At 71.0% G+C, this 55,121-nt stretch carries 53 protein-coding genes (1 of these 53 running past the window's edge); 22 read left to right on the top strand and 31 right to left on the bottom strand.

From position 1 onward, the window contains the following. On the top strand, window positions 1-590 hold the 3' portion of the coding sequence (locus ACFQUV_RS08940) for an Ldh family oxidoreductase (protein WP_129609004.1). Its footprint begins 496 nt before the window's first position; 590 of the gene's 1,086 nt are visible here — the last part of the coding sequence; its start codon lies beyond the left edge, outside the window; the stop codon is at window positions 588-590. 36 nt (window positions 591-626) lie between these two features. Here ACFQUV_RS08940 and ACFQUV_RS08935 read toward each other — a convergent pair whose 3' ends face one another. Further along, window positions 627-905: a hypothetical protein gene (locus ACFQUV_RS08935; RefSeq protein WP_111384057.1), complete on the bottom strand. Its 279-nt coding sequence runs from the start codon at window positions 903-905 to the stop codon at window positions 627-629. Window positions 906-1,252: 347 nt separating this feature from the next. On the opposite strand from ACFQUV_RS08935, the gene ACFQUV_RS08930 reads away from it, so the two are divergent. Beyond that, window positions 1,253-2,188 (top strand): DMT family transporter, encoded by a 936-nt coding sequence (locus ACFQUV_RS08930; protein ID WP_129609005.1) that lies wholly within the window; start codon window positions 1,253-1,255, stop codon window positions 2,186-2,188. A gap of 131 nt (window positions 2,189-2,319) precedes the next feature. On the opposite strand, the gene ACFQUV_RS08925 is transcribed toward ACFQUV_RS08930, so the two are convergent. The 5 genes from ACFQUV_RS08925 to ACFQUV_RS08905 form a co-directional block, all read right to left on the bottom strand. After that, window positions 2,320-3,198, bottom strand: a complete 879-nt coding sequence (locus ACFQUV_RS08925) for a 3-hydroxybutyryl-CoA dehydrogenase (RefSeq protein WP_129609006.1) — start codon at window positions 3,196-3,198, stop codon at window positions 2,320-2,322. A gap of 130 nt (window positions 3,199-3,328) precedes the next feature. Next, window positions 3,329-4,276 carry an electron transfer flavoprotein subunit alpha/FixB family protein gene (locus tag ACFQUV_RS08920; RefSeq protein WP_129609007.1) on the bottom strand — a complete coding sequence of 316 codons (948 nt, stop codon included), beginning with the start codon at window positions 4,274-4,276 and terminating at the stop codon, window positions 3,329-3,331. A 1-nt stretch (window position 4,277) separates the two neighbouring features. Next, window positions 4,278-5,027 (bottom strand): electron transfer flavoprotein subunit beta/FixA family protein, encoded by a 750-nt coding sequence (locus tag ACFQUV_RS08915; protein WP_111384060.1) that lies wholly within the window; start codon window positions 5,025-5,027, stop codon window positions 4,278-4,280. A 156-nt stretch (window positions 5,028-5,183) separates the two neighbouring features. After that, window positions 5,184-5,765, bottom strand: a complete 582-nt coding sequence (locus tag ACFQUV_RS08910; RefSeq protein ID WP_129609008.1) for a cob(I)yrinic acid a,c-diamide adenosyltransferase — start codon at window positions 5,763-5,765, stop codon at window positions 5,184-5,186. Window positions 5,766-5,862: 97 nt separating this feature from the next. Next, window positions 5,863-6,057 (bottom strand): twin transmembrane helix small protein, encoded by a 195-nt coding sequence (locus ACFQUV_RS08905; protein WP_111384061.1) that lies wholly within the window; start codon window positions 6,055-6,057, stop codon window positions 5,863-5,865. A gap of 223 nt (window positions 6,058-6,280) precedes the next feature. On the opposite strand from ACFQUV_RS08905, the gene ACFQUV_RS08900 reads away from it, so the two are divergent. Beyond that, window positions 6,281-7,438 carry a PLP-dependent aspartate aminotransferase family protein gene (locus ACFQUV_RS08900; protein ID WP_155480406.1) on the top strand — a complete coding sequence of 386 codons (1,158 nt, stop codon included), beginning with the start codon at window positions 6,281-6,283 and terminating at the stop codon, window positions 7,436-7,438. Next, window positions 7,435-8,418 carry an NAD-dependent epimerase/dehydratase family protein gene (locus tag ACFQUV_RS08895; protein WP_165363739.1) on the top strand — a complete coding sequence of 328 codons (984 nt, stop codon included), beginning with the start codon at window positions 7,435-7,437 and terminating at the stop codon, window positions 8,416-8,418. The genes ACFQUV_RS08900 and ACFQUV_RS08895 overlap by 4 nt, the downstream gene beginning before the upstream one ends. A 29-nt stretch (window positions 8,419-8,447) precedes the next feature. Here ACFQUV_RS08895 and ACFQUV_RS08890 read toward each other — a convergent pair whose 3' ends face one another. After that, window positions 8,448-8,894, bottom strand: coding sequence for a host attachment protein (locus ACFQUV_RS08890; RefSeq protein WP_111384064.1), 447 nt, complete (start codon window positions 8,892-8,894; stop codon window positions 8,448-8,450). A 274-nt stretch (window positions 8,895-9,168) separates the two neighbouring features. On the opposite strand from ACFQUV_RS08890, the gene ACFQUV_RS08885 reads away from it, so the two are divergent. Together ACFQUV_RS08885 and ACFQUV_RS08880 are read left to right on the top strand one after the other, a co-directional pair. Then, window positions 9,169-12,267, top strand: coding sequence for an EAL domain-containing protein (locus tag ACFQUV_RS08885; RefSeq protein WP_165363740.1), 3,099 nt, complete (start codon window positions 9,169-9,171; stop codon window positions 12,265-12,267). A gap of 213 nt (window positions 12,268-12,480) precedes the next feature. Continuing rightward, window positions 12,481-15,219 carry an EAL domain-containing protein gene (locus ACFQUV_RS08880; protein WP_129607347.1) on the top strand — a complete coding sequence of 913 codons (2,739 nt, stop codon included), beginning with the start codon at window positions 12,481-12,483 and terminating at the stop codon, window positions 15,217-15,219. Window positions 15,220-15,344: 125 nt separating this feature from the next. Here the strand turns inward: ACFQUV_RS08880 and ACFQUV_RS08875 are convergent, their stop codons facing one another. Then, window positions 15,345-17,018, bottom strand: a complete 1,674-nt coding sequence (locus tag ACFQUV_RS08875; protein ID WP_129607348.1) for an acyl-CoA dehydrogenase family protein — start codon at window positions 17,016-17,018, stop codon at window positions 15,345-15,347. A gap of 180 nt (window positions 17,019-17,198) precedes the next feature. Here ACFQUV_RS08875 and ACFQUV_RS08870 point away from each other — a divergent pair, with 180 nt between their 5' ends. Further along, a complete protein-coding gene (locus tag ACFQUV_RS08870) occupies window positions 17,199-18,083 on the top strand; it encodes a YihY/virulence factor BrkB family protein (RefSeq protein WP_111384068.1) in 885 nt (294 codons plus the stop codon). A 690-nt stretch (window positions 18,084-18,773) separates the two neighbouring features. After that, the gene (locus ACFQUV_RS08865; RefSeq protein WP_378394641.1) at window positions 18,774-20,639 is read left to right on the top strand and encodes a cell wall hydrolase; all 1,866 of its coding nucleotides are present in this window, start codon (window positions 18,774-18,776) and stop codon (window positions 20,637-20,639) included. A 37-nt stretch (window positions 20,640-20,676) separates the two neighbouring features. Here ACFQUV_RS08865 and ACFQUV_RS08860 read toward each other — a convergent pair whose 3' ends face one another. After that, window positions 20,677-21,567, bottom strand: coding sequence for a LysR substrate-binding domain-containing protein (locus ACFQUV_RS08860; protein WP_129611267.1), 891 nt, complete (start codon window positions 21,565-21,567; stop codon window positions 20,677-20,679). A 135-nt stretch (window positions 21,568-21,702) separates the two neighbouring features. Between ACFQUV_RS08860 and ACFQUV_RS08855 the strand changes: the two genes are divergently transcribed. Both ACFQUV_RS08855 and ACFQUV_RS08850 read left to right on the top strand, forming a co-directional pair. Then, on the top strand, window positions 21,703-22,677 hold the full coding sequence (locus tag ACFQUV_RS08855) for a sodium-dependent bicarbonate transport family permease (RefSeq protein ID WP_129611268.1): 975 nt from the start codon (window positions 21,703-21,705) through the stop codon (window positions 22,675-22,677). A gap of 41 nt (window positions 22,678-22,718) precedes the next feature. After that, entirely contained in the window at window positions 22,719-23,030 is a 312-nt protein-coding gene (locus ACFQUV_RS08850; RefSeq protein ID WP_129611269.1) for a DUF190 domain-containing protein, read from the top strand. A gap of 186 nt (window positions 23,031-23,216) precedes the next feature. On the opposite strand, the gene ACFQUV_RS08845 is transcribed toward ACFQUV_RS08850, so the two are convergent. The 3 genes from ACFQUV_RS08845 to ACFQUV_RS08835 all read right to left on the bottom strand — a co-directional run bounded on the left by ACFQUV_RS08845 (window position 23,217) and on the right by ACFQUV_RS08835 (window position 26,248). Next, a complete protein-coding gene (locus ACFQUV_RS08845; RefSeq protein ID WP_129611290.1) occupies window positions 23,217-23,909 on the bottom strand; it encodes a PhoH family protein in 693 nt (230 codons plus the stop codon). Window positions 23,910-24,249: 340 nt separating this feature from the next. Then, on the bottom strand, window positions 24,250-25,215 hold the full coding sequence (gene ppk2, locus ACFQUV_RS08840) for a polyphosphate kinase 2 (protein WP_244601742.1): 966 nt from the start codon (window positions 25,213-25,215) through the stop codon (window positions 24,250-24,252). A gap of 70 nt (window positions 25,216-25,285) precedes the next feature. Then, window positions 25,286-26,248 (bottom strand): LysR family transcriptional regulator, encoded by a 963-nt coding sequence (locus ACFQUV_RS08835; protein ID WP_129611270.1) that lies wholly within the window; start codon window positions 26,246-26,248, stop codon window positions 25,286-25,288. Between the two features lie 139 nt (window positions 26,249-26,387). Between ACFQUV_RS08835 and ACFQUV_RS08830 the strand changes: the two genes are divergently transcribed. The 3 genes from ACFQUV_RS08830 (at window position 26,388) to ACFQUV_RS08820 (ending at window position 29,548) form a co-directional block, all read left to right on the top strand. Next, window positions 26,388-27,650 carry an MFS transporter gene (locus ACFQUV_RS08830; RefSeq protein ID WP_129611271.1) on the top strand — a complete coding sequence of 421 codons (1,263 nt, stop codon included), beginning with the start codon at window positions 26,388-26,390 and terminating at the stop codon, window positions 27,648-27,650. Between the two features lie 195 nt (window positions 27,651-27,845). Next, entirely contained in the window at window positions 27,846-28,835 is a 990-nt protein-coding gene (locus tag ACFQUV_RS08825) for an MDR family oxidoreductase (protein ID WP_129611272.1), read from the top strand. 104 nt (window positions 28,836-28,939) lie between these two features. Further along, window positions 28,940-29,548: a hypothetical protein gene (locus tag ACFQUV_RS08820; RefSeq protein WP_129611273.1), complete on the top strand. Its 609-nt coding sequence runs from the start codon at window positions 28,940-28,942 to the stop codon at window positions 29,546-29,548. A gap of 30 nt (window positions 29,549-29,578) precedes the next feature. Here ACFQUV_RS08820 and ACFQUV_RS08815 read toward each other — a convergent pair whose 3' ends face one another. From ACFQUV_RS08815 to ACFQUV_RS08765, 11 genes are all read right to left on the bottom strand, one after another. Beyond that, window positions 29,579-30,085 carry a tyrosine phosphatase family protein gene (locus ACFQUV_RS08815; RefSeq protein WP_129611274.1) on the bottom strand — a complete coding sequence of 169 codons (507 nt, stop codon included), beginning with the start codon at window positions 30,083-30,085 and terminating at the stop codon, window positions 29,579-29,581. A gap of 78 nt (window positions 30,086-30,163) precedes the next feature. Then, window positions 30,164-30,640 carry a thioesterase family protein gene (locus tag ACFQUV_RS08810; RefSeq protein WP_129611275.1) on the bottom strand — a complete coding sequence of 159 codons (477 nt, stop codon included), beginning with the start codon at window positions 30,638-30,640 and terminating at the stop codon, window positions 30,164-30,166. A gap of 211 nt (window positions 30,641-30,851) precedes the next feature. Further along, the gene (locus ACFQUV_RS08805) at window positions 30,852-31,022 is read right to left on the bottom strand and encodes an iron-sulfur cluster assembly protein (protein WP_129611276.1); all 171 of its coding nucleotides are present in this window, start codon (window positions 31,020-31,022) and stop codon (window positions 30,852-30,854) included. A gap of 83 nt (window positions 31,023-31,105) precedes the next feature. Then, the gene (locus ACFQUV_RS08800; RefSeq protein WP_129611277.1) at window positions 31,106-31,534 is read right to left on the bottom strand and encodes a NifB/NifX family molybdenum-iron cluster-binding protein; all 429 of its coding nucleotides are present in this window, start codon (window positions 31,532-31,534) and stop codon (window positions 31,106-31,108) included. Window positions 31,535-31,890: 356 nt separating this feature from the next. After that, window positions 31,891-32,457: a YfbR-like 5'-deoxynucleotidase gene (locus tag ACFQUV_RS08795; RefSeq protein ID WP_129611292.1), complete on the bottom strand. Its 567-nt coding sequence runs from the start codon at window positions 32,455-32,457 to the stop codon at window positions 31,891-31,893. Window positions 32,458-32,543: 86 nt separating this feature from the next. Next, window positions 32,544-33,185 (bottom strand): DNA-3-methyladenine glycosylase I, encoded by a 642-nt coding sequence (locus ACFQUV_RS08790; protein ID WP_129611278.1) that lies wholly within the window; start codon window positions 33,183-33,185, stop codon window positions 32,544-32,546. After that, window positions 33,182-34,096, bottom strand: a complete 915-nt coding sequence (locus tag ACFQUV_RS08785) for a folate-binding protein YgfZ (RefSeq protein ID WP_129611279.1) — start codon at window positions 34,094-34,096, stop codon at window positions 33,182-33,184. Before ACFQUV_RS08785 ends, ACFQUV_RS08790 begins: the two co-directional genes overlap by 4 nt. Before the next feature lie 152 nt (window positions 34,097-34,248). Further along, a complete protein-coding gene (locus tag ACFQUV_RS08780) occupies window positions 34,249-34,509 on the bottom strand; it encodes a hypothetical protein (RefSeq protein WP_129611280.1) in 261 nt (86 codons plus the stop codon). 126 nt (window positions 34,510-34,635) lie between these two features. Beyond that, window positions 34,636-35,040 (bottom strand): TIGR02301 family protein, encoded by a 405-nt coding sequence (locus ACFQUV_RS08775; RefSeq protein ID WP_129611281.1) that lies wholly within the window; start codon window positions 35,038-35,040, stop codon window positions 34,636-34,638. A gap of 100 nt (window positions 35,041-35,140) precedes the next feature. Further along, window positions 35,141-35,581 (bottom strand): NUDIX hydrolase, encoded by a 441-nt coding sequence (locus tag ACFQUV_RS08770; RefSeq protein WP_129611282.1) that lies wholly within the window; start codon window positions 35,579-35,581, stop codon window positions 35,141-35,143. Then, window positions 35,578-36,105 (bottom strand): hypothetical protein, encoded by a 528-nt coding sequence (locus tag ACFQUV_RS08765; protein WP_207211595.1) that lies wholly within the window; start codon window positions 36,103-36,105, stop codon window positions 35,578-35,580. The genes ACFQUV_RS08770 and ACFQUV_RS08765 overlap by 4 nt, the downstream gene beginning before the upstream one ends. 99 nt (window positions 36,106-36,204) lie before the next feature. Between ACFQUV_RS08765 and ACFQUV_RS08760 the strand changes: the two genes are divergently transcribed. Continuing rightward, complete coding sequence (locus ACFQUV_RS08760) at window positions 36,205-36,993, top strand: SOS response-associated peptidase (protein ID WP_129611283.1); 789 nt, start codon at window positions 36,205-36,207, stop codon at window positions 36,991-36,993. A gap of 77 nt (window positions 36,994-37,070) precedes the next feature. Beyond that, on the top strand, window positions 37,071-38,348 hold the full coding sequence (locus ACFQUV_RS08755) for an Hsp70 family protein (RefSeq protein WP_129611284.1): 1,278 nt from the start codon (window positions 37,071-37,073) through the stop codon (window positions 38,346-38,348). Here ACFQUV_RS08755 and ACFQUV_RS08750 read toward each other — a convergent pair. Then, on the bottom strand, window positions 38,339-39,112 hold the full coding sequence (locus ACFQUV_RS08750; protein WP_129611285.1) for a TetR/AcrR family transcriptional regulator: 774 nt from the start codon (window positions 39,110-39,112) through the stop codon (window positions 38,339-38,341). The two genes, ACFQUV_RS08755 and ACFQUV_RS08750, sit on opposite strands and share 10 nt — an antisense overlap. A 113-nt stretch (window positions 39,113-39,225) precedes the next feature. Between ACFQUV_RS08750 and ACFQUV_RS08745 the strand changes: the two genes are divergently transcribed. After that, window positions 39,226-40,767 carry a 4-hydroxyphenylacetate 3-hydroxylase family protein gene (locus ACFQUV_RS08745; protein WP_129611286.1) on the top strand — a complete coding sequence of 514 codons (1,542 nt, stop codon included), beginning with the start codon at window positions 39,226-39,228 and terminating at the stop codon, window positions 40,765-40,767. On the opposite strand, the gene ACFQUV_RS08740 is transcribed toward ACFQUV_RS08745, so the two are convergent. Beyond that, window positions 40,768-41,721: a hydrogen peroxide-inducible genes activator gene (locus ACFQUV_RS08740; RefSeq protein ID WP_129611287.1), complete on the bottom strand. Its 954-nt coding sequence runs from the start codon at window positions 41,719-41,721 to the stop codon at window positions 40,768-40,770. Window positions 41,722-41,865: 144 nt separating this feature from the next. Here ACFQUV_RS08740 and katG point away from each other — a divergent pair, with 144 nt between their 5' ends. Together katG and ACFQUV_RS08730 are read left to right on the top strand one after the other, a co-directional pair. Next, a complete protein-coding gene (gene katG, locus ACFQUV_RS08735) occupies window positions 41,866-44,079 on the top strand; it encodes a catalase/peroxidase HPI (RefSeq protein WP_129611288.1) in 2,214 nt (737 codons plus the stop codon). A 510-nt stretch (window positions 44,080-44,589) separates the two neighbouring features. Next, the gene (locus ACFQUV_RS08730; protein WP_129611289.1) at window positions 44,590-45,336 is read left to right on the top strand and encodes a carbonic anhydrase; all 747 of its coding nucleotides are present in this window, start codon (window positions 44,590-44,592) and stop codon (window positions 45,334-45,336) included. Here ACFQUV_RS08730 and ACFQUV_RS08725 read toward each other — a convergent pair. Further along, on the bottom strand, window positions 45,327-46,277 hold the full coding sequence (locus ACFQUV_RS08725; protein ID WP_207211596.1) for a hypothetical protein: 951 nt from the start codon (window positions 46,275-46,277) through the stop codon (window positions 45,327-45,329). The two genes, ACFQUV_RS08730 and ACFQUV_RS08725, sit on opposite strands and share 10 nt — an antisense overlap. A gap of 257 nt (window positions 46,278-46,534) precedes the next feature. On the opposite strand from ACFQUV_RS08725, the gene ACFQUV_RS08720 reads away from it, so the two are divergent. Further along, window positions 46,535-47,278 (top strand): carbonic anhydrase, encoded by a 744-nt coding sequence (locus tag ACFQUV_RS08720; RefSeq protein WP_129607734.1) that lies wholly within the window; start codon window positions 46,535-46,537, stop codon window positions 47,276-47,278. A 243-nt stretch (window positions 47,279-47,521) separates the two neighbouring features. On the opposite strand, the gene ACFQUV_RS08715 is transcribed toward ACFQUV_RS08720, so the two are convergent. From ACFQUV_RS08715 to fabA, 4 genes are all read right to left on the bottom strand, one after another. Beyond that, on the bottom strand, window positions 47,522-48,481 hold the full coding sequence (locus tag ACFQUV_RS08715; protein ID WP_244601448.1) for a transporter: 960 nt from the start codon (window positions 48,479-48,481) through the stop codon (window positions 47,522-47,524). Between the two features lie 65 nt (window positions 48,482-48,546). Continuing rightward, on the bottom strand, window positions 48,547-49,383 hold the full coding sequence (gene fabI, locus ACFQUV_RS08710) for an enoyl-ACP reductase FabI (RefSeq protein ID WP_207211363.1): 837 nt from the start codon (window positions 49,381-49,383) through the stop codon (window positions 48,547-48,549). Window positions 49,384-49,708: 325 nt separating this feature from the next. Continuing rightward, window positions 49,709-50,926 carry a beta-ketoacyl-ACP synthase I gene (fabB, locus tag ACFQUV_RS08705; RefSeq protein WP_111385305.1) on the bottom strand — a complete coding sequence of 406 codons (1,218 nt, stop codon included), beginning with the start codon at window positions 50,924-50,926 and terminating at the stop codon, window positions 49,709-49,711. Between the two features lie 45 nt (window positions 50,927-50,971). Beyond that, window positions 50,972-51,499 (bottom strand): 3-hydroxyacyl-[acyl-carrier-protein] dehydratase FabA, encoded by a 528-nt coding sequence (gene fabA, locus ACFQUV_RS08700; protein ID WP_111385306.1) that lies wholly within the window; start codon window positions 51,497-51,499, stop codon window positions 50,972-50,974. Between the two features lie 236 nt (window positions 51,500-51,735). Here fabA and irr point away from each other — a divergent pair, with 236 nt between their 5' ends. Beyond that, the gene (irr, locus tag ACFQUV_RS08695) at window positions 51,736-52,239 is read left to right on the top strand and encodes a Fur family transcriptional regulator Irr (RefSeq protein WP_129607732.1); all 504 of its coding nucleotides are present in this window, start codon (window positions 51,736-51,738) and stop codon (window positions 52,237-52,239) included. Window positions 52,240-52,485: 246 nt separating this feature from the next. On the opposite strand, the gene ACFQUV_RS08690 is transcribed toward irr, so the two are convergent. Next, a complete protein-coding gene (locus ACFQUV_RS08690) occupies window positions 52,486-53,016 on the bottom strand; it encodes an SH3 domain-containing protein (protein WP_371851661.1) in 531 nt (176 codons plus the stop codon). Window positions 53,017-53,344: 328 nt separating this feature from the next. Here ACFQUV_RS08690 and ACFQUV_RS08685 point away from each other — a divergent pair, with 328 nt between their 5' ends. Together ACFQUV_RS08685 and ACFQUV_RS08680 are read left to right on the top strand one after the other, a co-directional pair. Beyond that, window positions 53,345-54,346, top strand: a complete 1,002-nt coding sequence (locus ACFQUV_RS08685) for a D-glycerate dehydrogenase (RefSeq protein ID WP_129607730.1) — start codon at window positions 53,345-53,347, stop codon at window positions 54,344-54,346. Between the two features lie 136 nt (window positions 54,347-54,482). Continuing rightward, on the top strand, window positions 54,483-54,869 hold the full coding sequence (locus ACFQUV_RS08680) for a hypothetical protein (RefSeq protein WP_165363768.1): 387 nt from the start codon (window positions 54,483-54,485) through the stop codon (window positions 54,867-54,869). Window positions 54,870-55,121 lie beyond the last annotated feature (252 nt).

Below are 55,121 nucleotides of genomic sequence, written 5' to 3'. Positions count from 1 at the left end.
TGCTCGGCACCAATCCGCTGGCGATCGCGGTGCCGACCGGCGCCGGCCCGATGGTGCTCGACATGGCCACCACCGTGGTCTCCTACGGCACCGTCAAGAAGCATACCCTCCAGGGCCTCCCGCTGCCGGACGGCTGGCTGGTCGACCGCGACACCGGCGAGCCGATCACCGATCCGGCCAAGAGCGCCAACGGCCTGCTGCTGCCGATCGGCGGCTACAAGGGCGCGGGCCTGTCGCTGATGCTGGGGCTACTCGCCGGCGTGCTCAACGGCGCTGCGTTCGGACGGGACTGCGTCGACTTCAACGCCGACGACGTGACCGTCACCGACACCGGCCAGTTCGTGGCGGCGATCGACATCGATCGCTTCGTCGGGCGCGACCGTTTCGTCGCCGAGATCGACCGCCATCTCGCCGATCTGCGCGCCTCGGCGCGACTGCCCGGGGTCGACGCGATCCGGCTGCCCGGCGACCGCCGGCGCGACTGCCGGGCGGAGCGCAGCGCGGCCGGCATCCCGGTGCCGGCGGCGCTCGTCGCCGCGCTCGATGGTGTCGCGGCGGAACTCGGCGTCACCCCGCTGTTCGGGCGCTGACGCGCGGGCGCTGAAGCGCAGAGTCGCGGCGTCGGCTCACACCCGGATATCGAGCCGCGAGCCCGGCCGCGTGCTCTCCGACGCCGAGGTCTCGGCGGAGCGGTTGTCGGTCTGGGCGGCGGCGGGCGCCTGGCTCTCCGCCACCGGCGCCGCCCCACCCGACTTCACGGCGCGCTCGATCACATCGGTGAGGGTGCGCTCGTGATACGACGGCGCCGTGTCGGGCGCCTGCTTCTGGACACGCCGGCTCATGTCCGACTGCGCCCGACGCACGGCGTCGAGCCAGGCAGCCGTCAAGCCGGTGGTGATCTCCATGGTGGTGGCCTCCGCAGCGGCACAGCCCCTCGGTGCCATTGCGAACCGCAAGGATTGACGAGTCCTTGACGCTGCCGCCCCGCGCCCGCCCAATGGCGCCCGCAGTTAACGACTCCTCACCCGTCCTGGTAATCGGTTCGGGCGAGGAGGCGATGGCGCCGGCCTCCGCACCGAATTTCACACGGGCTGTGATTTCTGCACAGGCCGGAGTCCACCGGCTTCGGGAAACCCGCCAGAGCGGAGTCCGAGCCAACGGGATCGAACACCGCTCTGGATCTCCTTGCCTGATCGCATTTTCGACGGCGAACCGGGTCCCACTTCGCCGGAAAATGCTCTAGAACCACCGCATGCCCTCGCGTCCTCTCCTCACCATGTCGCCCGTCGACTGGGCGATGCTCCTCGGCCTGTCGCTGTTGTGGGGGGCGGCCTTCTACTTCGCCAAGGTGGCGGTCGCCGAGGTGCCGGCGATGACCATCTCGCTGGTGCGGGTCTCGGTGGCGGCGCCGATCATGCTGGCCCTGTGCTGGCGCGCCGCCGAGCTGCGGCTGCTGCCGCCGAACTGGTGGCCCTTCGTGGTGATGGGCATCCTCAGCAATGCGGTGCCGTTCGCGCTGATTGCGTGGAGCCAGACCCGGATCGGCAGCGGGCTCGCCGCCGTGCTCAACGCCACCACGCCGCTGTTCGCCATCGTGCTCGCCCATCTCACCACCACCGACGACCGCATCACCCCGGCGCGGGCGACCGGGCTCCTGCTCGGCCTCGCCGGGGTGGCGGTGATGATCGGGCCTGGTGTCGTCGTCGGCGGCATCGGCGGCCATCTCGCCGGCGAGATGGCCTGCCTGGCGGCGGCGGCCCTGTACGCGGTCGGCGCCCTCTATGCGCGGCGCTACCGCCATCTGTCGCCGAACGTCATCGGCGGTGGCCAGGCGGTCGCCTCCATCGTGCTGCTGCTGCCGCCGGTGCTGCTGCTCGACCGGCCGTGGACGCTGCCGATGCCGTCGGGAGCCGCGATCGCGGCGCTGCTGGCGCTCGGCGCCTTCTCGACCGCCCTCGCCTACATCCTGTATTTCCGCGTGCTGGCGCGGGCCGGCGCCACCAATGCCCTGCTGGTGACCTTCCTGATCCCGGTCAGCGCCCTCCTGCTCGGCATCGCGTTCGCGGGCGAGCGGCTGGAGCCGCACCAGATCGTCGGCATGGCCGGCATCGCGGCCGGGCTCGTCGCCATCGACGGGCGACTGGCGCGATGGCTGGCGGAGCGACGAAGCGGCGGCGGAACCCCGTGAAGGGAGACCGGGGCAGACGATGCCCGGTCGCGCCGTGCGGAAACAAGAATGGCCGCGACAAGCGCGGCCATTCTTGTTTGCGACCATCTCCATCGCGGCGCGTTCGAACGCGCCGGTGGAGACCACGAGGATCAGCGCGTCGGCACCGGCTTCTCGCCGCGATAGTCGTAGAAGCCGCGCTGGGTCTTGCGACCGAGCCAGCCGGCCTCGACATACTTCACCAGCAGCGGGCACGGCCGATACTTGGAATCGGCGAGGCCCTCGTGCAGCACCTGCATGACCGACAGGCAGGTGTCGAGCCCGATGAAGTCGGCGAGCTGGAGCGGCCCCATCGGATGGTTGGCACCGAGCCGCAGCGCGATGTCGATCGCCTCGACGGTCCCGACGCCCTCGTAGAGCGTGTAGATCGCCTCGTTGATCATCGGCATCAGCACGCGGTTGACGATGAAGGCCGGGAAGTCCTCCGACACCGCGACGGTCTTGCCGAGCTTGTGGCAGAACGCCTTGGTGTCCTCGTAGGTGGGATCGTCGGTGGCGATGCCGCGGATCAGCTCGACCAGCTCCATCAGCGGCACCGGATTCATGAAGTGGATGCCGATGAAGCGCTCCGGCCGGTCGGTCGCCGCCGCCAGCCGGGTGATCGAGATCGACGAGGTGTTCGATCCGATCATCGCGTCGGGGCGCAGGCTCGGGCAGAGCTGGACGTAGATCTTGCGCTTCACGTCCTCCTTCTCGGTCGCCGCCTCGATGACGAGGTCGCAGTCCGCGAAGCCCTCGTAGGTCGACGCCGGCACGATGCGGCCCAGCGCCTTCTGCCGCTCGTCCTCGGTGATGCGGTTGCGCCGGACCTGCCGCGCCATGTTGCCGTTGATGGTGGCGAGCCCCGCCCTGATGCGGTCCTCGGTGACGTCGTTGAGCACGACGTCGAATCCCGCGAGGGCGCACACATGGGCGATCCCCGTGCCCATTTGCCCGGCCCCGATCACGCCGACCTTGCTGATGTTCGTCATCGACCTTTCCCGAGGGAGCTGTCGGCCCCGGCGACGGCCCGTCGCGTGCGACGAGCCCGGCCGGGAGCCGGGATGCTCTTATACTGCCACTCGGGCCGGCCCGCCACGCCCGAGATGCCCCACCGGACGGTCACTTGCCGATCTTGGCGAGCTCGTCCGTCAGCTCCGGCACGATCTTGAACAGATCGCCCACCAGGCCGTAATCGGCCACCTGGAAGATCGGCGCCTCCTCGTCCTTGTTGATGGCGACGATCACCTTGGAGTCCTTCATGCCGGCGAGATGCTGGATGGCCCCCGAGATGCCGATGGCGACATAGAGATCGGGCGCCACCACCTTGCCGGTCTGGCCGACCTGCCAGTCGTTGGGCGCGTAGCCGGCGTCGACCGCGGCGCGCGAGGCGCCGACCGCCGCCCCCAGCCGGTCGGCGACCGGCTCGATGTACTTGGCGAAGTTCTCGCGGCTCTGCACGGCACGACCGCCGGAGACGACGATGCGGGCCGAGGTCAGCTCCGGCCGCTCCGACTTCGACAGCTCCTCGCCGACGAAGCGCGACAGGCCCGGATCGTCGGCGGCCGCGACCGCCTCGATCGGCGCCGCCGCGGCGCCCGCGCCGGTCGCCTGGAACGACGAGATGCGCACCGTGATCACCTTCTTGGCGTCGCGCGAGCGCACCGTCTGGACGGCGCTGCCGGCATAGATCAGCCGCTCGAAGGTGTCGGCCGACAGCACCTTGGTGACCTCGGAGACCTGCATGACGTCGAGCAGCGCGGCGACGCGCGGCATCACGTCCTTGCCGATCGCGGTCGCCGGCATGACGATCGCGTCGTAGTCCTTGGCGAGGCCGACCAGCAGCGCCGCGATCGGCTCCGCCGTCAGATGGGCATAGCGCGCGTCGTCGGCGATCAGCACCTTGGCGACGCCGTCGAGCTTGGCGGCCGCCTCGGCGGCGCCGCGGCAGCCCTGTCCCGCCACCAGCACATGGAGGTCGCCGCCGAGCGCCCGCGCCGCGGTCAGCGCCTTGGCGGTGGCGTCCTTGAGGCCGGCGCCGTCGTGTTCCGCAACCAGAAGGTTCGCCATCTCACAGCACTCCGGCTTCGTCCTTGAGCTTCCCGACGAGTTCGGCGACCGAGCCAACCTTGATGCCGCCCTTGCGGCCCGGCGGCTCGGTGGTCTTCAGCACCTCGAGCCGCGGCGCGACGTCGACCCCGCAGTCGGCCGGGGTCTTCTCGGCGATCGGCTTCTTCTTCGCCTTCATGATGTTTGGCAGCGACGCATAGCGCGGCTCGTTGAGCCGCAGGTCGGTGGTGACGATCGCCGGCCCCTTGAGGGCGACGGTCTGGAGACCGCCGTCGACTTCGCGGGTCACGGTGACGCCGTCCCCCTCCAGCACGACCTTGGAGGCGAAGGTGCCCTGCGGCCAGCCGAGCAGCGCCGCCAGCATCTGGCCGGTCTGGTTGCAGTCGTCGTCGATCGCCTGCTTGCCCATGATGACGAGGCCGGGCTGCTCCTCGGCGACGATCTTGGCGAGGATCTTGGCGACCGCGAGCGGCTCGACCGTCGCGTCGGTCTTCACCAGGATGCCGCGGTCGGCCCCCATGGCGAGCGCGGTGCGGATGGTCTCGGCGGCCTGCGCCGGACCGATCGACACGGCGACGATCTCGGTGGCCTTGCCGGCCTCCTTCAGGCGGATCGCTTCCTCGACGGCAATCTCGTCGAAGGGGTTCATCGACATCTTGACGTTGGCGAGCTCGACGCCGGAGCCGTCCGACTTCACGCGCACCTTCACGTTGTAGTCGACGACCCGCTTGACGGTGACAAGGACTTTCATGCTGCAAACTCCCGCGGCGGCGGCGCAACCTATGGGCTCTCGTCGGGGGCTGTCAACGCGGATGCTGCACCGCCACGGCGGTCCCGACCCCCTTCCAGGTGCGACCGAAAGCCCGATCCGGCGACGGCCGCGCGGCCGGCCGGCGCGCCCCTCCGGTCAGCGGTTCTGCCCGGGCTGCCAGAGCACGTCGCCGGCGCCGCGGCCGTTGGCCCAGCGCGCCGCCACGAACAGGAAGTCCGACAGCCGGTTGACGTAGTGCAGCGCCGGCCCCGACACCGTCTCGCCGGGCCGGTCGGCCAGCTCCGCGATCAGCCGCTCGGCGCGCCGGCACACGGTGCGGGCGACGTGCAGGGCGGCGGCGGCCGGCGAGCCGCCGGGCAGCACGAAGGAACGCAGCGGGGCCAGATCGGCGTTGAGCGTGTCGATCTCGCGCTCCAGCCGCGCCACCTGCTCGGCGGTGACGGCGAGGCGGGCGCCGCCCGGCCCCTTGCCGGCCTCGCCCGGCATGCACAGGTCGGCGCCGAGATCGAACAGGTCGTTCTGGATGCGGCCCAGCATGGCGTCGAGATCGGGCGCATCGGCGGTGTAGAGGCGCGCCAGGCCGAGCGCCGCGTTGGTCTCGTCGACGGTGCCGTAGGCGGCGATGCGGAGATCGTGCTTCTTGCGCCGCTCGCCGGTTCCGAGCGCCGTCGTGCCGTCGTCGCCGGTGCGGGTGTAGATGCGGTTCAGCACGACCATTGTTGGGCTCCGTGGCGCGTCGGGCGATGGGGCGGAAGGCCCCGACCGTAGCGGGTTTCGGCGGCGAGGCAACCGTCCCTGCCGGCTCGCCGCCGGCTCACTGACGCATCGCCCAGACGGTCAGCATGATGATCGCGATGGCGACGAGCTGGAGCACCACCCGCCAGCGCATCAGCCGCTGCGACACGTTCGGCGAGCCACCGCGCAGCATGTTGCCGAGTCCGAGCAGCAGCACCACGGCGACGGCGCCGATCGCCACCGGAACCGCGTAGACACTCAACGCATGGGCCATGCCACTCTCCACTCGCCGACTGCACCGGCCTTGCCGGCTGCACCCGCTTCACCGGCTGCACCGGCCTGCCGGCCGCTCGCCCCTCTTCTACAGGGTCGCGGCGGCGGACGCCTCTTGAACATCACGCCCCTTTCGAGCCTATACGGGCGAGCCCCGGCGGGTTCCGCCGCCGGCGCCATTCCGGCCCGCCCACCCGGTCGGGCCGCTCCAGCACGGACCACCGATGACCAAGCCCCCCGCCCCTCCGAAGCCCCGCACCCTCGCGGCCCAGGCGCTCGGCGACATAGAGCCGCAGACCCGGGGGATCGTGCCCCCCGTGCACGTCGCCACCACCTACCTGCGCGATCCCGACAACGCCTACTCGTCCGGCTTCGTCTACGGGCGACCCGACAATGCCACCGTGCGCCGCGCCGAGGCGGTGCTGGCCGCGCTCGACGGAGCCGCCGCCGCGATGCTGTTCGGGGCCGGCATGGCGGCCGCCACCACGGCCGTGATGGCGCTGCCCGAGCCCGGCCACATCGTCGCCTCGCAGGTGATGTACTGGGGCTTCCGCGACTGGCTGGAGACCGAGGCGCCGCGCTACGGGCACACCGTGGAGCTGGTCGACACCACCGATCTTTCCGCCGTGCAGGCCGCCGTGGTGCCGGGCCGCACCCGCCTGGTGTGGATCGAGACGCCGAGCAATCCGCTCTGGACCCTCACCGACATCGCCGGCGTGGCGGCGATCGCGCGAGCGGCCGGCGCCCGGCTGGCGGTCGATTCCACCGTCGCCACCCCGGTGTTCACCCGGCCGCTGGCGCTCGGCGCCGACCTGGTGATGCACTCGGCCTCCAAGTACCTCAACGGCCATTCCGACGTGATCGCCGGCTCGCTCGCCACCGCGCGGCCGGACGATCCGTGGTGGACCCGCATCGCCACCCTGCGGGCGCGCCACGGCCTCATTCTGGGTCCGTTCGAGGCATGGCTGCTGCTGCGCGGCCTGCGCACCCTCGACGTGCGGGTGCGGGCGCAGTCGGAGGCGGCGGCGCTGCTCGCCACCTGGCTGTCGCATCATCGCAGCGTCGAGCGGGTGCTCTATCCGGGCCTGCCGCAGCATCCGGGCCACGCCATCGCGACCCGCCAGATGACCGGCTACGGCGCCATGCTGTCGGTGCAGGTGAACGGCGGCGAGGCGGCCGCCATCGCCACCGCGGCGGCGGTCTCGCTGTGGAAGCGGGCGACCTCGCTGGGCGGCGTCGAGAGCCTGATCGAGCACCGCGCCTCGATCGAGGGACCGCGCTCGCCCTGCCCCACCAACCTGCTGCGCCTGTCGGTCGGGCTGGAGGACCCCGAGGACCTCTACGCCGACCTCGACCGGGCGCTCACCCGGAGCGCCCCGTGAGCGAGCCGGCCGCGGGCGAGCGCCCTCCCGGCGAGCAGCCGACCAGCGGCCGCGTCCTGGTGCTCGGCGCCGCCGGCCGGATCGGCTATGCCACCGCGGCGGCGTTCCAGGCCGCCGGCTGGCAGGTCGCCAGCCTGGTGCGCGGCAGCGCCGCCCACCGCTGCGTGCCCGGCACCACGGTGATCGGGCTCGACGCCCGCGACCGCGCCTCGGTGATCGAGGCGGCGTCCGGCGCCGACGTGATCGTCCACGCCCTCAACACGCCCTATGCCGAGTGGCCGACGAGCGTGCCCGACTTCGCCGAGACGGCGATCGCGGCAGCCCGCGCGGCGGGCGCCACCCTGATGGTGCCGGACCCGCTGTTCGCCTACGGGGCCGGCATGCCGTCCGTGATCGACGAGGAGACGCCACTGCGGCCGACGGCCCGCAAGGGCGTGCTGCGCGCCGCGCTCGCCGAGCGCCTGCGCGCCGAGGCGGAGGACGGCCTGCGGGTGGTGCTGGTGCGGGCCGGCGACGTCTATGGCGGCGGCATCGGCTGGCTCGACCGCGTCGTGGTCAATCATCTGCCGCACGGCCGCCTCGCCTATCCGGGGCCGCTGGACCTCGTCCATGCCTGGGCCTACCTGCCCGATCTCGCGACCACCCTGGTGCGCCTCGCCGAGCGGCGGGCGACGCTGCCGGCCTTCGCGCCGTTCGGCTTTCCGGGCCACGCCGTCACCGGGCGCGTGCTGACCACGGCGATCGTCGAGGCGGTCGGGCGGCCCCTGAAGATCGACCGCATGCAATGGTGGATGCTGCGGGCGGTGGCGCCGCTGGTGCCGATCTTCCGCGAGCTGTGCGACGTCGCCTATCTGTGGTCGGTGCCGCACCGCATCGACGGAACACGGCTCGCCGCCGCGGTCGGCGCGGTGCCGCACACGCCATTCGAGGCGGCGCTCGCGGATGCTCTCTACGCCCTGGGGGCGACCCGCCGGGCGTGACCGTCCCGGCGGGCACAGGTCCCGTGCCGTCAGGCGGCCAGGTGCCGCTCGATCTCGTGCACCGGCATCTTGGTGAGGTCCTTGTCGATCTCGGCCACCACCCGGCTCTTCACCTCGTTGTGCAGCGCCCGGCGCAGCTCCGCCAGGGTCCGCGGCGGCGCCGCGATCACCAGCGCCTTGATCTTGCGATCACGCACCAGCCGCTCCAAGGCGCCCGCCACATCCTTGGCGAACCGCTGCTCCCCCAGCTCCTGCCAGTCGGTCTGATCGACACCCCCGCAGCGCGGACCGGCGGTGAAGAAGCCGCGGCCGGGCGCGTCGGAGCCCGGCTCGTGGGCCGGCGGAGTCTCGTCGACGAAGACCCGCTCGGTGCGCAGATTGGGAAACTTCTCGTCCCCCTCGTTGCGCAGGAACAGAGCCTTGCGGCCGTCCCCGACGAACACGAATGCGTCGTGCGGGATGCTGAGCTTGGCCATCTGGTACGCCTTGTCTCGTTCGAAAACGTCTCGTTCCAATCGGGGAGATGGTCCCCTTTTTGAAGATAGGTCGGCGGCACGAGTGGTCAACGGGCGGGCAATTCCGGATGGCGCCACAACAGTCTGTCAAACATAATTCTCCTTTACCAGCTATTAGGCCCACCCGTTAATCAGCATTGCAGGGGTGCTCCGCCATCGTGGCCGCGAAGGCGGGACCATCATGGTGGACAGTGCGAGGCCCAGAGCCCGAGCATTCTCGGGCATTCGAGCGCGGTTGCTCGGCCTGATTCTGGTTGCCGTGCTGCCGCTGATCGCCGCCATGGGCGTCGCCCTCTACCGCGACCGCGCCAACGAGATCGATGCCGCCGGGCGGCGGGTCGAGGAGCTCGCTCACCGGGTCGCCGTGCGCTATCGCGAGGTGGTGCTGGAGGCCCAGACCCTGGTGGAGATCGCGGCCTTCGTGCCCGAGGTGACCAACGGCTCGGCCGAGACCTGCCGCCGCTTTCTCGCCGACACCGTCCGCAATCGCCCCCTCGCCGACGGCCTGTCGGTGCTCGACGCCGAAGGCCGGATGGTCTGCACCACCCTGACCGGCGCGCTGGGCATCGACTTCTCCGACCGCACCTACTTCCGTACCGCGAAGGCCGAGCGCCGCCTGGTGACGAGCGATTTCCTGATCAGCCGCGTGAACCGCGAGCCGATCAGTGTGGTGATCCTGCCGCTCGTCGACGACAAGGGCCGGGTGACGCGCCTGATCTCCATGTCGCTGAAGCTCGACTGGTTCACCCAGCTGGCCGCCGCCGTGGCGCCGGCCGCCGATGCGACCTTCTGGCTCGCCGCCGCCGACGGCACCGTGATGGCGCGCATTCCGCAGCCGGCCGCCGCGGCCACCGCCGGTGGCACGCCCGATCGCCTGCCGGCGGCGCTGCGCGCCGGCCAGGGCTGGATGGAGGCCGAGGGCAGCGACGGCACGCCGCGCCTCTACGGCGTGCTGGAGCTCACCGACACCGGGTCCCGGGTCGCGGTCGGGATCGATCGCGCTCACGCGCTCGCCCATGTCGACGCCCGGATCGGCCGGGCCTTGCTGATCGTCGCGGTGGCGCTGCTCGTCGCCATCATGATGGGCCTCGCCATGGCCCGGCGGATCGCCGATCCGCTCACCGCGCTGACCGCCGGCGCCGAGGCGGCACGCCGGTCCTCGGCGACATCGCTACCCGTCGTCGGCGGCTATGCCGAGATCGATTCGCTGTCGCGCTCGCTCGCCGCCCTGCTGGGCGAGGCGCGCCAACGCGAGGAGGCCCTGGTGACGGCTCGCCGCGAGGCCGAGCAGGCCTCCGAGGAGGCGCGCGCCGCCCATGCCCGGCTGCGCGAGGCGATCGAGGCGGTGCCGGTGGGCCTCGCCTTCTTCGACGCGGACGACCGTTTCGTGTTGTGGAACAAGCTCTACGAGGAGCTCTACGGCGGCCATCCGATGCCGATCCAGGTCGGCGACCGGCTGGAAGACCGGCTGCGGGCTCGCATCGAGCGCGGCCTGGTGGCGGACGCTCACGGCCGCGAGGGCACCTGGCTGGCCGAGCGCATGGCCAAGTTCCGCGCCCATGCGGGCAGCCACGAGCAACAGCTCTTCGGCGACCGCTGGCTCCGGGTCGAGGAGCGCCGCACCAGCGACGGCGGGTCGATCGGCATCCGCATCGACATCACCGAGCTGAAGCGCAGCGAGCAATCGTTCCGCCTGCTGTTCGACGCCAACCCGGTGCCGATGTGGGTGTTCGACCGCGAGACGCTGCGCTTCCTCGCCGTCAACGATGCGGCCATCAAGCACTACGGCTACAGCCGCGAGCAGTTCCTGGCGATGACGCTGCTCGACATCCGCGATCCGGTCGACCATCACGACGTCAGCATCGCGGCCCGCTCCGAGCACGCCTCGCGCGGCGAGCGCGTGTGGCGGCATCGGCGCGCCGACGGCAGCGAAATCCTGATCCAGGCCTACACCCGGGTGCTGACCCACGAGGGCCGCCCGGCCAAGCTCGGCGCCCTGATCGACATCACCCAGCGCTGGCACGACGAGGCCCGCATCCGCCATCTCGCCCACTACGACGGCTTGACCGAGCTCGCCAACCGCACCCTGTTCCGCGCCCGGCTGGAGCAGGCGCTGCGCCGTGGCCGCTCCGTGGACGACGGGATTGCGCTGATCTGCCTCGATCTCGACGGCTTCAAGGACGTCAACGACACGCTCGGTCACCCGATCGGCGACGAGCTGCTGAAGCGCATCGGCCTGCGGCTGCGCCAGTGCGTGCGGCCGCAAGACACCGCGGCCCGCATCGGCGGCGACGAGTTCGCCGTCGTGCAGGACGGGATCGCCAGCAAGGAGGACGCCCGCCGCCTCGCCGAGCACCTGATCGCCGCCATCAGCGCGCCCTATGTCATCGACAGCCACGAGATCACGGTGACGCCGAGCGTCGGCATCGCCACCACGCTGGACGACGCCGGGGGCGTCGACGAGCTGCTCAACCATGCCGACATGGCGCTCTACCGGGCGAAGACGCGCGGCCGGCGCAGCCACTGCTTCTTCGCTCCCGAGATGGATGCCGAGCTGAAGGCGCGCCGCACCCTGGAGACACAGCTCCGCATCGCCTTCGAGAAGGGTCAGTTCGAGGTCCATTATCAGCCCTGGGTCGATCTCGCCGACAACCGCATCAGCGGCTTCGAGGCGCTGCTGCGCTGGACCCACCCGGAGCGCGGAGCGGTGTCGCCGGCGGAGTTCATCCCGATCGCCGAGGCGACCGGGCTGATCGTGCCGCTCGGCGACTGGGTGCTGCGCCGGGCCTGCGAGGACGCCGCCCGCTGGCCGCAGCCGATCAAGCTCGCCGTCAACCTGTCGCCGGTCCAGTTCCGCAGCGGCGACATCGTCGAGAGCGTGCGGGCCGTCATGCTTCGCAGCGGCCTCGATCCCGCCCGCATCGAGCTGGAGATCACCGAGACGGTGCTGCTCGAGGACAACGCCTCCAACCTCGCCACCCTGCACGCCCTGCGCCGGCTCGGTGTCCGCATCGCCATGGACGATTTCGGCACCGGCTACTCGTCGCTCGGCTATCTGCGCCGCTTCCCGTTCGACAAGATCAAGATCGACCGCTCCTTCGTCAGCGAGCTTCCCGGCAATCCCGACTGCCTCACCATCACGCGCGGCGTCGCCGATCTCGCCGCCGGCCTCGGCATGACGACCATCGCGGAAGGCGTCGAGACCACCGGCCAGCAGGACATCCTGCGCGCCATCGGCTGCACCCACGGGCAAGGTTATCTGTTCGGCCGGGCCATGACGGCGACGGCCGCCGCCGACCGGCTCGCCGGTGACCGCCGCATCGCCGCCGCCTGACGCGCCGACCGAGCCCGCGCCGTCTCCGATACGTTCGATCGGACGGTACGCCGGGCGATCCCCCTCGCGAACGATCGTCTGCACCGATCGGGATTGATCAGAAATCAACCAACTTCAGTCGCTCTGCTTTCCGAAGTGTTGCAGAATGCTGAAGTTATGCGGACAGCAACTTTTTCCGGCTAAGGTCCCGTCGATGTCACGCGGGGTCTCGCTTTGCCCAGCTCGCTGTCGTTCCGATGGATCATCCTCGTCGTCCTGACCGTCTGCGGCCTGGCGAGCGGCATCGTGGGCCTGTCGATCTGGCGCAACCGTGCCGACGACATCGACCACGCCCTGCGCCACGCGGTCGACACCACGAGCTTCATGGCCGATCAGATCGACCGGATCGTCCAGGACATCGACGAGATCCTGATCCAGTATCGGCGGCAGGCCGAGGTGCTCGACATCGCCACGGACGACGAGTTCCGGCAGTACTTCACCGCCCCGCGTCGGTACGATCTGCGTGGCGCCATGGTGGCCAGCCTGGGACGAGTCCCCGATGCCCGCCACCTGGTGATCTCCGACAGCCGCGGCGACGTGGTGATGTCGACCAACTTCGGTCATGACACGCCCAGCATCGGCGATCGCCCGTTCTTCCACATTCTGGCCGGCGCCAAGGACGACCAGCTCGTCGTCTCGGGCCCGTTTCTCGGCCCCCTCAGCGGCGTTCCGGTGCTGGTGTTCGCCCGTCGCATCAACGGAACCGAAGGTGCGTTCCGCGGCACCATCCATCTCAGCGTGACGATGGAGCATTTCGAGCGCGCCTTCCGGGCTACCGGGCAATCCCACGGCGAGACGATGACGCTGATGCACCGCACCAGCCGCGAGATCGTCCGCATCCCGGATGGCCCCACCCCCGGCGCGATGCCCTTCGACTGGCATCGCGCCGTGGCGGCCGGTGGCGGCTCCTTCCGGATAGCGCTCAAGGCCGGCCGCGAGCCCCAGTGGGCCACCGTGCAGCCGCTCGCGCGGGTTCCGCTCGTCATCACGCTGACGGTGCCGGAGGCCCACATCCTGGCGAACTGGCGTTCCCAGTCGATCGGGACGGCGCTCGGCGCTGCGGGCTTTCTCGGCTGCCTGCTGGCGCTGCTCGGCGTGATCGGTCGCCAGATCCGACGCCTGTCGGAATCGCGCTCGGAGCTCGCCGGCGCCAACCGCGCCCTTGCGGCGGCCCTCGACAACATGTCGCACGGCCTCTGCCTGTTCGACGCCGACGGCGTCCTGCGCGTGTGCAACGAGCGCTTCCGCCGCATCTACGGCATCGCCGATCCGATCCCCCTCGGCACGCACCGCCACGCCATCGAGGCGATGTGCCGGGCGCGGCTGCGCCACCAGCCGGACTCTTCCGAAGCGGGCCGTCCGGACGACATCGACACCGACACGGCCGACGATCCGACCGATCGGATCTGCGAGCTCGCCGACGGTCGCGTCGTTGCGGTGAACTGCCACCGTCTCGCCCAGGGCGAGTGGCTGGAGATGCACGAGGACGTCACCGAGCAGCGTCGCTATCAGTCGAGGATCGAGTTCCTGGCCCGCCGCGATCCGCTGACCGGCACGGCCAATCGCGCCGAGTTCCTCGACCGCCTGCAAAACGTGCAACGTCTCGCGCGACGACGGAGCGGCACCGTGACGGTGCTGATGATCGATCTCGACCGCTTCAAGGACGTCAACGACACGCTCGGCCACCCCGCCGGTGACGCGCTGCTGCGCGAGACGACGGCGCGCATCACCGCCTGCATCAGCCCGCACGATACCTTGGCGCGCCTCGGCGGCGACGAATTCGCGGTGCTGTGCGGCGCCGCCCCGCAGGCCGGAGACCGGCCCGGCGACGCTCTGAGGCGGGCCGAGGAGCACGCCGCGAAGCTCGCCACCGCCATCGTGGCGGCTCTGCGCGAGCCCTACGACATCGACGGCAACGCGGCGAGCATCAGCGCCAGCGTCGGCATCGCCATCGCGGCCGCGCCGGCCGAGACCCCGACCGACCTGATGAAGAACGCCGACATCGCCCTGTACGAGGCCAAGGCGCGCGGACGGGACAATTTCTGCATGTTCGTGCCGGACATGAAGGATGCGGTCGAGGAGCGGCTGCGGCTGGAGAGCGATCTTCATCTCGCCGTCCAGCAGGGCCAGTTCGTGCTGCACTACCAGCCGATCGTCGACGTGGTGACGGGCCAGGTCTCGGCCGTCGAGGCGCTGGTGCGGTGGAGCCATCCGGAGCGGGGCGAGATGTCGCCGTCCGAGTTCATCCCGATCGCCGAGCAGACCGGGCTGATCGTGCCGCTGGGCGACTGGATTCTGCGACAAGCCTGCCTCGATGCCATGCGCTGGCCGAGTGACGTATCGCTGTCCGTCAACATCTCGACCGTCCAACTGCGGGGCGCCAACCTGCTCGACACCATCATGGCGACCCTGGAGGAGACCGGCCTGCCGCCGACCCGGCTGGAGATCGAGATCACCGAGAACGTCCTGCTGGAGCAGAGCGCCGGCAACATCTCGGTGCTGCGCCAGCTCAAGGAGCTCGGCATCGCCGTGGTGCTCGACGACTTCGGCACCGGCTACGCCTCGCTCGGCTATCTCACCGTCTTCCCGTTCGACAAGCTGAAGATCGACCGCACCTTCATCCAGGAGCTGGCGACGCGCTCGGACTGCATGGCGGTGGTCGGCTCGGCCGCGCGGCTCGGCCGCAGCCTGGGCATGAGCGTGGTGGCCGAGGGTGTCGAGGCGATCGAGCACGTCGAGTGGCTCCGCTCGGCGGGCGTCGTGCAGGTGCAGGGCTTCTGCTTCAGCCCGCCGGTGCCGGCCGCCGAGCTGCGCTTTGGCGACATGTTCGAGACGTTCGAGAGCCACGCCGAGCCGGAACGGACGCCCAAGGCCGGCTCCGAGGGCGGCTCCAAGGTCGCATCGGCCGCCTGATCCTCAGCCCGCAGCCCTCTGCTGCCTGCGGCCCTCGAGTGACCCTGCGCGGCCTCGCCCGACGAGACGCCCGCGTCGCGGGCGCCTCGGGGCAGGCGAAGCGCGTGTCGTCGTTCGCGCCGCCGTCAGTTCCGCTGATCGAGCAGCCGGCGGGCGATCACCTGCGCCTGGATCTCGGCGGCGCCCTCGAAGATCGACAGGATGCGGGCGTCACACAGGAGCCGCGACACCTTGTATTCGAGCGCGAAGCCGTTGCCGCCGTGGATCTGCACGGCGTTGTCGGCGGCCGCCCACGCGACCCGCGCGGCGAGCAGCTTGGCCATGCCGGCCTCCAGGTCGCAGCGTTTGCCCTCGTCCTTCTCCTTGGCGGCGAAGTAGGTGATCTGGCGGGCGATCATGATCTCCGCCGCCATCATGGCGATCTTGTCGGAGACGCGCGGGAACTCGACCAGCGGACGGCCGAACTGGATGCGGGTCTCGGCATAGGCGAGGCCCTCCTCCATGGCGGCCTGAGCCACGCCGATCGCTCGTGCCGCGGTCTGGATGCGGGCCGCCTCGAAGGTCTGCATGAGTTGCTTGAAGCCCTGCCCCTCGGTGCCGCCGAGCAGGTTGGCGGCCGGCACCGTGAAGCCGTCGAAGGCGATCTCGTACTCCTTCATGCCGCGATAGCCGAGGACCTCGATCTCGGTGCCCGACATGCCCTCGGCCGGGAACGGATTGGCGTCGTCGCCGCGCGGCTTCTCGGCGAGCAGCATCGACAAGCCCTGATAACCGGCGTCCTTGGGATTGGTGCGGACCAGCAGCGTCATCAGGTCGGCGCGCACCGGATGGGTGATCCAGGTCTTGTTGCCGTTGACCACATAGACGTCGCCCTCGCGGGTGGCGCGGGTGCGCAGCGAGGCGAGATCGGAGCCGGTGTTGGGCTCGGTGAACACCGCGGTCGGCAGGATCTCGCCGGAGGCGATCTTGGGCAGCCAGTGCTGCTTTTGCTCGTCGGTGCCGCCGCACAGGATCAGCTCGGCGGCGATCTCCGAGCGGGTGCCAAGCGAGCCGACCCCGATATAGCCGCGTGAAAGCTCCTCGGAGACGACGCACATGGACTCCTTGCCGAGCCCAAGGCCGCCATACTCCTCCGGGATCGTCAGCCCGAACACGCCGAGCTCGGCCATGTGGGCGATGGTCTCCATCGGGATGTAGGCGTTGGCGCGATGCCAGCCATGGGCGTGCGGCACCACCTCGGAGTCGGCGAACTTCCGCATCTGGTCGCGGATCTGCTCGTAGGTGTCCTCGAGCCCGCAATCGCCGACCGTGGCGCCGTGGTGCTGGCGCATCAGCTCGACCAGGCGGGCGCGGTTCTCGGGCGTGTTGCCGGTGGCCGCGAGGGCGTCCAGGGTCGGGCCGAGGCGGCGCAGCACGTCGGCGGTGTCGAGGCCGAGGTCGGCCGGGCGGACGAACTCGGTCTGGCTCATCGGAATGCCGCCGGCCACCTGGGCGACGTACTCGCCGAGGCCGATGCGGACCACCAGGTCCTCGATCTCGCCGAATCGCCCGGCCGCGATGCCGCGCTCCGTGTAGGCGGCGAGCTGGCGGACCGCCTCCACATAGGTGGCGAGCCAGGCGAGGCCATGGACGGCCCGCTGCTCGCGATCGATCAGCCGCGCCCCGGCCCCACCGGCCGCGATGCGGGCGCGGACCGCGCTGATCGCGTCGGCCAGCACGGCATCGAGGGCCACGGTCGCCTGGCTGGCAATGGCCACGAGATCGGGGCCGGTTTCGGAACGCTTGGCGGCAAACGACATCGAAATCTCCGAATAGGCGCCGTGCGACCGCCGGCGCGGACGCCGGGGTCCGCGATCGCCACTTGATGCAAAATCGACTTGACCCCTAATGATTGCATCTTTTCGCACCTGCGTGGAGAGAAAATCCTGCGGCCGGGGTGGGACGAATCCGCCCGCGGCCGAGGCCGCCTGGACCGGATCATGCTCTTGCGTCTTTTGAAGATTCCGGCCCGGATCGCGGCCGACGCCTTCCTGGCCTTCAGCCGCGACGACGGCTGGGCGATCGCCAGCCACATCGCCCTGTCGACCCTGATGTCGCTGTTTCCGTTCCTGATCTTCGTCACCGCCCTGACCGGCTATTTCGGCACCCAGGACCTCGCCGACCAGGTCGCCCTGCTGCTCCTCGAAGCCTGGCCCGAGGAGGTGTCGGGGCCGATCGCCAGCGAGATCGAGAGCGTGCTGACCACGGCCCATGGCGGGCTGCTCACGGTCGGCGCCGGCCTCGCGGTCTACTTTTCGTCGAGCGGGGTGGAGAGCCTGCGCATCGGCCTCAACCGCAGCTACGAGGTGATCGAGACGCGGCCGTGGTGGCTGCTGCGCCTCGAATCGATCGGCTACGTGCTGGTCGGCGCCGTCGGGCTGATCGTACTGGCGCTGCTGATCGTGCTCGGGCCGCTCATCTACAACGGGCTGGTGCCGTGGTTCCCCAATCTCAAGCAGTTCGAGGTGTCGCTCACGGTGGCGCGCTTCGGCGTCGCCACGGTGATTCTGGTGGTGTCGCTGACGCTGATTCACAAATGGCTGCCGGCCGGCCGCCGCACGCTGGACGAGATCGCGCCCGGCGTCGCCGTCACGCTCGCCATGTGGCTGATCACCGGCGTGCTGTTCGGCCGCTACCTGTCGGAGTTCGCCTCCGCCTACGTGTCGATGTATGCGGGACTCGCCTCGGCGATGATCGCGCTCGTGTTCCTGTACTGGACAGCGACCATCTTCGTCTATGGAGCGGCCCTGAACCAGGCGGTGATGCGACATCGCAATGCCGCGCGAGAGAATCGCGCCAAGAGCGCGGCGACGCGCGAATCGTGACACCAAGAGCGCGGCGACGCGCGAATCGTGACACCAAGAGCGCGGCCGCACGCGACTCGTGACGCGCCGGAGAGGAACGGCACATCCCGCGGGCGGCGCGCCCGGCCGCCGCGACGGCACCGGCGGACACCCTGTGGATGGCGATTTCCTGCGATGCCGCGCGGGTTTTCGTGGTCTGCGGCAGCACCGCCCCGGCGCCGCTGCGACGGCCTGCCGCGCTGCCAAAGTGCCGCCTTAGTTTTGGTTGCTAATCGGTAAATCGACTTGCCGCCGACGCACGGGGGTGTGGGGGTGCCGAGGCGCGGTGATGGCGACGATCCGACCCGATCGGGGTCGTCGCCATCACTGCCCGCCCGGTGGCGATTTCCTTCGGTCGGTCTTCCTGCGACCGGATCGCTCAGCAAGCCATCGACCTGATCACGTCCGGCGGCGCCTCGGTGCTGTCGGCCGATATCACGATGCGACACTTCGCGGGCGCTCGCCTGCGCGGCGCGCATCCGTTTACACGACGTTAACCGTGCTCCAGCAGCATGGTTGACGTGTTGCGACCGTGCAAACGCGGTTTTTACCGATCGGCGTGACGATCGGTAAAGCATGAGCGAATGCACGCGCTGCGGGGACGGCCGTTTGGACTCTCGGGTGCGATCGACGCTGGAAGAATCACCGCTCAGGCGCCGGTGCGTCGCCGCCGTGCCGTTCGGGTTCGCGCTTCTCACCTTTGCGGCGATCCCGAGCGCGGTCGGCTACCAGGATCTCGCCTCGCTGATCGCCGCGCGCGCCGGCATGGGCGACCGCGCCGACGAGCAGGGCAAGTCGCCGTTCGGCACCTTCCACGCCGCCACCTTCCGCTTCCCGCGTCCGGTCGGCACCGCGGTGCCCGATCCGGTCGGCTATCGCGTCGCCAGCCTCGACATGGTGGTGGACCGCGCCGCCCTCACGGGCGCCATCGGCGACCGCGCGCTGTTCGACCTCAGCGCCCGCCCGCCGGCGCTCGACCGCGATCCCATCAACCGCACCCGCAAGGGCGACCGCCTGGTGCCGCGCGCCGTCGCCGAGTGGATCGCCCGCGAGCAGGCCGTCCGCGCCGCCGCGGCGCCGCTCGCCGCTCCGGAGCCGCCCGCCGTGGTCGCGGCGCTGCCGGCGGCCGACACCGCCCGGACGGCGCCCGCTCCGACGCTTGCCGAATCACCGGCTGCCGCCGCAGCCACCCCTCCGGCGCCGACCGCCAAGCCCCGCACCGGCTGGCCGGTGGTGCTGCCGCAGACCGAGGCGCATGTCGCCGCCGAGACCGCCGAGGCACTGGCGGGGACCGACCAGCCGTCGACGCCCGCGGCTGCCCCGCGGCCGGCCGCCCGCCCGGTCGCCGAGGCGCCGATCATCTCGGCCGAGGCGTTCAGCGGCCACTCGCTGGCCTGGCTGGGCAGCGAGCCCGAGCCGGCACCGCGCCCCGCCGCCCGCCGCAGCCGCTCTCAGGCCGTGGCCACCCAGACGGCGCCGGTCCAAACCGCTCCGATCCCGACTGCTCCGGTCCAAGCCGTCGCCGCGGAGACCGCGCCCGTCGAGTCCGCTGCTGCGGAGCCCGCCGCCGCGGAGCCGCAGCAGAGCTTCGTCCTGGCCAGTGCCTCGACCGACATCGTAATCCCGCGTGCCGTGACGCCGCGGGCGGAGCTGCCCGGCCCGCCGGCCCCCGCCGCCGCCCCTGCCGGCACCACATCCGCGCCGGAGCACGCCGCCGTCGATCCGGCGCACGGCAGCGAGCCGTTCCAGCCCGACACCGCGATGCCGACCCTCGGCGAGACCTCGCCGACGCTGGTGGCGGCGCATGTCTACTTCGGCGCCGAGCCGCTCGCCGGCGCCGGTGGCGCGCTTCAGCCGTGGAGCCCCGGGTCGGTATCGATCGCCCCCGACAGCGACGCCGAGCTGACCGCCCTCGACGAGATCACCCCGAGCGAGGCGACGCTGCGGGCCGCCATCGACCCGGACGGCGGCGAGACCATCGTGCGCAAGGGCGAGGTGGTGCCGGGCGACGGCCACGCGCTGCGCAGCCCGGCCGAGCGCCTCGGCCTCTACGGCGGCGAGCGCGCCAAGGCCGAGAAGTGCCTCGCCGACGCCGTCTACTTCGAATCGCGCGGCGAGCCGCTGCGCGGCCAGATCGCGGTCGCCCAGGTGGTGATGAACCGCGTGTTCTCCGGCTACTATCCGAGCGACGTGTGCGGCGTGGTCTACCAGAACGCGCACCGCCATCTTTCGTGCCAGTTCACCTTCGCGTGCGACGGCATCAAGGACAAGATCACCGAGCCGGACGCCTGGGAGCGGGCCCAGCGGGTTGCCACCGAGACGCTCGACGGCAAGCACTGGCTGTCCGATGTCGGCAAGGCGACCCACTACCACGCCTACTGGGTGCGCCCATGGTGGGTGCGGACGATGCACAAGCTCGACAAGATCGGCGTGCACACCTTCTACCGCCCGCGCAAATGGGGCGACGGCGCCGACCGCCCGGCCTGGGGAGACGCCTCGCTGCCGCCGCCGGCCGAGAAGATCACCGACCGGCTGTGAGCCGCGCCGGTCTCCCGATCCGGAGTGCCGGCCCTATCTATCCCAGCGACCGCACGATGTGCTCCTTGAGGCGCTGCGCCGGCAGCGACAGGCGCTCGCGCTGGAGAAGCGCGATCTCGGTATCCCGGAGACCCGGCAGCGGACCGCCGTCGACGACGTGCAGATCGGCCGGCACCATGTCCTTCGGCAGCACCGTGACGCCGAGCCCGGCCCGCACCGCCGCCAGCGAGCCGGCGAGCGAGCCGCAGGTGTAGGCGACCCGCCAGGGCCGCCGGGCACGGTCGAGCGCCTCGGTGGCCCGCTTGCGGTAGACGCACGGGGTCGGCGACACCACCAGCGGCAACGGCCCCTCCAAGGCGTGCAGATCGATCTCCGCAGTCGCCCACACCAGCGGCTCGCGCCACACCCGCAGGCCGCCGGCGCCCGCTCCGGAAAGCCGCTCGCGCTTGATCAGCGCGAGATCGAAGGCGCCGCGGCGGAACCGCTCGACCAGATTCAGCGTCAGGTCGCAGGTCACCTCGAGCGCCACCGCCGGATAGGTCTTGGAAAAGCGCGACAGCACCTCGGGCAGATGGCGCGAGGCGAAGTCCTCCGGCGTGCCGAGACGCACCACGCCATGAACCGCCGGCTCGGTGAGCCGCGACACCAGCTCGTCGTTGACGTCGAGCAGGCGGCGGGCGTGCAGCAGGAAGGTCTCGCCGTCGCCGGTCAGCCGCACGGCGCGCGGGTTGCGGTCGATCAGCCGGCGGCCGAGCGCATCCTCCAGGCGCTGCACTTGCAGCGACACGGTCGACTGTTGCAGCCGCAGCGCCTCGGCGGCGCGGGTGAAGCTGCCCAGCGCCGCGATGGTGACGAAGGTGCGCACCAGATCGAGATCGAGATTGACGAGCGGGCGCGGCGCCGGCCGATGATCATTTTTCGCAATCATAGAACTTACTATTATCAATTTAACGTATCATTCAACCACCCCTAGGGTCGCCCGGCTCCGCCTCGCGGCCGGCCGGCGGAGCCTGCCGGACCCGCCAGGCGGGTCGCCGCCGCTCCTCCGACCCCAGGACCCGTGATGATCGACCTCGCCTTGCAGAACCTTCTCTCGCCCATGGTGCTGTTCTTCGTGCTCGGGCTCGGTGCCGCCCTGGCGCGCTCCGACCTCTCGGTGCCGGAGGCGGTGGCCAAGCTCCTCGCCCTCTATCTGCTGATGTCGATCGGCTTCCGCGGCGGCGTCGAGGTGGCGCATCACGGGCTGACCGGGCAGCTCGTCGCCGCCATCGCGGCCGGCGTGCTGCTCTCCTTCACCATGCCGCTGATCGCCTACGGCCTGCTGCGCGCCACCTCGCGGCTCGATCCGGTCAACGCCGCCGCGGTGGCGGCCCATTACGGCTCGATCTCGGCCGTCACCTTCGTGGCGGTGACCGGCATGCTGAGCCAGCTCGCAATCGCCTATGACGGCTACATGGTGGCGGTGGCGGCCGCCATGGAGACGCCGGCGATCGTCACCGCCCTGATGATCGCGCGGCGCTACGTCAAGTCGGAGGCCGAGACGGTCGAGCGCGGCCAGATGATGCGCGAGGTGCTGTTCAACGGCTCCATCGTGATCCTGCTCGGCGCCTTCGCGATCGGCGCCATCACGGGGACGCGCGGCGCCACGCTGCTCAAGCCGTTCCTCATCGACGCCTTCCCGGGCTTCCTCTGCCTGTTCCTGCTCGACATGGGCCTGGTCGCCGGGCGCGGTCTCGCCCAGGGCCGGCGCTACCTGTCGGTGCCGGTCACCGCCTTCGCGATCGTGATGCCGCTGATCGGGGCGACGCTGGCGGCCGCGCTGGCGGTGCCGATCGGCTTGTCGCCGGGCAGCACCGCGGTGCTGATCACGCTCGCCGCCTCGGCCTCCTACATCGCGGTGCCGGCCGCCATGCGGCTGGCGCTGCCGCAGGCCAACCCGGCGATCGCACTGACGCTGTCGCTCGGCGTCACCTTCCCGTTCAATCTGGTGTTCGGCATCCCGCTCTATATCGCGGTGGCCGGACGCATCGCGTCGTGAGCCCGATCGTGTCGGTCCCCCTCGCAGGAGTTTCGTCCGCCATGCAGACCCATCCGAAGAAGCGCATCGAGATCGTCACCGAGATGCCGATGCTTCGCCGCATCACGGCGCGGCTCGACGAGGCCGGCGTCACCGGCTGGTCGGTGGTGCCGATCCTGGCCGGCCACGGCCAGAGCGGCGACTGGACCGCCGAGGGACAGATCAGCGCCACCCGCCAGATGGTGATGCTGATCAGCATCGTCGACGCGGCGCGCCTCGATGCGGTGCTCGACACGGTGTTCGCCGTGGTGTCGACCCATATCGGCTTCGTCACCGTGTCGGACGTGGCGGTGGTGCGGCCCGAGAAGTTCTGAGCGGCGGCCTCATAGAGTTTCCGGGTGATCAGTTGGCCGTCGTTCCGGGGCGCGGCACCCGCATCGGCGCGTCGCGCCGTCCGGGCGCCGGGAACCAGGCGGCAGGCTCGAAGCTCTCGGCCGGATTCCGGACAGCCGCTTCGCGGCTTCCGGAATGACCGACGCATGGATCAGCCGGATCTCGTGTCAGAGAGCCGCGTCCTCGAACGCCTCCACCCACATGGCGCACTGGCCGGAGCGGACGATGTCGCCGCGGCCGAACTCGATCACCGGCACCGGCAGGCCGCGGGCACGAATCAGCGCGATGACGGCGCGCAGGCCCGACTCGGCATCGAGATCGCACTGGCCGACATCGCCGTCCACCACCGTGATGCAGCCTTCGCCGACCCGGGTGAGGAACATCTTCATCTCGGCCGGCGTGGTGTTCTGCGCCTCGTCGAGCAGCACGAAGGCGTCCTTCCAGGAGCGGCCGCGCATCACCTCGAACGGCACCATCTCGATGTCGCCGTTCTTCAGCGCGATGTCGAAGGCGGCCTTGCCGATGCGCTCCTTGATGGCGTCGACGAGCGGCGCCGCCCACGGCGCGAACTTCTCCTCGAGCGAGCCGGGGAAGAAGCCGAGGCTGCGGCCGCACGGCACGTTGGGGCGGGTCAGCACGATGCGCGACACACGGCGTGTCCTGTACAGGTCGGCCGCGTAGGTGGCGGCGATCCAGGTCTTGCCGGTGCCGGCGGGGCCGACCACCACCACCTGGGCGCTGGTGCGCAGCGCCTCGAGATAGGCGGCCTGGGCGGCGTTGAGCGGCGCGATGGGCGGCAGCGTTCGGGCTGCCGAGAACTTGGTCCCGGCAAACGCGATGATCTCGGCCGATGTGACCATCCGATCGCCACGGCGCTTCTTCTTGCTGGACTGCTTACCCAAGGACCGACTCCTTTCGCCGAATCGACGGGACGACGCCGGCGCCGGCACGTCGGCCGGATCACCGCGTCTCGCGACGGGTTCTGGTGAGGAAGCGTTTCGGAAGCGGGCGGCGCGGGTACGATCCGCGGGGGCTGGGATCGTGTCGTTCATGGGTTCGTGTCGCTCATCGATTCGACCATCCACGAGCCGCCATGCCGAAAAGGCTATGTGATTCGCATGACGGTTTCACGGAGCGAATTTGGGCAGACCGTGACCGCGCCGGAGGCAATCGGCCGAACCGGCGATCCGCAGACCGCGGTCAGTAGACGGCGGGGACGAAGCGCTGGCTCGACTTCTTGGGCCGGCGATAGCCGTCGTCGAGCTGGCGCGGCGGCAGCTCGATCTCGGCGGGCTGCACATGGCCGTAGGGAATCTGCTCGAGCAGGTGGGCGATGCAGTTGAGGCGGGCGCGCTTCTTGTTGTCGGCGTCGACCACGTTCCACGGGCTCTTCTTGGTGTCCGTGTGGGCGAACATCGCGTCCTTGGCCTTCGAGTAGTCGACCCAGCGGGCGCGCGACTCGATGTCCATGGGGCTCAGCTTCCACCGCTTGAACGGATTGCGGGCCCGCTCCACAAAACGCCGCTCCTGCTCCTCGTCGCTGACCGAGAACCAGTACTTGATCAGGATCAGGCCGGACTGGATCAGCAGCTCCTCGAACACCGGGCAGGCGCGCAGGAAGTCGCGATACTCGGTCTCGGTGCAGAAGCCCATCACCCGCTCGACGCCGGCACGGTTGTACCAGCTTCGATCGAACAGCACGATCTCGCCGCGCCCCGGCAGCTCGGCGACGTAGCGCTGGAAATACCACTGGCCGCGCTCGCGCTCGGTCGGCGTGCCGAGCGCCACGACGCGGCAGATGCGCGGGTTCAGCGGCTCGGCGATGCGCTTGATCACGCCGCCCTTGCCGGCGGCGTCGCGGCCCTCGAACACCACGGCGACGCGCAGGCCGTGGGTGCGCACCCACTCCTGGAGCTTGATCAGCTCGTACTGGAGATGCGCCAGCTCCTCGACATACTTGTAGTTCTTCGGCGGCTTGCGCGGCCCGTTGCGGGCGATGCGCGGCCAGATCGACTCGATGGTGGCCTTCTCGACGGCGGTGCGCAGCACCTCGCCGTGGTGCGGGGGCGCCGACACGACGGCGTTGTCGACGGTGGCGGCCGGGCCGTTCTGCGACCCTGCGCCGCCGCGGGCCGCTCGCTTGGCTCGGGTTTCCCGCTTGCTCATCGCGTGCCCTCCCGAATCGCGGCGCCTGCCGCGCCGGCCGCCGCAGCGTAAGCCCGGAGAGTTGGGCGATTCAATCGCCGCACGCCGTCGCGTCGGCTCTCGCCCTGTGGTCGCCGGCCACCGAGCTCGACGGGCTGGCAGGGTCCCCGCCGTCAGCCAGAAAGTCCCGCACCGTGTCGGCGATGGTCGCCACCGCGGCGTCGAAGGGGCCGAGCGGCCCGGCCGTCACCAGCCAGGCGGTGAGCGCCGGGGCGAAGCCCTCCACCGTCACGGCGCGCACGCGGTCGCGCCAGGGCGAGCCGGCGAACAGCCGCGCCGGGATCAGCCCGATGCCGACGCCGCGGGCGATGAGGGCGAGCTGGAGCGAGCCGCCCCAGGTCTCCGCCACCACCTCGACAGGGGCGCCGCGCTCGGCCAGCGCACGGTCGAGCTGGGCGCGGAAGCCGCAGCCGTCCGGATTGATCACCCAGGGCTGGCCGGCGAGATCACCGACCGTGATGCGGCCCGGCAGCGGGCTGTCGGCCGGCACCACCACCAGCACCCGCTCGGTGCCGAGCGCCGTCGCCTGCGTCGGATCGAGCGGCCGGTCGGGCCGCTCGGCCACCACGGCGGCGTCGAGCTGGCCGGCGTCGACCTGCCGGCGCAGCAGCACGCTGCGCTCGGCCACGAGCCGCAGCGACACCGCCGGGCAGCGCCGGCGCACCGCCTCGATGGCCGGCGCCAGCACCGCCTCGGACAGCGCCAGCGCCACGCCGACCCGGAGCAGCCCCGCCGCCACCGCGCTGCGGCTGTCGCGGGCGAGCGCCTCGGCGGCACGCAGGACAGTGAGGCAGCGCCGATAGGCGCCCTCGCCGGCCCGGGTCACCCGCGCCGGCTTCGAGTCGCGGTCGAGCAGCGTCACCCCGAGGGTCTGCTCCAGGCGCTGCACCCGCCGCGACACCGCCGGCTGGGTCAGGTGCAGGCACAGCGCCGCCTTGCCGACCGAGCCGGTGTCGACCACCGCCACGAAAGCGCGGATGTCGTCGAGATTCATGCGACAGGACCCGAATTATTCCGGTTCGTCATGTCCACCATCAGCATGTTTCATTTTTTTTATCATAGCGGAGCTGCTATGGGAACGGCAACGCGCCCTTCGCCCCCGGGAGTGGCGCGAGTTCTCGGAGAAGCGCCCGATGTCCGCCGTCATCACGCCCGACGTCCGTCCGCTCGGCTGGCGCACCCCGCTGGTGATCATCCTGTGCGGCTGCGGGGTGGCGGTGCTCGCCTTCGGGCCGCGCTCGTCGCTCGGCTTCTTTCTCACCCCGATGTCGCAGGCGAACGGCTGGGGCCGCGACGTCTTCGGCTTCGCCCTGGCGATCCAGAACCTCCTGTGGGGCATCGGCCAGCCGTTCGCCGGCGCCGTCGCCGACCGCTTCGGCATCGTGCGGGTGATGAGCCTCGGCGCCATCCTCTATGCGGCCGGCCTCGCCCTGATGGCGTACTCGACGACCCCGGCCGCGCTCGACATCACGGCCGGCGTGATGATCGGCTTCGGCCTGTCGGGCTGCTCGTTCAACATCGTCATCTCGGCCTTCGGCAAGCTCCTGCCGCCGGAGTGGCGCTCGTTCTCGTTCGGAGCCGGCACCGCGGCCGGATCGTTCGGCCAGTTCCTGTTCTCGCCGCTCGCGGTCGCGTTGAACCAGTCGTTCGGCTGGCAGACGACACTGATGATGTTCGGCGGCGCCATGCTGCTGGTGATCCCGCTGTCGCTGGCGCTGGCGACGCGGCGGAACGAGGCGGCGCCGCACGCCGCGACGGCGGACGCCGCCGGCACGGTGCCCGGCCAGTCGCTGCGCGCCGCCTTCGCCGAGGCGCTCGGCCACCGCTCCTACGTGCTCCTGGTGCTCGGCTTCTTCACCTGCGGGTTCCAGCTCGCCTTCATCACCACCCACATGCCCGCCTACCTGGTCGACCGCGGCCTGTCGGCGACGGTCGGCGGCTGGACGCTGGCGGTGATCGGCCTGTTCAACATCGCCGGCTCGTTCGCGTCCGGCTGGCTGGCGAGCCGCTACCCCAAGCGCCACCTGCTCGCCGCCAATTATTTCGCGCGGGCGATCGCCATCGCGGTGTTCATCAGCGTTCCGGCGACACCGGCCGGCACGCTGGTGTTCGGGGCCGTGCTCGGACTGCTGTGGCTCTCCACCGTGCCGCCGACCTCCGGCCTGGTGCTGCTGATGTTCGGCACCCGCTGGTTCGCCACGCTGTTCGGCTTCGCCTTCTTCAGCCACCAGCTCGGCGGCTTTCTCGGCGTGCTGATCGGCGGCCTCGCATTCGAGAGCACCGGCTCCTACGACCTCGTGTGGTGGCTCGCGGTGCTGTTCGGCGTCCTCTCCGGGCTGATCAACCTGCCGATCGTCGAGAAGCCGGTGGAGCGGCCGGCGCTCGCCGGCGCCTGACCGACCGCCCCCGCCGACCCCTGCCCTTGTCTGGCCCGAATGTCGCCCCTTAAGGTGACGGGGGCAGGTCCGCCGACCTGCATAGACCGAAAGAGCCATCGCATCCGGCAAGGCGCCCTTCACCCTCTCCCCGCTGGCGGGGAGAGGTCGGAACGGCGCTCACCGATCCGAACGGCCGACCAAACGGGGGCGTCAGTGTCGAGCTTCAAGGCGATCGTCATCCGCAAGGGCGAGGACGGGCAGCAGACCGTCGGCCTGTCCGACTTCGACGAGAGCGAGCTGATGGAAGGCGACGTCACCCTCCGGGTGGAGTGGTCGACCATCAACTACAAGGACGGGCTCGCCGTCACCGGCAAGGCGCCGGTGGTGCGGCGCTTCCCGATGATCGCCGGCATCGACGCGGCCGGCACCGTGGAGACCTCCAACCACCCCGACTGGAAGCCCGGCGACCGCGTGGTGGTGAACGGCTGGGGCTGCGGCGAGACCCATCTGGGCTTCTTCGGCGAGAAGGCGCGGGTGAAGGGCGACTGGCTGGTGCCGCTGCCGCCCGGCATCGCGGCCCGCGACGCCATGGCGATCGGCACCGCCGGCTACACCGCCATGCTCGCCGTGCTGGCGCTGGAGCGCCACGGCCTCACGCCCGACCGCGGCCCCGTGGTGGTGACCGGCGCGGCCGGTGGCGTCGGCTCGGTGGCGGTGGCGATCCTCGCCAAGCTGGGCTGGCATGTCGTCGCCTCGACCGGACGGTCCGAGGAGACCGGCTACCTGAAGGAGCTGGGCGCCGCCGAGGTGATCGCCCGGCAGGACCTCGCCGGCACGCCGCGGCCGTTGGCCAAGGAGCGATGGGCGGCCGGCGTCGATTCGGTCGGCTCGACCACGCTCGCCAATGTGCTGTCGATGACCCGGTACCACGGTGCGGTGGCGGCCTGCGGGCTGGCCGGCGGCATGGACCTGCCGACCAGCGTGGCCCCGTTCATCCTGCGCGGCGTGTCGCTGCTCGGGGTCGACTCTGTGATGTGTCCGCAACACCTGCGGCGAGAAGCGTGGCGGCGGCTGGACAGCGATCTGGATCGGCGCAAATTGGCCCAAATGACCGAGGAAATCGGGCTGGACGGAGTTCTCGACGCCGGCCAGCGCATCGTGGAAGGGCGCGTGCGCGGGCGCATCGTGGTCAAGATCGGGTAAACCGCGTTCAGACTTTATCGACGATCTGCCGGCATGATCACCATCGGGTAAGGTTAACCGCGATGTGTGAGTGTCGCGGTCGTCCGGGGGGTACGGGGTCCGACATGCGTCTGCGCCATCTCTGTCTGCGTTCGGCCGTGCTGGCGGGCTCCTTGCTGGCGGGCTCCTTGCTGGCGGGCTCTGTGCTGGCGGGTGCCCTGCTGGCCGGCGCCGGCCCGGCGGCCGCCGGTCAGCTCAAGCCCGACGAGGCGCGCCGCTTCGTCGCCGGCAAGCTGTTCGCCTACACCTGCTTCGAGGGCACGCAGGGCCTCGGCCGCATCTATCCGGACGGCTCGGTGATCGGCACCTTGCAGCCGAAGGGCCGGCCGCCGCGCTTCGTGGCACTGCCGGCCGGCACCATCCGGGTGTCCTCCAGCGCGATCTGCGCGTCGGTGAAAGGGCTGGTGTTCCAGCCCTGCTTCGACGTCGACCAGACCAGCCCGCACAGCTTTCGCGGCTCGATCTCCGGGCTCGGCTTCGCCTATTGCGACTTCGTCCGCCAGAATCCGCGGACCCGCCTGACCGGCGGCGGCAATGGCGGCAGCAGCGAGACCACCGGATCGTCGGGCGCCACCCCGCCGCGGCCACGCTCGCTCGGCCTGCGGCCGACCACCATCAGCGCGCCGGCCGGCACACCGCCGGTGCAGTCCGCGGTGGCGCGGACCGGCGAGTAACCGGCCCGACAGCCGCGATCGACGGCCCGCTCACTCCAGCGCCAGACGGAACGGCATCGCCGACACGCACGGCGTGTGCGGCGTGATCGCCGCGACCGCCTCGACCATGCGGCCCTCGCGGCCGAGCAGCCGATCGGCCAGCGACACGATCAGCCGGCTCGGGCAGGCGGTCGGCGAGGCCGCCCGCAAGGCCCGCGCGATCGCTCGCTCGTCGCGTTCCGGATGGACCGTGCAGGCGGTGACGAAGGCGGCCGCGCTCGACCGGCTGATGCCGGCGAAGCAGTGGACGACCAGCGGCGCAGCGCGGTCCCAGGCGCGAACGAAGTCGAGCAGCCGCTCGACATGGTGCTCCTGCGGGTGGACGTAGCCGTCGCTCGGCTCGCAGATGTCGTGGATTTCGAGATGCAGGTGGTCGGCGACCCCGATCACCTCGGGCCGCGTCACCGGCGTGCCGACATCGATCAGGGTGACGACCCGGCGGGCGCCGGTCGCCTCCACGGTCTCGGCCAGGCGGGCCAGCGAACAGACGTGAATCATCGGGAGCCTCGTGGTTTCGGCGCCGATGTAGCGCGGCCTTGTGGCAGCTTCGTGCAGGTCGGCCGAGCGACGACGACCTCACGCGCCTGTGAGACGCCGCAGTGCCGACCGGAGCGCCTGAGGAAGAGGACGGGGTTGGCCACCCACCGTCGCGGCGATCCGCACCCGGGCCGCCACCATGACGGTGTCCCCGCGTCCGATCGTCTGGGCGAGCCACATCGAGGCCCCCTTCACCACATCGGGCACCGTGGTGACGGTGACGACATCGCCGAGCCGTGCCGAGCGGCAGAAGTCGAGCGTCATGGCGCGGACGACGAGCGCGCAGCCGCCGCCCTCCTGCCCGGCCGCATCGATCCCACCCAGGCCCTCGCTCCGCCACAGCTCCCGCTGGCCGATCCCGAGCAGGCGCAGCCAGTTGGTTCGTCCCCGTTCGAGGAAGCGCAGATAGCTCGCGTGATAGACGATGCCGGAGAAGTCGGTGTCCTCGCCGTGGACCCGCACTGTCATCAGGTGCCGGCCGCTGGTTATGACGCCGTCGAGCCCTGCGGATGTCATCGATTGTTCGTCGCCCGTGTCAGTGCGACCGGCCCGGCGCCTCCAGGACGGATGTCTCGATCGTCGGCTCGGGGTCGTCGGGGTCGTCGTCGGTCGATCCCAGGGCGAGGAGCCCCGGCCCGGTCAAGCGGTCGAGCGACCAGGGCCGCTCGGTGCGGATGATGCGGATGGCACGTGCCTCGGGAAATCGGCGATCCAGGACCGCACGGGTCTATTCGAGCAATGGCATCGAGGCCGGGCACTGCGGCGGCAGGGCGATCTCCACCTCGATCCCGTCGGCGGTCCACCGGGCCCGCTCGACCAAGCCTAAATCGACGATGTTGATGCCGAGCGCAGGATCGAGAACGTCCTTCAGGACCATCAGCAGGTGCGGGTCGGCCATGGTGATCTGTCCTGCGAGCGCGCGACCGCCAGCCAGCAGCGGGCGTGGCCGGCGACGGGTCGACGCGACGGCTACGAAGCCGATCAGCGGCGGGCCTCGACGGCCGCCGGGGCGGTTCCACCATCCTCGTCGTCGTGGTGATGGTGATGGGGATGGCCGTGGTCGTTGCAGTCATGGTCATGGGGCGGCGCAGCCGGCAGAGTGCCGGCGAGAAGATGCGTCACGGCGGCCACCGGATCGGTCTCCGAGGTCGCCACCGCCGTGATGCCGCGACCGGCCATTCGCCGTATGAAGCCGGGACCGGCACTGCCGACGATTAGGGCCTGCACGACATCGAGCGGATGCGGCCCGCTGCCGTGGAACTCGTGCATGGCCAGCTCCTTGGGCAGATCGAGCCGGTCCACCTCGCGGGGTGCCACACCCTGCTCGGCCTCGAATACGAGGAACCGGCGGGTCCGCCCGGCGTGGCCCGTGACGGTGCGAAAGTTCTGGCTCGCGACTGCGATCCGCATCGTGATCTCTCCCGGAGGTGGAGGCCGCGGCCCGCCGCCCGACCGCAGGTCGGTGATGCGGCCTGACCTTCGGCTCGCCCGCGCTGTGACCAGCAGGTTCGGGCTGGCGCACCGGACTCTACCTTTTCGTTACAGTATAACATTTAGACCGTACACCAGGAACGACGTCTGTCAAGCCGCAGGGCCGAGGGTCAGGGCTGCGGACCGGCGGGATCGGTCCGCCGGAATGGTCTCGGCTGAACCTCTCCCCGCGACCCGATCCCTTGCGCCCGATCCCCGCGTGCAGATCTTCCCCGCTCGGAGCGATGCCGTGAGCATACCCGTCGCGCGGTGCGCGCCTGCCGGGCGACAGGTCGTCAAGCGACGTCGAGCTTGGTGAAACGCTCCAGGAACCGCCGCTCCGCCTCGCCGGCCGACCACGGGGTAAGGAGCTGGCGCTCGATGCGGGCGGGCAGTCCGGGCGGCGTGCCGAACAGCTTCCGGGCCTCCGCCTCGGCGAAGCCGGCGAGCCGCGTCGCCTCCAGAAAGGCGGCGCCGCGATCGGCCTCCTTGATGATGCGCACCGCCTCCTCGGGCAGCGCCGGGGGCAGCCCGAAGCGCAGATGGATGGCGGCCAGCAACCGCTGCTCGACCGCCTTGTAGGCGCCGCCCATCACCGCCTTGAACGGCGAGATCATGTCGCCGATCACGTATTCGGGCGCGTCGTGCAGCAACGCGCCGAGGCCGAGCCGGCGATCGAGGGCGCCGCAGCGGCGCCGTGCGATCTCCTCCACCAGCAGGGTGTGCTGGGCGACCGAGAAGATATGGTCACCGCTGGTCTGGCCGTTCCAGCGGGCGACGCGGGCGAGGCCGTGGGCGATGTCCTCGATCTCGACATCGAGGGGTGACGGATCGAGCAGGTCGAGGCGGCGGCCCGACAGCATGCGCTGCCAGGCGCGCGGCGCCTCGGCCGGCGGGGTCGTCACCGGCGCGAGCGTGGCGGCCACGGGCTTGGTCTTGGCCGGCATGATCAGGTCTTCTTGCGCAGGGCGGGCGCGCGCCTCGGCGCGATCCGCGACGGGCCGCCGGCGAGCGCCGCGTGGCGATGGCAGGTCACCAGATGGTCGTTGACCATGCCGACCGCCTGCATGAAGGCGTACACGATGGTCGGACCGCAGAACTTGAAGCCGCGCCCCGCCAGCTCCTTGGCCATCGCCCGCGACACCGGCGTCTCGGCCGGCACCTCGGCGCTGGTGCGGAAGCGGTTCACCTGCGGGCGGCCGTCGACGAAGCCCCACAGCAGCGCCGAGAAACCCGGCCCCTGCTCCATCACGGCGAGCCAGGCGCGGGCCGAGGCGATCGCCCCCTCGATCTTGGCGCGGTTCCTGACGATGCCGGCGTCCTGCATCAGGGCCGCCACCTTGGCGTCGCCGAAACTGGCGATGCGGACCGGGTCGAAGCCCGCGAAGGCGGCGCGGAAGTTGTCGCGCTTTCTCAGGATGGTGATCCACGACAGCCCGGCCTGGAAACCGTCCAGCACCAGCTTCTCGTAGAGGGCGCGATCGTCGTGCTCGGGCACGCCCCACTCGGTGTCGTGATAGGCGAGGTAGAGCGGGTCCTGTCCCGGCCAGGTGCAGCGCGCCAGCCCGTCGGGATGCACGACGGGCGTCACCGCACCGTCTCCGCCGTGCCGCCCGGCCACGCGAAGGTCGCCCAGTCGGGGCGCTGCGGGGTCAGCGCGATGCCGCCGGCGAGGAGCGGCGTGCCGGCCGCCATCGCATCGGCGACGCGGTCGAGCCGCAGCATCGCCAGCCCGCGACCCGGCACCGACGACCCCATGGTGCCGACCGCCAGCTCGCCCGCCGTCACCGGGGCGCCGGGCGGCGGACCGAAGCCGTCGAGCGCGACCGGCACCACCCGGGTGCGGGCGGTGCCGCGGTGCTGCATGCGCGACACCACCTCCTGGCCCACATAGCAGCCCTTGGCGAAGTCGACGCCGCCGAGTTGGTCCATGTCGGCCTCGTGCGGGAAGGTGTCGCCATAGACGAAGTCGACGCCGCCACGCGGCACGCCGAGACCGATGCGGTGCGCCTCCCAGGCGGCCGGCTCGGCCGCGATGGCCGCGAGCGCCGCGACCGCCGCCGGGACGGCATCGGCCGGCACCACGGCGCGCCAGCCGAGCCGCGGATGGCGCGGATCGCGAATCAGGAGCCCGTCGAGGCGGTCGGCGGCGGGCGCCGCCGCGGCGGGATCGTCGGCCCACAGCGCCACCACGGCGAGCGCCGCCGAGCGATCCTCGATCGTCACCTTGGCGCGCAGGCGATAGAGCTTCAGCTTGGCGAGCAGCGTGTCGACGAGGGCGCGGGGGACGTCGAGCAGGATGCCGCCGCCGTCCTCGTCCGGCACCGCGGCCACCAGCATGTCGGCGACGATCTTGCCCTGCGGGGTGAGCAGCGCGGCGAAGCGCGCCGCTCCGGGCGCCAGGGCGGCGACGTCGGCGGTGAGGAGGCCGTGGAGGAAATGGCGGGTGTCGTCGCCGGCGAGATGGACGATGCCGCGATCGGGGAGTGGCGCAGCCTGCATGGTGCCTTCGGGCTCGGGTGAACCCGAAAGGTAGGCGCCACCGATCCCCGGCTCAAGTCCCGCGCTCGCATGATCGCCGGACGACCGCCGGACGACCGCCGGCGCCGCTACTGGCGCGGCACTCGCGCGGCTCGGCGCGACAGGCTTCGCGCCTATTGGCGCGACAGCACGATGGAGAACTCGCCGGCCGCGATGCGGCGCGGCAGCCCCTCGGCGAAGCGCGCGGTGGCCTCCTCGCCATAGGTCGCGACCAGCTCGGTCAGGGCGCAGAACAGCGAGGCTTGCGCCAGGAAGTCGCCGTCGATCCCCTCGGCCCAGGCTTCCGCCCACGCCTCCTTGATGTGACCGAGCGCGGCCCGCTTCTGCTCCTGATCCGCGTTCGGCACCCGTGCACTCTCCACCCCGATCGACATGCCGCGAGCCACCCGGTCCCACCCGTTTTCGTCTTAACGTGTCTTACCAGAAGGCCCGGGCACGGCCAGCCATTCCTTTACGAAAGGTTAACCGGCCGTCACACACCTCGGCCCGGCGCCACGCCTTCAGTTGGCGTAGCGGGCCGTCACCTCGCGGGCGAGCTTGGCGCCCTCCTGAAGGTAGCGGCGGACGGCCGTCTCGGCCGACGGCGTGCAGGTGCGGTAGCCCTGCTGATAGAGGCGGTAGCCGCGATTGAAGCTGGCGATCATCTGGGCCCGGCGCGACCCGCTCGGGGTCTCGGCGTCGACGAGCTGCTGCATCTCGTTGCGCCATTTCTGGCCCTCGGCGGCGCCGCAGAGCTCCCGCAGGTAGTGCAGCGCCCCGAGGATCTCGGCGAGCCGGCGCAGGTCGCCGTCGAACGGTACCGCCTGCTGGGCCGCGGCGGGCGACGGCGCCCACCCGGGCGCCACGGGCGAGCCGAGGACGAGAAGGGCGGCGAGGATGGGAGCGAGAACGGCGCGGCGGGTCATCGGTCGGTCGCGGGCTGCGGGAGCCCCTTATCTGCGCCGCAATCGCGTCGCCGGCAAGGCGCGCGGCCGAGACGCCGAAGAGGTATCTCCCCGCGCCGCGTCAGGCCGCCCCGACGATCGCCCACGCCGCCATGACGATCTCGGCCAGCCCCTCGGTGGTGTCGAGCCCGGCGACGACGGCGGGATCGTGCCAGGCGGCGGCGGCCAGCTCGGTGTCGACGACCAGCTCGCCGGCGACCCAGCGGGCCGCGAAGGCGAGCACCACGAAATGCCGCTCGGTGCGCCCGGCGGCGTCGCGCAGGATGATCTCGCGATGGCCGGCGAGCCCGAGCGGCGCGATGGCGAGCCCGGTCTCCTCCCGCAGCTCGCGGACGACCGCCTCGTGCAGCGTCTCGCCCGCCTCGACGGCGCCGCCCGGCAGCGTCCAGGGTCCGGCGGACGGCGGCCGCGCCCGGCGCACCAGCAGCACCCGGCCGGCGCGGAACACCGCGGCGCTGACGGCGAGGAACGGCCGGTCCGGATAGTCGCGCGCTGCGCTCACGCGCCTTGCTCGAAGACGGCGTCGATCATCGCCTGGCGGGCCGCATCGCCGGTGACGACCGACATGACGTGCTCGCCGTTGATCACCGAGCCGGCGCGGGCGACCAGCGGCTTGAGCCAGTTGCTCGCCTCGCAGCCGAGCTGCCCGCAGGCCCGTGGCGACAGCTCCAGCCGCAGCGCGTCGAGGGTGGCGGCCAGGATGGCGTTCATGTGGTCGGCGAGCCGCTCCAGCTCCATGCGGGCGGCCGGGTCGGCATACTCCCAGGCGACCAGGGCCAGATCGCGGTCCTTGAAGTGCGAGCGGACGAAATACTCGTCGTAGGCCCGGGGCTCCCAGCCGACGATGTCGGGCACGAACTCCGGACACGACTCGAGCATCTCGAGCAGCATGATGACTTCGTTGTAGTGGTTGAGGTAGTCGGTCGCGAGCCGGGTGACCGGGTTGATGTTGGCGGCCGCCAGCACGGCCGGGTCCTGGGCCTGCGCGCGCAGCTCCGGAGACACTGGTCTGGGTTGCGGGATCATGATGAACGGAGTGCGCGTTGGTCCGGAAATCATTGGTGCGGCCCGGTTAAGGGCACATTAAAGTTACACAGGCGAACGAAACCTCAGCGAACGATCCCCGTGTGCGCCCGCTATACCATCACCTCGTCGCCGGCCGCCATCCGCGCCATCTTCGGCTATCCGGACGCGCCGGACTTTCCGCCGCGCCACAACGTGGCGCCGACCCAGCCGGTGCCGGTGGTGCGCCTGGACGGCGGCGTGCGCCGCTTCGCGCTGCTGCGCTGGGGGTTCGTCCCGGCCTGGGTGAAGGACCCGCGCGGCTTCTCGCTGCTCGTCAACGCCCGCGGCGAATCGGTGCTCGACAAGCCCGCTTTCCGTAACGCCATGAAGCGGCGGCGCTGCCTGCTGCCGGCCGACGGCTTCTACGAGTGGCAGGACAACGGCGGGCGGCGGCAGCCCTTCTACGTGCGGGCGCGCGACGGCGCCCCGCTGGCGCTTGCCGGCCTGTGGGAGACCTGGATGGGGCCGAACGGCGAGGAGATGGAGACGGTGTGCATCGTCACCACCGCGGCGAACCGGACGCTCGAGCCGATCCACGACCGCATGCCGGTGATCGTGCCGCCTTCGGCGTTCGACCTATGGCTCGACGGCGACCGGGTCGACGCCCTGACGGCATCGACGCTGATCGTGCCCGCTCCCGACGATCTCCTCGAAGCCTATCCGGTGTCGACCGCGGTGAACCGTGCCGCCAACGATGGGCCCGACCTGGTCGTGCCGCTCGCCACGGCGGGTGGCGAGCCCACCGGGGCGCCCGCCGCCGCGCCGCCGGCAGGTCCGAAGCCCCGGCGTGCCACGGCCGCCAAGACCGCCAAACCCAAGGCACCGCCCGCGCAGGGCTCGCTGTTCTGACCAAGCCCGGCCGGCAGGCTTGAACCGGGCGGCCCGATCCCCTATCAGGCCGGACCCGATCTTCCGAAAGCTCCGACATGTCTCGATCTTCCGCCGCCCCGCGGCCGCGCGCCTGCGGGCTCGACTTCGGCACCTCCAACTCGACCCTCGGGATGGCCGCCGGCGGGCCGCCCGCCCTGCTCGCCCTCGACCACGGCAGCACCACGGTGCCGAGCGCGGTGTTCTTCGGCCTCGATCGGCCGGAGCCGCTGATCGGCCGCGACGCCGTGACGGCCTATGTGGACGGCGTCCAGGGCCGCTTCATGCGCTCGCTGAAGTCGATCCTCGGCACCGCCCTGATCGACGAGAAGACGCAACTGTTCCGCCGCCGCGTGCCGTTCCGCGACATCGTCAAGAGCTACGTGGCGACCCTGAAGGCGCGCGCCGAGGCACAGGCCGGCGTCGCGCTCGACCGCGTCGTCCACGGCCGCCCGGTGCATTTCGTCGACGGCGACCCGGAGGGCGATGCCCGCGCCGAGGCGACGCTGGCGGCGATCGCCCGCGAGGCCGGCTTCCGCGAGGTGTCGTTCCAGTACGAGCCGGTGGCGGCGGCGTTCGAGCACGAGCGCGCCGTGACGCGCGAGACCATCGCGCTGATCGCCGACATCGGCGGCGGCACCTCGGACGTCACCGTGGTGCGGCTCGGCCCGGACCGCCGCGGCCGCGACGACCGCGGCGCCGACATCCTGGCGAACGGCGGCACGCGGCTCGGCGGCACCGACTACGACCGCGCCCTGACGCTGGCGGCGGTGACGCCGGCGCTCGGCCACGGCTCGGCCATGAAACGCGGCGACATCGCGGTGCCGTCCGGCCCCTATTTCGACCTCGCCACCTGGGCGAGCGTCAACCGGCTCTACGACAAGGCAGTGCTGCCGATGCTGCGCCAGGTGCGCCGCGACGCCCGCGAGCCGACCAAGCTCGATCGGCTGGTCCATCTCATCGAGCAGCGCCGCGGCCACTCGGTGCTGATCGAGGTGGAGCGCGCCAAGATCGCCCTGTCGGACGAGGATCGCGCCCGTATCGCGCTCGACTGGCTGGAGGGCGGGCTGGCCCTGCCGGCGACCCGGGCCGGCCTCGACGGCGCCACTGCGCCGCTGGCGGAGCGCCTCCAGGCCACCGTGCGGGACACGCTCGCGGCCGCCGGGCTCGGGGCGGCCGGCATCGACGTCGTGGTGTTCACCGGCGGCACCAGCCTGGTGCCGAGCGTGCGCGCCGCGGTGTGCGGCGTGGTGCCGGACGCGACGGTGGTGGATGCGGACCGCTTCGGCGCCGTCGGACTCGGCCTCACCATCGAGGCGCAGCGCCGCTACGGCTGAGGCGCAGCCGCCGGGTGCGGTTCGGGCTCGGACTCGGCCGAGGCGCGCAGCGCCGCGATACGATCGTCGACGAAGCGCGTCATCAGGTCGGCCGCCGAGGCGCGGAACATGCGGATGCGCCCGGTGTGGGCGAGCAGCAGCAGCCCGGCCGCGTGGGCGAAGACATCGACGGTGACCCGCTCGGCCGCGCGCGGCGTGGCGCCGAGCGCCAGCGCAGCCGTGGTGATCGGGCGCAGCACCGCGGCGAGCTGATCGTTGAGGGCGCGATCGCGCTCGTGGCCGAGACCGGCCGGCGTCATGCCGCCGCGCATCAGATAGAAGCCGAGATCGAGATCGCGCGGGTTCTCGGCGTAGAAGCCGAAGAAGGCGAGCGCCGCGGCCCGCAGGCGGGCGGCCGGGTCGCGCCGCCGCGCCACCGCGCCGGCGACCGCGGCGTCCACACGCGCCAGCGAGGCGTGCAGCACCGCGGCATAGAGCGCCTCCTTGGACTCGAAATGGAAGTAGAGGGCGGCGGGCGTGTAGCCGGCTTCGGCCGCGATGGCGCGCAGCGAGGCGCCGTCGAGCCCGGCGCGGTCGAACACCCGTCGGGCCGCCGCCAGAATGAGATCGCGCTTGAGATCGCCGACCGCCCGGTCGCGGACCGCCCGCCCGGCACCAGTCGTCCGCCCGGCACCGGGCGCCACCCGCTTCGCCGGTCCCTGCTTGGTCGCGCCCTGCTTGGTTCCTTTCTGCTTTGCCGCTTCCCGCTCGGTCTCACGCTTCATCGCCGCCTCGCCGCTGCCCTCGCTGGTCGTCCATCACCCGCCGGACCCGACCATGCTTGACGCGAATTCGAACACCGTTAGATTTTCCATACAATGATCGAGGGAGAGCGTCCATGCTGATGACCGCCGCCAGTTACCGCGAGTCGCTGCGCGCCTACCGGCCGCGGGTCTTCCTCGACGGCCATGCGGTCGACAGCGTCGCCGACGAGCCGCGCTTCGCGCCCGGCCTCGCCGCCGTCGGCGTCACCTACGACTACGCCCACGAGGAGGCGCACCGTGCCCTGATGACGGCGCGCCAGGCGACCTCGGGCCAGATCGTCAACCGCATGCTGCACGTCGACGAGACCGCCGACGATCTCCTCGCCAAGCTCGAGGCGGTGCGGCTGGTGTGCCGGGCCGCCGGCTGCGCCCAGCGCTATCTGGCGCACGATGCGCTCTCGGCGCTGATGCAGGCGACGCGGCGCACCGATACGGCACACGGCACCGACTATGCGGCGCGCTTCCTCGCCTGGCTGCACGACGTGCAGGAGCGCGACCTCGCCATCGGCATCGCCATGACGGACGCCAAGGGCGACCGCTCCCGCCGTCCCGGCGCCCAGGCGAACCGCGACGTCTATGTCCATATCCACGAGCGCCGCCCGGACGGCCTGGTACTGCGCGGCACCAAGGCGATCGTCACCGGCGCGCCCTACATGCACGAGCTTCTGATCATGCCGTGCCGCACCCATACGGCGGAGGACGCCGATTTCGCGGTGTGCTGCGCCGTGCCGATCGATGCCGACGGCGTCACCATCGTGGCGCGCCCGGCCGGGCGCCCGGGCGAGCCGGCTGCCACCTTCACGGGGCGCTACGGCCAGTCGACCGGCGTCGTGATTCTGGACGACGTCTTCGTGCCGCACGACCGCGTGTTCCTCGCCGGCGAGCCTGTCGAGGGCGGCTTTCTCACCACCGCCTACGCGACCCACCACCGCCACTCCTGCATCGGCGCGCGGGCCGGCTTCGGTGATTTGCTGATCGGCGCCGGCGCCCTGATGATCGAGGCCAACGGCCTCGATCCGGACCGCCACGGCCACATCCGCGACGCCATGGTGGAGTTGATCACCATCACCGAGAGCGTCTATGCGTGCGGCATCGCCGCCTCGGTCCAGTGCCGTATGGACGCCGGCGTCGCCATGCCCGACCCGGTCTATGCCAACATCGGCAAGTTGATGCTGGCGACCAAGATCTACGACATGCACCGGCTCGCCCATCTGGTCTCCGGCGGGCTCGTGGTGGCGCTGCCGGGACCCGACGAGGACCACAATCCGGCGACGGCCGCCGCGCTCGATGCCGTGCTCGGCGGTCGCGCCGACATCCCGGCGACGCAGCGCCGCGCCGTGGCGCGGCTGATCGAGGACCTCACGGTGTCGCACCAGGCGGGCTGGTACTCGGTGATCTCGCTGCACGGTGGCGGCTCGCCGGAGGCGATGAAGCGCGAGATCTTTCGCACCTATCCGATCGGCGAGAGGAGCGCGGTGGTGGCCGCGCTGATCGACCGCGGCGTCGTCGACGACGGCCGGCGGGTGTCGCGACAGCCCGGCCGCTGCTGCACCACCGGCTGCACGGAGCCCGAGACGATGGCGAGCGAGGCGATCGCCCCCGTGGCCGCCGGCTGATCAGGCCGGCACGGGATGGGCCGCCGCGGCCGGCATCGCCGGATCGAGCGCGGCGGGGTCAAGCCCGGTGATCCCCAGCGCCTCCACCACCCGGCGGGCGAGGGTCGAGAAGTCGGCCTTGCGGGGCGAGGTGCGGCGGAAGGCGAGCCCGATGGTGCGGCGCGGCTCCGGGGCGACGAAGCGCAGGAGCTTGATGCGCGGATTGTCCCGCTCGATCGCCGCGGCCACCCGCGGCAGCAGGGTCGTGCCGTAGCCGGAGGCGACGAGCTGCACCACCGTGGCGAGGCTGGTGGCGCCGAGCCCGAAGGCATCGGCCGTCGCGCCCGCGCACACCGCCAGCGCTTGGTCGCGCAGGCAGTGCCCCTCCTCCAGCAGGATCAGCGTGTCGCGATCGATCGCCCGCACCTCGATGGGCACCGCGGCCGGGCGCGGATCGTCGGTCGGCACCGCCAGCACGAAGGGGTCCTCGAACAGCGGTAGCGTCTCGATCTCGGGCTGGGCCACCGGCAGCGCCAGCATGACGACGTCGATCTGGCCGCGGCCGAGCTCGTCGAGCAGGTTGCGGGTGCGCGTCTCGCGCAGCGCGACCGTCAGGTCCGGATGATGCCGTTGCAGCACCGGCAGCACGCTCGGCAGCACATACGGGGCGAGCGTCGGGATGACGCCGAGCCGCAGCGTCCCGGACAGCGGCCGTGTGTGGTGGCGGGCAAAATCGACGAGATCGCGGGCGCCGGCCAGGAGATCGGCGGCCCGGCGGGCGATCTCCACCCCGGCCGGCGTGAGCGCGACCTCGCCGGGGCGGCGCTCGACCAGCTCGACCCCGAGGCGGGCCTCGAGGTCGCGGATCTGCATCGACAGGGCCGGCTGGCTGACCGCGCACTCGCGCGCCGCCCGTCCGAAATGCCGATGCCGCGCCACCGCACCGAAATAGCGTAACTGCTTCAGTGTGATCATGGCGATAAGTTATCCTGATCGCGATCCTCAGACAATACGATTAGACCTGATCGACGGCAGGGCTCATGGTGCCGCCACACCTCGGCACGCGGCGTCATCGCACCCTCGGGAGCGACCGCCCCACGATCTCCGGGAGCCTGATTCATGGATGCCAAGACGGACGACAAGGGCGCGGGCAAGTGCCCGTTCTCGGGCGGAAGCCGCGGACACCGCAACCGCGACTGGTGGCCGGAGCAACTCGACGTCGGCGTGCTCCATCAGAACTCGCGGAAGTCCGACCCCATGGGCGCGGACTTCGACTACGCGGCGGCGTTCCGCAGCCTCGACCTCGCCGCCGTGAAGCGTGACCTGCACGCCCTGATGACCGATTCGCAGGAGTGGTGGCCGGCCGACTACGGCCACTATGGCGGCCTGTTCATCCGCATGGCCTGGCACAGCGCCGGCACCTATCGCATCACCGACGGGCGCGGCGGCGCCGGCGCCGGCCAGCAGCGCTTCGCGCCGCTCAACTCGTGGCCCGACAACGCCAACCTGGACAAGGCGCGGCGGCTGCTGTGGCCGATCAAGCAGAAGTACGGCCGCAGCATCTCGTGGGCCGACCTGATGATCCTGGCCGGCAACGTCGCGCTCGAATCGATGGGATTCAAGACGTTCGGCTTCGCCGGCGGCCGCAAAGACGTGTGGGAGCCGGAGGAGCTCTATTGGGGGCCGGAAGGAACCTGGCTCGGCGACTCCCGGTACTCGGGCGAGCGCCAGCTCGAGGAGCCGCTCGGCGCCGTGCAGATGGGCCTGATCTACGTCAATCCGGAAGGCCCGAACGGCAATCCCGACCCGGTCGCCGCCGCCAAGGACATCCGCGAAACGTTCTTCCGCATGGCGATGAACGACGAGGAGACCGTCGCGCTGATCGCCGGCGGCCACACCTTCGGCAAGACCCATGGGGCCGGTGATCCGTCGCTGCTCGGCCCGGAGCCGGAAGGCGCCGCCATCGAGGACCAGGGGCTCGGCTGGAAGAGCCGTCACGGCAGCGGCTTCGGCGCCGACACAATCACGGGCGGCCCCGAGGTGATCTGGACCACGACGCCGACCAAGTGGAGCAACAACTTCTTCTGGAACCTGTTCGGCTACGAATGGGAGCTGGAGCAGAGCCCGGCCGGCGCCAAGCAGTGGCGCGCCAAGGGCGCCGGCGCGACAATTCCCGACCCGTTCGACCCGTCCAAGAAGCATGTGCCGAAGATGCTGACGACGGATCTGTCGCTGCGCTTCGACCCGATCTACGAGAAGATCTCGCGGCGCTTCATGGAGAACCCGGACCAGTTCGCGGACGCTTTCGCGCGCGCCTGGTTCAAGCTCACCCATCGCGACATGGGCCCGCGGGTTCGTTACCTCGGCCCCGAGGTGCCGAACGAGGTGCTGATCTGGCAGGACCCGATCCCGCCGGTCGATCACGAGCTGGTGGATGCCGGCGACATCGCCGCCCTGAAGGGGAAGATCCTCACCTCCGGCCTGTCGGTGTCGCAGCTCGTCGCCACCGCCTGGGCGTCGGCGTCGACGTTCCGCGGCTCCGACAAGCGCGGCGGCGCCAACGGCGCCCGCATCCGCCTCGCCCCGCAGAAGGACTGGGAGGTCAACCAGCCGGCGGAGCTCGCCAAGGTGCTGTCCACCCTCGAAACGGTTCAGCGCGAGTTCGAAGCCGCCCGCACGGACGGCAAGAAGATCTCGCTCGCCGACCTGATCGTGCTCGGCGGCTGCGCCGCGGTGGAGAAGGCTGCGAAGGATGCCGGCGTCACGGTGACGGTGCCGTTCACGCCGGGCCGCACGGATGCCTCACAGGAGCAGACCGACGTCGTGTCGTTCGCGCCGCTGGAGCCGCGCGCCGACGGCTTCCGCAACTACATCAACACCAAGCGGCATCAGTTCATGGCCCCCGAGGAGGCGCTGGTCGATCGGGCGCAGCTTCTCACACTGACCGGCCCCGAGATGACGGTGCTGGTCGGCGGCCTGCGGGTGCTCGGCGCCAATGCGGGGCATTCGACCCACGGCGTGCTGACCGACCGGCCGGAGCGGCTGACCACCGACTTCTTCGTCAATCTGCTCGACATGCGCACCGCATGGGCGCCGTCGGCGACCGAAGGCCTCTACGAGGGCCGCGATCGCAAGACCGGCGAGCCGCGCTGGACCGCGACGCGCGTCGACCTGATCTTCGGGGCGCACTCGCAGCTCCGCGCCTTCGCCGAGGTCTATGCCTGCGCGGACTCGCAGGAGAAGTTCGTGAAGGACTTCGTCGCCGCCTGGGCCAAGGTGATGAACGCCGACCGCTTCGACATCGTCGGCCCCGGCACCCAGACGGCGGCCTGACACACGCGATCGCCCGACACGCGATCGCCCGACACCATCGTGCCGACGCACTCGATCAGATGCGCCGGCGCCGCGAGACACCCCCGAGAGCACCCCCGAACCCCCGCGTCCCGCAGTCCGCCACGGGACGAACGAAGCGGCCGGAGCGCAAGCTCCGGCCGCTGTCGTTTCTGCGGCCGTTGCTTTTCAGCGGTCGACGGTGATGCCGGGCGGATGACCACGCGCCGGGGCGGGACAGCCGTGACACAGACCGATACGGCTCTCCCGACCGAACGATCCGACCGCCCGGTCCCTCAGCCATCCGGGCAAGCCCGATCGGCCTATGCGGGTTTCGCGTTATTGATCCGCATCGCAAAACACAGACACTGACCACGGGCTGCGATGTTGTCCGGACGATGAGTCTCGTCTGCGGCGGCGCGGCCGGTGTGCCGCACTCCATCCGTCATCCGCTTCGTCCGCCGATCGCGCATCTCGATGCACGACCGACGAAGCCATCGCAAGGACGACCGCATGTGTGATCGCGACGAATGCCTCGACGCGCGGGCTTCGATCTCCCGCCGATTCCTGCTGGCCGCCGGCGCCGGTGCCGCGCTGGCCGGCGCCGGCCTCGCTGGCCGCCCGCGGAGCGCCCGGGCCGACAGCCTCGCGGCGGTGCGGCCGAACGCCATCGCGCCCGACGAGGCGTTGCGGCGGCTCGTCGACGGCAATGCCCGGTATGCGGTGAACACCGCGCGGAACAAGGACCTGCTGGCGAGCCGGGCCGCCCAGGCGGCGGGCCAGTATCCGATCGCCGGGATCGTGAGCTGTGCCGACTCCCGCGTCGTTCCCGAACTCGCCTTCGACCAGGGGCCGGGCGAGCTGTTCGTGGTTCGGCTGGCCGGCAACTTCGTCGACGACTACGGCCTCGCCAGCCTCGAATACGGCGTCGCCTCGCTCGGCGTGCCGCTCATCGTCGTGCTCGGCCATTCGAGCTGCGGAGCCATCGCGGCGACCCTGAAGGTGCTGAAGGAGAACGCGGTGCTGCCCGGGCAGCTGCCGAAGCTCGTCGACGCCCTCAAGCCCGCCGTCGCGGCCGCCCAGGCGCGCAATCCCGCCGACCCGCTCGACGAGGCGATCGCCGAGAACGTGCGCGTCAATGTGCGCCGCTTGCAGGGAGCGACGCCGGTGGTGGCCGAGGCGGTGCAGAGCGGCCGGGTCAAGATCGTGGGGGGTGTCTACGACATCGCCAGCGGCAAGGTGGCGATGCTTCAAGCCTGATCGGCCGCCGAGAGCGGCCAGTCCGGGCGGCGGCCGGCCGGATCGCGGCTCGCCGCCCGCGCGCCGTCCGGCTCCGGCTCGTCGGTCGGTTCGGGTTCGTCGGCCAGCACCAAGGCCGCCAGGCGATCGAAGTGCACCATCTGCCACGACGCCCAGCGCTCGAACTCGTCCACCAGATCCGAGGCGATGGCGAGCAGACGGCCGCCCCCCACCGCGAACCAGCCGTGCCGCTTCGCCGCGGTGAACATGTTGCCGACATGCGCGAGCGAGACCTGAATCCGCTCGGCGATCGCCTTGCGGCTGAGCGGCACGGCGGCCGGTGCGCCCGGCACCGTCTCGGCGTAATGGGCCCCCAAGACGACCGTCAGCAGCAGATACCCGCAGTCCCGCTCAGCAAAATAGAGGACGCGCGGAAACGGGTGGATCAGCGTCCCGCGCATGGCGACCTCGGCCGCCGAGCGATACAGCACCTCACCGAGCCGCTGCGGATCGGCGAGCCGTACCGCACGGCCGGGATGGCGCCCCGCGATGCGGTCGGCCGCCGCCACGAACAGCCGGACCGAACGGCCGATCTCGGCCACCAGAGCGGGTGCCGGCACGAGCAGCTTGGGCCGACGGTCGGCCACCTGGCCCTCGACCCGCAGCAGGCCCCGCGCCTTGAGGGCGGCCACCATCTCGGCCGCCTGCCGGGCACCCGATCCGAGCGTGGCCTGGAGGGTCGCGACCGTAGGCAGCGGGCCGCCGGCCGATTTCCACGCATGGTAGTTGTGGATCAGCAGGTAGCACACCAGATAGCGGCGGAGCTGATCGACCAGCTTGATGGTCGGCCAGGCGAGCGGGGGGGCCTCGGCGATGCCCTGACAGTAGCCGGCGAGCGCCGGCCGGAACTGCGGGCTCGCACGCAGCATCGCGGCGTCCGCGACGAAGTCCGCAGACGGCATGACGATGGACCGGCCCGACCACCCCTCCTGCCGCGCCGCGCTCCGCCGCCCCTGGACCACCCGAGACCCCTGCAAAGTTTGGACTAGGACCTATCACTCTTCCCCGAGAAGATCACCCCGGAGAGACGAATCGCGATGCCGGCAGGCTCCATCTGGTGACCGCCGGCGGGTCAAGTCGCGCGCGCGGCTCGGTTCGTCTCCCCCCTCCTCCCGCCACCCCCGATGGCCGCGAGGCCATGCCGAGAGGACTAATCCCAATGTGTGATCACGATCGGTGCGAGCCTGCTTCGCACCCGCTCTCCCGTCGCCTGCTGCTCGCCGCCGGAGCGGCCGCCGCGGCGGCAACCGGCCTGCGGCCCGGCGGCTTCGTCGGCCCGGCCGCCGCCCAAGGGACCGACCCGCCGCGCCCGAACGCCATCGGGCCCGACGCGGCGCTGCGGCGCCTCCTCGACGGCAATGCCCGCTATGCCGCCAACACCACCCAGAACAAGGACCTGTCGGCCGGCCGCGCCGCCCGGGCGGAGGCGCAATATCCGGTCGCCGGCCTGGTGAGCTGCGCCGATTCCCGGGTGGCCCCGGAACTCGCCTTCGATCAGGGACCAGGCGAGCTGTTCGTGGTGCGGCTCGCCGGCAACTTCGTCGACGACAACGGCCTCGCCAGCCTGGAGTACGGCGTCGCGGTGCTCGGCCTGCCGCTCATCGTGGTGCTCGGTCACTCGAACTGCGGCGCCGTCGCCGCCACCATCAAGGTGATCCAGGAGAAGAAGGAGCTTCCCGGCCGTCTGCCGCAGCTCGTCGCCGCTCTCAAGCCCGGCGTCGAGGCGGCGCTCGCCCGCAAGCCGAACGATCCGCTCGACGAGGCGATCGCCGAGAACGTCCGCCACAACGTCCGCCGGCTGGAGCAGGCCGGGCCGATCGTCGCCAAGGCGGTGGCGGACGGCAAGGTGAAGATCGTCGGCGGCGTCTACGACATCGCCACCGGCAAGGTGACGATGCTCTGATCCCGGCGGCACGGCTCGTCCGTGCCGCAACCGCAGTCCGGCCCGGAGTCGTCGGCGCGAGGCTGGAGGCCCACGTACGGGAACCAGCCGAGCGGGCGGGCGGCTCCTGCCGTCACCGGACGATGCGGTTCGTTTCATCGCTGCCCCCCGGTCCCGCAGTCGGCGGGACCGTCGGAGACGGCCGGCGCGCGAGCGTCGGCCGTCTCGCCTGTCGGCCGCGGCGGACGAGCGGACCGCCGGCGGTCAGCCGCGGGTGAGACCGCGCCAGCGCAGGATGGCGTAGACGATCGCGGAGGAGAGCACGGCCACGATCACGCCAGACCAGAACCCGACCTCGCTCTCCGCATAGGCCATGCCCTTCAGGTTCATCCCGAAGAAGCCGGCGATCAGGGTCGGCGGCAGGAACATGATGGTGACGATCGAGAGGGCGCGCAGGTTGCGGTTGGTCTCCTCGGCGAGCTGGCTCGACAGCTCGTCCTGCAACATGCGGGCGCGGTCGCGCAGCGCATCGATCTCCTGGTCCAGGCCGTCGAGGCGCTGCGACAGTCGGCCGGCATCGAGCCGCAGCGCCGGGCTCAGCTCCTCCGGCTCCAACGCCTCGAAGCGGCGGAACAGCGAGCGAAGCCCGGCGAGCTGACGATGCAGCCGCACGGTGGTGCGGCGGAACACGCCGAGCCGTCGCCGCTCGTCCGTGGTCTCCAGGTCGAGGATGCGCTCCTCGATGGCATCCATCTGGAGCGCGAGATCGTCGGAGAGCCGGTCGATGGCGTCGGCGACGTGGTCGACGATCAGCTCGAACAGGGCCGCCACCGACTCGACCCGCTGGCCGGAGCGCAGCGCCTGGCGAGTCGTGTCGACGGCGTTGAGGGCGCGTCGGCGGGCGCTGACCAGGCCACGCTCCGTCATGGCGAAGTGGAGAAGCCGCACCTCCTCGGTGAGGCCGTCGAAATCGCGCCCGAGATCGGCGATGACGCCGTAGACACAGTCGCGTTCGGCCTGGAGCTGCTGGTGGGTGTCAGGTCCGACCAGCGCCTCGACGGCATCGTCCGGCAGCCCGGGCAGCGTTTGCAGCACCGGCCCGCTGCGGGCATCGGCGAGATTGAAGTGCAGCCAGAGCCAGGAGTCGCCATCCGGGCCGGGGAGCGGCCGCTCGGGATCGAGCTCGGTGGCGACGCCGTCGTCACCGATCCGGAACGCCCACACGAGCCCGCCCAGCGGGCCCGTGCCGAACGCCGGGCCCTGTCCTCGCGACGCTCCGCCCGGCGCGGCTATTGGGCGGCGTCCTTGGCCGCGCGGGCCTCGGCCGCCGTCTCGGCGTCGTCAACGGTCCTGAGCGCGGCCGGATGCGGCATCGAGATGATGTTGTAGCCGGAATCGACGAAGTGGACGTCGCCGGTGACGCCGGTGGAGAGATCGGAGAGCAGATAGAGGGCGGCGCCGCCGACCTCCTCGATGCTCACCGTCCGCCGCAGCGGCGCATGGCGCTGCTGATAGTTGAACATCAGCCGCGCATCGGCGATGCCGGCGCCCGCCAGGGTGCGGACCGGACCGGCCGAGATGGCGTTGACGCGGACGCCCTGCGGCCCGAAGTCGGCGGCGAGATAGCGCACCGAGGCTTCGAGCGCCGCCTTGGCGACGCCCATCACGTTGTAGTTCGGCATCACCCGGGTGGAGCCGCCATAGGTGAGCGTCACCATCGAGCCACCGTGGTTCATCAGGGCGGCGGCACGCTTGGCGATCTCGGTGAACGAGAAGCACGAGATCAGCATGGTGCGCGCGAAGTTCTCGCGCGTGGTGTCGGCGTAGCGGCCCTTCAGCTCGTTCTTGTCGGAGAACGCGATGGCATGGACGATGAAGTCGATGCCGCCCCAGGCCGCGCCGAGCCGGTCGAAAACGGAATCGACCGAGGCGAGGTCCTCGACGTCGCACGGCAGCACCAGGTCGGAGCCGACCGACTCGGCGAGCGGCTTGACCCGCTTGCCGAGCGCCTCGCCCTGATACGTGAAGGCGAGCGAGGCGCCGTGCGCCGCCAGCACCTTGGCGATGCCCCAGGCGATCGAATGGTTGTTCGCGACGCCCATGACCAGGCCGCGGCGGCCGAGCATCAGGCCGTTCTTGGAGGCGCCCTGCTCAGCCGTCATGACGAACGGCCTGCGCGGCGGAAAACGAACCACGGCGTGCTCCGCCGTCTTGCCGTCGCCCGACATGTCTGCTCCGCCTCCCTGCTGGCCTCGCCCGTTCCGGTGGGGTCCGCTGCGGCGCACCGACGGCGATCGGGCGGCGCCGCGGACCATGTCGTCGCCCCGCGTCGATCATTATGTCGGCGATGCAACAGCGGCGTGACGCCGTCGGGGCCGGCAGGCCCCCCTGTGGATCGATCCGTATCGCCACGACGTCACCTCTCGAACGAAGCGCGGGCGTCAGCCCCGCTCAGGCGTCAACGTGCTTGAAGACCAGCGAGGCATTGGTGCCGCCGAACCCGAACGAGTTGGACAGCACGCAGCCGAGCGTCACGTCGTCCTTGCGGGTGCGGACGATCGGCATATCGGCGAACGCCGGGTCGAGCGTCTCGATGTTGGCGCTCTCGCAAACGAAGCCGTTCTGCATCATCAGGAGCGAGTAGATCGCCTCCTGGACGCCGGCCGCACCGAGCGAATGGCCGCTGAGCGACTTGGTCGCGGAGATCGCCGGGACCGCATCGCCGAACACCTCGCGGATCGCCTCGATCTCCTTGATGTCGCCGATCGGCGTCGAGGTGGCGTGCGGGTTGATGTAGTCGACCTTCGGCCCGACGGTGGAGAGCGCCATGCGCATGCAGCGCGCCGCGCCCTCGCCGGAGGGCGCCACCATGTCGTGGCCGTCCGAGGTGGCGCCGTAGCCGGCGAGCTCGGCATAGATCTTCGCGCCGCGCGCCTTGGCGTGCGCGAGCTCCTCCAGCACCAGCACGCCGGCGCCGCCCGCGATGACGAAGCCGTCGCGATCGACATCGTAGGCGCGCGACGCCTTGGTCGGCGTGTCGTTGTACTTCGACGACATCGCCCCCATGGCGTCGAACAGCACCGACAGGGTCCAGTCCAGCTCCTCGCAGCCGCCCGCGAAGATCACGTCCTGCTTGCCGAGCTGGATGATCTCGGCGGCGTTGCCGATGCAATGGCTGGAGGTCGCGCAGGCCGAGGCGATCGAGTAGTTGACGCCCTTGATCTTGAACCAGGTGGCGAGCGTCGCCGAGGCGGTGGACGACATCGCCTTGGGCACCGCGAACGGCCCCACCCGCTTCGGGCCCTTGCTGCGGGTGATGTCGGCCGACTCGACCACCGTGCGGGTCGACGGGCCGCCCGAGCCCATGATGATGCCGGTGCGCTCGTTGGAGACCTCGGTCTCCTCCAGCCCGGCGTCACGGATCGCCTGCTCCATGGCGACGTGGTTCCACGCCGCGCCGGCGCCGAGGAAGCGCATGGCCCGGCGGTCCACCGCCTCTTCGGGCACCAGTGTCGGGGCTCCGTGCACCTGGCAGCGGAAGCCGAGCTCGGCATACTTGTCGGCGCGCGAAATGCCGGACTTGGCCTCGCGCAAGCTGGCCAACACCTCCTGGGTGTTGTTTCCGATGGACGAAACAATGCCCATCCCGGTGACGACGACCCGTCTCATGACTGCGATTCCTGATTGCCGGCGGGCGACACGCCCGCAGCCGGCCTAGGCGGGATCGGGCTGCGGCGCCTGATCCCGGAACAGGCCGACCTTGAGATCCAATGCGCGATAAATGATCGAGCCGTCGGCCGACAACCAGCCGTCGGCGACACCCAGCACCAGCCTCGAGCGCACCACGCGCTTGATGTCGATGCCGTAGACGACCTTGCGGACGGAGGGGAGCACCTGGCCCGAGAACTTCAGCTCGCCGAGACCGAGCGCCCGGCCCTTGCCTTCTGCCCCCAGCCAGCCGAGGAAAAACCCGAGAAGCTGCCACAGGGCGTCGAGGCCGAGGCAGCCCGGCATCACCGGGTCGCCCTTGAAGTGGCAGGGAAAGAACCACAGGTCCGGCTTCACCTCGAGCTCGGCCCGAGCCAAGCCCTTGCCGTGCTCGCCGCCCTTGTCGCCGATCTCGGCGATGCGGTCGAACATCAGCATGGGAGGCAGCGGAAGCTGCGGACCTTCCGCGAAAAGCTCGCCTCGGCCACAAGCCAGGAGGTCTTCGTACTCGAAGCTCGACCGACGATTGTGCATTCCGTGAGATCCCCGAAATAATGCCGGTCCGCAGGCCGGGCCGGCCCTTCCCTAACACACGATGGCGAGCGGTCAATCCGGCCTTGCCCCGCGGCCCGCCCGGAGACCCGGCCGGGTCTCCGACGGGATGGTGGGCAGGTCAAAATTGCGACGCAGTTGCAAGAAGAATCATGCCCCGATATGATCGCTCGGAATAATGGATCATGCCGCGCGAGCGGCACGCGAGTTCCCTTACGATGCAGAGAAATTCTCCGCCGATCAATGCCGGTTCGGGATCGAAGGCCGGGGATGCCGGGGCTTTCTTCGCTCAGCGGCCGGAGCTCAACGGGTGCCCCTGGCACGACGTGAAGAGCATGCTGCGCGGCGTCGGCCTGCGGCCGACCCTCCAGCGCCTGGCGCTCGGCTGGATTCTGTTCGGCAAGGGGCACCGCCACCTGACCGCCGAGATGCTCTACGAGGAGGCGTCGCGGGCCCGCGTGCCGGTGTCGCTCGCCACCGTCTACAACACCCTGCACCAGTTCACCGAGGTCGGGCTGCTGCGCCAAGTCGCGGTCGACGGCTCGAAGACCTATTTCGACACAAACGTGTCGGAGCACCACCACTTCTTCCTCGAGGACAAGAACGCGCTCGTCGACATCCCCCCGGTCGAGACCGCGATCGGCGCGCTGCCGGCGCTGCCGGAGGGCTACGAGGTCGAGCGGGTCGATGTCGTGGTGCGCCTCAAGACGAAGGGGAAGTAGGCCGAGCCGGCGCGCGCCGGCTCCGAACGAACGGGTTCGAACGGCCGGGTGACCCCCGGCCGTTTCTCGTTCGGCACACCGCCTTCTCGACGCTCACCTTCGCGGCGCTCGCCGCCGACGCCCCTGCGCTACCGCAGGAGAAGACCGCGTGTCCCGGGCGCGCCGCGATGCGCCGGGTCCGGGGCACGGGGACCGAAGGCCGGGAGGGCGGCCTATCGACCGGTGGGCACCGTCGCGCGGGCGCCCTCAGTCGATCTTCTCGTTGGGATAGACGCCCCACAGCCGCTCCTGGGCGATCCAGCCGTCGAACTTGTCGCCGATGAAGCGGCACCAGGTGCCGTCGCAGCGCTTCACGGTGCCGACCACACCCGCCTCGAGCTGCGCCTTCACCGGGCTCGCCGGATCGGCATCGGCCCGCACCGGGACGAGGTCGTCGCTGCCCTTGGCCCGCGCCACGAAGGCGGTCCGCTTGCCGGACAGCAGCGAGTGGTACACCCAGCCCTCGGCCCCCTCCCAGTCGCGGATGCGGCGCCAGTTCTCGAACTCCGCGGTGATCTCCACCGGCAGGCCCGCCCGGGTGTAGACCCAGGTCACCTCGTGATCCTTGGTCGGCCCGCCGCGCACATTGACGCGGTCCGGCTTGAGGCTGACGAAGCGGGGCACCGGCAGCCCGCTGACCGAGCCGGTCGGCAGCTCCGCGGCGGCGACGCTGCCCGCCACGGCCGGCCGGATCGTCGCTGCGACACTGAGCGCCACGACCGTCGACAGAACCGCGATCGCACCTTTCAACAACGGCCACGCCGCCCCCCGTACAGCGGCCCGGAAAGGCCCGCCGACCGGGTGGCGAAGGGGTGTGGGCATGGGCGCGCGAGCGCGCGTCGGACCGCCGCGGCGCAAGCCGTCGGCAGCCCCTAGGGGAGATGGTCGCAGCCGGCCTTGGCGCATTGTGTTATCCCGGCCATCTGGTACAGAAGAGCCATTGCGGCGCTTCTCGAAGAGCCTCCGCGTGCGGGACTTCAATGTCCGCGACGACGGTTAACGAGGACTGAAGCGCCGCGGGGATCCGCTCGTTGCGAGCGCCCGGGACGCGGTGGGGCAGAACGATATGCCGACAAGGAAGAAGCCGCTCGTGGTGGTGACTCGAAAGCTGCCCGACAGCGTCGAGACCCGCATGCGCGAATTGTTCGATACGCGCCTCAATCTCGACGACACGCCGATGACTCCGGCGGCGATCGCCGAGGCGATGGCGGATGCCGACGTGCTGGTGCCGACGGTCACCGACCGTATCGATGCACATGCGCTCGGCCATGCCGGCGACCGGCTCAAGCTGATCGCCAACTTCGGCAACGGCGTCGACAACATCGACGTGGCGGCGGCGCTCCAGCGCGGCATCACCGTGACCAACACGCCGGGTGTCCTCACCGAGGACACCGCCGACATGACGATGGCGCTGATCCTCACGGTGCCGCGCCGGCTCGTCGAGGGCGCCACGCTGATGACCGGCGACAAGCCGTGGACCGGGTGGACGCCGACCTGGATGCTCGGTCACCGCATCTCCGGCAAGCGGCTCGGCATCATCGGCATGGGCCGCATCGGCCAGGCGGTGGCGCGGCGCGCCCGCGCCTTCGGGCTCCAGATCCACTATCACAACCGCCGCCGGGTGCCGCTGAAGATCGAGGAGTCGCTGGAGGCGACCTGGTGGGAGAGCCTCGACCAGATGCTGGCCCGCATGGACATCATCTCGGTCAACTGCCCGCACACGCCGGCGACCTATCACCTGCTGTCGGCGCGGCGCCTCAAGCTGCTCCAGCCGGGCGCCTACATCGTCAACACGGCGCGCGGCGAGATCATCGACGAGAACGCGCTGGCCCGCATGATCGAGTCCGGCGACGTCGCCGGGGCCGGCCTCGACGTGTTCGAGCACGAGCCCGCCGTCAATCCCAAGCTGGTGCGCCTCGCCCGCGCCGGCCGAGTGGTGCTGCTGCCGCATCTCGGCTCCGCCACCATCGAGGGGCGCGTCGACATGGGCACGAAGGTGATCATCAACATCCAGACCTTCATGGACGGGCATCGCCCGCCCGACCGGGTGCTGCCGTCGATGCTGTGAGGCGCCGAACCGGCGCCGCCGGATCGCGTGTCATACGACACGCGGTCGACCGGCCCGTATCCGTAGCCGCCGCATCTTGTCAGCGCCATTGCGGCGCGAGACCATCGTGCGACCATCGCCTGCGTGGCGGAGGACCATGATGCGTGAGCGAGTGACGCGGTGGCGGGACGCGGCCGTCGTGGGTCTGGGGCTGGCCGCGATGCTCGCCGCCCCGGCGGCGGCGACAGCGGAAGCCCTGCTGCCCAAGGACATCCAGGCGACCTTCTTCGACGGCCGCAGCTTCACGGCGACGACCCCCTCCGGGGTGAGCTTCGAGATGGTGTTCGATGCCGATGGCACCATGCGGCGCAAGCCGGTCACCAAGGACGGCTCCAAGGGCGAAGGCACCTGGACGCTCGACGCCGACGGCTTCTGCACCACCTGGAAGGGCCACAAGACGAGCTGCTTCAAGGTGCTGCCCGCCGGCCCCAACGCCTGGGCGGTGATGAAGGGGCCGACCCTGAAGGCGACCTGGAGCAAGTGATACTGTGCTCGGGTGATCAGTTCGTCGTCGTTCCGGGGCGTGGCACCCGGATCGGCGCGTCGCGCCGTCCGGGCGCCGCGAGCCCGGAACCCAGCGAAACACGTCATGACGCGGCAAACTTTGGACTCTCGGCTGGATTCCTGTATCTTTCGGCTGTCACTGGCATAGTGGCGGGCTGACGGGGACCGCTCGTTGGATTCCCGGCCCTGTGTGGCCGCTATTCCGGCTCGGGCGTCTCCGTTCCGCTCGTTG

The organism is Rhodoplanes sp. P11 (assembly GCF_964266735.1).
Taxonomy (GTDB): domain Bacteria; phylum Pseudomonadota; class Alphaproteobacteria; order Rhizobiales; family Xanthobacteraceae; genus Rhodoplanes; species Rhodoplanes serenus.
The sequence above is the reverse complement of the archived record's forward strand: the minus strand, read 5'-3'. Positions and strand labels throughout refer to the sequence as shown.

What these genes read in the sequence shown, in the direction of transcription:
- ACFQUV_RS08935 (WP_111384057.1), bottom strand. Translation starts at nt 905, where the DNA reads ATGGAGATCACCACCGGCTTGACGGCTGCCTGGCTCGACGCCGTGCGT.
- ACFQUV_RS08930 (WP_129609005.1), top strand. Translation starts at nt 1,253, where the DNA reads ATGCCCTCGCGTCCTCTCCTCACCATGTCGCCCGTCGACTGGGCGATG.
- ACFQUV_RS08925 (WP_129609006.1), bottom strand. Translation starts at nt 3,198, where the DNA reads ATGACGAACATCAGCAAGGTCGGCGTGATCGGGGCCGGGCAAATGGGC.
- ACFQUV_RS08920 (WP_129609007.1), bottom strand. Translation starts at nt 4,276, where the DNA reads ATGGCGAACCTTCTGGTTGCGGAACACGACGGCGCCGGCCTCAAGGAC.
- ACFQUV_RS08915 (WP_111384060.1), bottom strand. Translation starts at nt 5,027, where the DNA reads ATGAAAGTCCTTGTCACCGTCAAGCGGGTCGTCGACTACAACGTGAAG.
- ACFQUV_RS08910 (WP_129609008.1), bottom strand. Translation starts at nt 5,765, where the DNA reads ATGGTCGTGCTGAACCGCATCTACACCCGCACCGGCGACGACGGCACG.
- ACFQUV_RS08905 (WP_111384061.1), bottom strand. Translation starts at nt 6,057, where the DNA reads ATGGCCCATGCGTTGAGTGTCTACGCGGTTCCGGTGGCGATCGGCGCC.
- ACFQUV_RS08900 (WP_155480406.1), top strand. Translation starts at nt 6,281, where the DNA reads ATGACCAAGCCCCCCGCCCCTCCGAAGCCCCGCACCCTCGCGGCCCAG.
- ACFQUV_RS08890 (WP_111384064.1), bottom strand. Translation starts at nt 8,894, where the DNA reads ATGGCCAAGCTCAGCATCCCGCACGACGCATTCGTGTTCGTCGGGGAC.
- ACFQUV_RS08875 (WP_129607348.1), bottom strand. Translation starts at nt 17,018, where the DNA reads ATGTCGTTTGCCGCCAAGCGTTCCGAAACCGGCCCCGATCTCGTGGCC.
- ACFQUV_RS08870 (WP_111384068.1), top strand. Translation starts at nt 17,199, where the DNA reads ATGCTCTTGCGTCTTTTGAAGATTCCGGCCCGGATCGCGGCCGACGCC.
- ACFQUV_RS08860 (WP_129611267.1), bottom strand. Translation starts at nt 21,567, where the DNA reads ATGATTGCGAAAAATGATCATCGGCCGGCGCCGCGCCCGCTCGTCAAT.
- ACFQUV_RS08855 (WP_129611268.1), top strand. Translation starts at nt 21,703, where the DNA reads ATGATCGACCTCGCCTTGCAGAACCTTCTCTCGCCCATGGTGCTGTTC.
- ACFQUV_RS08850 (WP_129611269.1), top strand. Translation starts at nt 22,719, where the DNA reads ATGCAGACCCATCCGAAGAAGCGCATCGAGATCGTCACCGAGATGCCG.
- ACFQUV_RS08845 (WP_129611290.1), bottom strand. Translation starts at nt 23,909, where the DNA reads ATGGTCACATCGGCCGAGATCATCGCGTTTGCCGGGACCAAGTTCTCG.
- ppk2 (WP_244601742.1), bottom strand. Translation starts at nt 25,215, where the DNA reads ATGAGCAAGCGGGAAACCCGAGCCAAGCGAGCGGCCCGCGGCGGCGCA.
- ACFQUV_RS08835 (WP_129611270.1), bottom strand. Translation starts at nt 26,248, where the DNA reads ATGAATCTCGACGACATCCGCGCTTTCGTGGCGGTGGTCGACACCGGC.
- ACFQUV_RS08830 (WP_129611271.1), top strand. Translation starts at nt 26,388, where the DNA reads ATGTCCGCCGTCATCACGCCCGACGTCCGTCCGCTCGGCTGGCGCACC.
- ACFQUV_RS08820 (WP_129611273.1), top strand. Translation starts at nt 28,940, where the DNA reads ATGCGTCTGCGCCATCTCTGTCTGCGTTCGGCCGTGCTGGCGGGCTCC.
- ACFQUV_RS08815 (WP_129611274.1), bottom strand. Translation starts at nt 30,085, where the DNA reads ATGATTCACGTCTGTTCGCTGGCCCGCCTGGCCGAGACCGTGGAGGCG.
- ACFQUV_RS08810 (WP_129611275.1), bottom strand. Translation starts at nt 30,640, where the DNA reads ATGACATCCGCAGGGCTCGACGGCGTCATAACCAGCGGCCGGCACCTG.
- ACFQUV_RS08805 (WP_129611276.1), bottom strand. Translation starts at nt 31,022, where the DNA reads ATGGCCGACCCGCACCTGCTGATGGTCCTGAAGGACGTTCTCGATCCT.
- ACFQUV_RS08800 (WP_129611277.1), bottom strand. Translation starts at nt 31,534, where the DNA reads ATGCGGATCGCAGTCGCGAGCCAGAACTTTCGCACCGTCACGGGCCAC.
- ACFQUV_RS08795 (WP_129611292.1), bottom strand. Translation starts at nt 32,457, where the DNA reads ATGCTGTCGGGCCGCCGCCTCGACCTGCTCGATCCGTCACCCCTCGAT.
- ACFQUV_RS08785 (WP_129611279.1), bottom strand. Translation starts at nt 34,096, where the DNA reads ATGCAGGCTGCGCCACTCCCCGATCGCGGCATCGTCCATCTCGCCGGC.
- ACFQUV_RS08780 (WP_129611280.1), bottom strand. Translation starts at nt 34,509, where the DNA reads ATGTCGATCGGGGTGGAGAGTGCACGGGTGCCGAACGCGGATCAGGAG.
- ACFQUV_RS08775 (WP_129611281.1), bottom strand. Translation starts at nt 35,040, where the DNA reads ATGACCCGCCGCGCCGTTCTCGCTCCCATCCTCGCCGCCCTTCTCGTC.
- ACFQUV_RS08765 (WP_207211595.1), bottom strand. Translation starts at nt 36,105, where the DNA reads ATGATCCCGCAACCCAGACCAGTGTCTCCGGAGCTGCGCGCGCAGGCC.
- ACFQUV_RS08755 (WP_129611284.1), top strand. Translation starts at nt 37,071, where the DNA reads ATGTCTCGATCTTCCGCCGCCCCGCGGCCGCGCGCCTGCGGGCTCGAC.
- ACFQUV_RS08750 (WP_129611285.1), bottom strand. Translation starts at nt 39,112, where the DNA reads ATGAAGCGTGAGACCGAGCGGGAAGCGGCAAAGCAGAAAGGAACCAAG.
- ACFQUV_RS08745 (WP_129611286.1), top strand. Translation starts at nt 39,226, where the DNA reads ATGCTGATGACCGCCGCCAGTTACCGCGAGTCGCTGCGCGCCTACCGG.
- ACFQUV_RS08740 (WP_129611287.1), bottom strand. Translation starts at nt 41,721, where the DNA reads ATGATCACACTGAAGCAGTTACGCTATTTCGGTGCGGTGGCGCGGCAT.
- katG (WP_129611288.1), top strand. Translation starts at nt 41,866, where the DNA reads ATGGATGCCAAGACGGACGACAAGGGCGCGGGCAAGTGCCCGTTCTCG.
- ACFQUV_RS08730 (WP_129611289.1), top strand. Translation starts at nt 44,590, where the DNA reads ATGTGTGATCGCGACGAATGCCTCGACGCGCGGGCTTCGATCTCCCGC.
- ACFQUV_RS08725 (WP_207211596.1), bottom strand. Translation starts at nt 46,277, where the DNA reads ATGCCGTCTGCGGACTTCGTCGCGGACGCCGCGATGCTGCGTGCGAGC.
- ACFQUV_RS08720 (WP_129607734.1), top strand. Translation starts at nt 46,535, where the DNA reads ATGTGTGATCACGATCGGTGCGAGCCTGCTTCGCACCCGCTCTCCCGT.
- fabI (WP_207211363.1), bottom strand. Translation starts at nt 49,383, where the DNA reads ATGCTCGGCCGCCGCGGCCTGGTCATGGGCGTCGCGAACAACCATTCG.
- fabB (WP_111385305.1), bottom strand. Translation starts at nt 50,926, where the DNA reads ATGAGACGGGTCGTCGTCACCGGGATGGGCATTGTTTCGTCCATCGGA.
- fabA (WP_111385306.1), bottom strand. Translation starts at nt 51,499, where the DNA reads ATGCACAATCGTCGGTCGAGCTTCGAGTACGAAGACCTCCTGGCTTGT.
- irr (WP_129607732.1), top strand. Translation starts at nt 51,736, where the DNA reads ATGCAGAGAAATTCTCCGCCGATCAATGCCGGTTCGGGATCGAAGGCC.
- ACFQUV_RS08685 (WP_129607730.1), top strand. Translation starts at nt 53,345, where the DNA reads ATGCCGACAAGGAAGAAGCCGCTCGTGGTGGTGACTCGAAAGCTGCCC.
- ACFQUV_RS08680 (WP_165363768.1), top strand. Translation starts at nt 54,483, where the DNA reads ATGATGCGTGAGCGAGTGACGCGGTGGCGGGACGCGGCCGTCGTGGGT.